Genomic DNA, 57,356 nt, shown 5'->3' with positions numbered 1-57,356 from the left:
TCCTCGAAGGCGGCGGCATCGAGGTCGACGGCGAAGGAACAGCCATCATCACCGAAAGCTGCGTCCTCAACAACAACCGCAACCCGGGATGGTCGAAGTCGGACGTCGAAGCCGAACTCGGTCCCCTGCTCGGCGTCGACAAGATCATCTGGCTACCGGGAATCGCAGGCAAGGACATCACGGACGGCCACACGGACTTCTACGCCCGCTTCGCGCGACCAGGCGTCGTGGTCGCAGGCCTCGACACGGATCCGGAGTCCTTCGACCACGACGTGACCGCACGCCACCTCGAGATTCTCGAGAACGCGACCGACGCCCAGGGGCGGAAGCTGGAAGTGGTTGTTCTCGAGGCACCTGTTTCGATCAGGCCGCAGTTCGAATCAGATGATTTCGCAGCCGGATACATCAACTTTTACGTGTGCAACGGAGCAGTCATCGCCCCTGAATTCGGTGATCCCGAGGCCGACCAGGCTGCCAGAAGTGAATTGGAGCGCCTCTTCCCCGACCGTCGCGTCGTGCAGATCAACATCGACGCCATTGCCGCCGGTGGTGGCGGCATTCACTGCACCACCCAGCAGGAACCTGCGGACTAGAAGCCCGTCCCGACCACCCTCGTAGAATTCGGACTCGTGTCGAACCGTCAAACGGAAATCTTGGAAGCGGCAGTCCGCGTCATCGCCCAGCACGGCGTGCGCGGGCTGAGGGTGGAAACGCTCGCCGCCGAGGCGGGGGTGTCGACCGCGCTGATCTACTACCACTTCCAGAACCGCGCCGGTGTGCTGCGCCGGGCCCTCGATCACATCAACGATCGCGCCGCGCTGTACACCGAGGATGCCTTCACGGAAACAGACCCGCGCGCGCAGCTCGACCAGATGCTCCTGCTGGAGTTTCAGAACTCGCCGAAGATTCGCGAAAACAGCATTGCATGGGGCGAACTTCGGGCAAGCGCCGTCTTCGCAGACGAGCTACGCGAATCACTACGTACCACAACGCAGAAATGGGCAGACGACGTCGAATCCTTGATCCGGCAAGCTCAGGACGTCGGCCTCGCTGATCCGAAGGCAAGCCCGGCCGACGCCGCCGAACGACTCACTGCACTGGTCGAAGGCCTGAGTGAACGCTGGCTGAGCGGCTCGATTTCCATCGAACGAGCAAGAGAACTCCTCATCGGTGCGATCAGCGTGGAGATCGATCCGAGCTAGCCCCTACCGCTCGCCGCCGCCCTTGGATTCCGGCGACAGGGCCGGGAACCAAATGTCCGTCAGAACCTCGGCCGCCTGCACCCGAGTCACGTCGATCGTCCCCTGCACGGCCCAGCGTGTGAAGAATCGCTCCAGCTGGCTCACGAGCAATTCGACGCGCAACCTCGCCTCGTCATGCTGTTCCACCGGCCACCGACCCAGATACTTGGGCATGGCATTCGGTAGTTCGGTCATACCGTCTCGCGCTGTCTCGCGGAACTCCGGTTCGAGTGCCACGGCCTCGTCCCACGCCGGCAGCAGGCGCTTGTTCTCGTCGAACCAGTCGAAGGCACGTTCCAGCCATGCGGTGAACTCCACGCGAGAGTTCGTGTCGAGGACCCGATCGAGATCGATGTAGAAAGCGAACGCACTCGCCGCCATCCCGGCCGCGCCGATCGTCTTGAGCATCTCCACCTTGCTGGCGAAATGCACGTAGAACGTGGCTCTACTGCATCCGACGACCGAGGAGATGTCGTCGACCGTGACAGCCGCGTATCCCCGTTCCTCGAACAGAGTGCGTGCGGCGTCCATGAGTTTGGCCCGCGTCGCGCGTTTCTGCTCGTCGCGAAGGGTTCCCCGCCTGTTCTTCGGGCCATCGGTAGTCGTGCTCACGTCGCCCACCTTGCTCGCATTTCGACTTCCTGGCAAATCACCGACTCACCGTCATCAAAAAACATTGCGTCATTCATTGACACATCGTCAGCGAATGGCGCACTATGACTCAAGTCACTTCTCGGGCTTCGATTCTTCTTCGCGCACGCCCGAGACAGAACAGAAAGCGATGGCGAATGAGCCCCTCCCCCTTGCCGAGCGTCTGCATCATCGGCGCCGGGCCTACCGGAATCACGACGGCCAAGCGAATGAAGGAATTCGGAATACCCTTCGACTGCTACGAAGCGTCCGACGAGGTCGGCGGAAACTGGTACTACAAGAACCCCAACGGAATGTCGGCCTGCTACCAGAGCCTGCATATCGACACGTCGAAGTGGCGCTTGGCATTCGAGGACTTCCCGGTCTCTGCTGACCTTCCCGATTTCCCCCACCATTCCGAACTCTTCCAGTACTTCAAGGACTACGTCGAGCATTTCGGCCTGCGTGAGTCGATCATCTTCAACACCAGTGTTGTTGCCGCAGAGCGTGATGCAAACGGACTGTGGACGATCACGCGCTCGGACGGCGAAGTCCGCACCTACGACGTCCTGATGGTCTGCAATGGTCACCACTGGGATCCCAACATCCCGGATTACCCGGGCGAGTTCGACGGCGTCCTCATGCACAGCCACAGCTACAACGACCCGTTCGATCCGATCGACATGCGCGGCAAGAAAGTTGTCGTGGTCGGAATGGGGAACTCCGGCTTGGACATTGCTTCCGAACTGGGGCAGAGATACCTCGCCGACAAGCTCATCGTCTCGGCACGCCGCGGCGTGTGGGTGTTGCCGAAATACCTGGGCGGCGTGCCGGGAGACAAACTGATCACCCCGCCCTGGATGCCTCGGGGGTTGCGCCTGTTCCTGAGTCGTCGATTCCTCGGCAAGAACCTGGGAACCATGGAGGGCTACGGACTACCCAAGCCGGACCACCGCCCCTTCGAGGCACATCCGTCAGCCAGTGGCGAGTTCTTGGGACGCGCCGGGTCCGGCGACATCACCTTCAAGCCGGCGATCACCAAACTCGACGGAAAGCAGGTTCATTTCGCCGACGGCACCGCGGAGGACGTCGACGTGGTCGTCTGCGCCACCGGCTACAACATCAGCTTCCCCTTCTTCGACGACCCGAACCTGCTGCCGGACAAAGACAACCGTTTCCCACTCTTCAAACGCATGATGAAGCCCGGAATCGACAACCTCTTCTTCATGGGACTGGCTCAGCCCATGCCGACGCTCGTCAACTTCGCCGAGCAGCAGAGCAAGCTCGTTGCCGCCTACCTGACCGGGAAATACCAACTGCCGTCCGCGAACGAGATGCAGGAGATCACCAAGGCCGACGAGGCGTACTTCCTCGCCCCCTATTACAAGTCACCGCGCCACACCATTCAGCTCGAGTTCGACCCGTACGTCCGCAACATGAACAAGGAAATTGCCAAGGGCACCAAGCGTGCCGCGGCCTCGGGGAACAAACTACCTGTTGCGGCGCGTGCAGCAGCACACGAACTCGAGAAGGCGGATCGCGCATGAGCACGGTGAACGGTCACTGCAACAACGAGTTCGAAGCCGTCCGCACCGCCTTCGAGGCGCAACTCGAATCCGGTGAGGAGTTGGGTGGCTCCATCGCCATCACCGTCGACGGAGAAGCCGTAGTAGACATCTGGGGCGGATACGCCGACGAATCCCGTACCACTCCTTGGGGCCCGGACACCATCGTCAACACCTTCTCCATCACCAAGACCATGACGGCTCTGTGTGCGCTCCTGCTGGTCGAACGCGGCCAATTGGACGTGTACCAGAAGGTTGCTCACTACTGGCCCGAATTTGCGGTAAACGGCAAGGAAGACATCGAAGTTCGCCACCTTCTGTCGCATACGTCTGGCGTCTCCGGTTGGGAGCGCCCGATCGAGCTGAAGGACATCTACGACCTCGAGACGTCCACCGCTCGCCTCGCTACCCAGAAGCCTTGGTGGACCCCAGGTACCGCGTCGGGCTATCACGCGATCAACTACGGCCATCTCGTCGGTGAGGTCATTCGTCGCATCGACGGTCGGACCCTCGGCAGGTTCTTTGCCGAAGAGCTTGCCGGTCCACTGGGAGCCGACTTCCACATCGGCACGTCCGCAGAGCATTTCGGTCGAATAGCCACCATGGTTCCGCCGCCCGCGTTGGAGTTCGACCTGTCCACGCTCGACCAGGACAGCATCTTCATCAAGACCCTGACCTGCCCACTGCTCGACTACCCCGAGGTCAACACCGCGCCCTGGCGGGAGGCCGAGATCGGCGCAGTCAACGGCCACGGCAACGCACGTTCTATCGCTCGGATCCAATCCGTGATCTCGAACGGTGGTGTGCTCGACGGCCAGAAGCTGCTCTCGCAGAGCACCATCGACCTGATCTTCGAGATCCAAGCCGACGGTATCGACCTCGGGATCATGACTCCGCTCAAGTTCGGCATCGGATACGGACTGCCGCACCCGGATACCGCACCCCTGGTTCCCGACGGACGCGCCTGCTGGTGGGCCGGTATCGGCGGCTCGATGCTGGTCAACGATCTGGACCGCCGGATGACTTTCGCCTACGTCATGAACAAGATGGCACCCGGTCTGATCGGGTCCGACCGCAGCAACGCCTATCTGAGCGCTGCGTACAACTCCGAGATCAGCGAGGTCAGTTCATGAAGGCAGCTCAGCTCATGGGGCCTGGTCTCCTCGAGATCAACGACGTGCCGATCCCCGAGATCAGTCCATCGGAACTGCTGATTCGGGTGGGCGCAGCGGGAATCTGCCACTCCGATCTGCATCTCCTGCACTTTCCGTACAAGATGCGCGAAGAACCGCTGACCATCGGCCACGAAATTGCCGGAACGATCGAAGCCGTCGGGAGTGGCGTCGACGGCCGTTCCGTCGGAGAGCGTGGCGTCGTCTACCTGTGCTGGTCCTGTGGACAGTGCCGAGAATGTATGAGCGGCAACGAGAACATGTGCCTCGCCGCTGGACGCACCGCGATGCCGCCCTGCCCCGGGCTCGGTCCCGAAGGCGGGATGGCCGAGTACGTCAAGATCCCGGCTCGCTCCTTCGTACCCATCGGAGACCTCGACTTCCTGCAGGCCGCACCACTCGCCGATGCGGCACTGACGAGCTACCACGCCATTCGCGGCGCACGCGAACATCTCCAGCCCGGTGCCACCGCCGTCGTGATCGGCGTCGGCGGACTCGGTCACGTTGCAGTACAGATACTTCGGGCAATCAGTGCCGTGCGCATCATCGCCGTCGATGTCGGACAGGATCAACTCGATCTCGCCAAACGTTGCGGCGCCGACATCACGCTCGAATCGGGACCGGACACCGCGCAGCACATCCTCGACCTCACGTCGGCCAGAGGCGCAGAAGTCATCTTCGACTTCGTCGGTATCGACGCAACTGCACAGATGTCCGTTCAAGCGGTTGCGCCGAACGGCGCGTATCGCATGGTGGGTCTCGGAGGCGGAAACCCGGGAATCACAGCCGAAGCTGCCGGCGGACCTGGCTGGCCGTGGGGCGCATCGATCCGGAAATCCTATGGCGGCACCAGAAACGACCTCGTCGATTCCATCGCCCTGGCACAGGCCGGTCTGGTAACGGTAGAAGTAGCCCGCTTCGACCTCGCCGATGCGCGAGACGCACTCGACCGTCTCGAACACGGCAAGGTCACCGGACGCGCAGTGCTCGTACCCTAATCTTCGAAAGGCACTTCACGTGACTACTTCCGCTGATACACAAGCATTCATCGCGTCCGTCATGGCTGGGCTGACCGGCCCCGGTGGGCCTTTCGAGATGCAAGTCGAGGATGTACTCGGCAGCTCGATGCCCGTCATGAAGAACCGTGACAAGGCACTCGGCGACGTGCTCGCTGCATCCTTCGATTACGGATCACGCGACTACCTGGTGACCAAGGACCGGCGCTTCAGCTACCTCGAGCACGGCGAGGCCGTAGCAGCATTGGCCACCGCGCTGCGCGAGCGTTACGGCGTTCGCAAGGGCGATCGGGTGGGCATTCTCGCCGCCAATACGCCGGAATGGGTGATGACCTTCTGGGCGGCTCAGTCGCTTGGCGCCATCGCCGTCGGATTCAACTCGTGGTGGGTGGCCCGTGAAGTGCAATACGGCATCGATCACACCACTCCCACCGTGGTGATCGCCGACGCCAAACGCGCACAAGTTCTTTCCGAAGTGAACACCGATGTTCCCGTGCTCACGATGGAAGAAGATCTACCGGCCTTGATGGAGAAGTATTCGGGTTCGGCACTGCCCCGCACGTCCGTCGACGAGGACGATCCCGCCGTCATTCTTTACACGAGCGGAACCAGCGGCCGCCCCAAGGGAGCCGTTCACACTCATCGAAACGTGTTGGCCGTCATCGACTACCACCGCTACAGCGATCGCCTCGCTGCGGCGTTCACCGGCCGACCCAGCGACGGCCGACCCAGCGACTTGCGGTATCTACTGACCGCGCCGCTGTTTCACATCGCAAGCCTGCATAACCTGGCGATCCCACGACTCGCAACGGGCGGAGCCGTGGTCATCCACCAGGGCGCCTTCGACGTCGACGAAGTCCTTTCCCTTGTCGAAGGCGAGAAGGTCACCAACTGGGCGGTGGTCCCCACCATGGCAACCCGTCTCCTCGAACATGGCAGTCTCGAGAAGTACGACCTGACCTCACTGAGCGCCTTCGCACTCGCGTCTGCGCCGTCATCTCCGGCCTTGCAGGACCGCCTGCGCGCACGACTGCCTTTTGCGCAGCACACCTTGGTCGACAGCTACGGGCTCACCGAATCCTCCACCGGCATTTCGGTTGCCACGCCACCAGAACTCGCCGCGTTCCCCGGAACTCTCGGACGGCCCATCATCGGTGTGAGTGTGGAGGTCCGTGATCCTTTCGGTGTTGCGGTTCCCGACGGCGTGGAGGGCGAATTCTGCGCTCGCAGTCCGTATGTGATGTCGGGATACTGGAACGACGAGACTGCAACTGCTGCCGCCATCGGTCCCGACCGATGGCTCCGAACCGGCGACTTCGGAGTTCTCGAAGACGGCCGACTCCGCCTGACCGGCCGCCGGTCCGATCTGATCCTGCGCGGCGGCGAGAACGTCTACCCCCTCGAAATCGAGCAGTGCATCGACGAGCATCCCGCGGTACTCGAATGCGCTGTGATCGGCATTGATTCGGCAGACCTCGGTCAAGAAGTGGCGGCCGTTGTCGTTCTTCGCAGCGAGCGAGCGGCGACCGAAGAAGAACTACGCGACTATGTCGCCGAACGACTGGCCTACTTCAAGGTGCCGGTGAAGTGGAAACTGAGCACAACTCCTCTGCCTCGCAATGCAACCGGGAAGACGATACGCGCAAAGGTGGCTATCTCATGACCTACGACGCCGTGATCAACAACGGTCTGTGGTTCGACGGCACCGGGGCGAAACCAGCTGTCCGCAATCTGGGTATCCGAGGCGGGCTGGTCACTGCCATCTCCCTCGATCCACTCGACGAAACCGACTGTCCCCGTGTCATCGACGCGCGGCGCAAGTGGGTGATCCCGGGCATCGTGGACATCCACACTCACTACGACGTCGAGATCCTCGAAGGCCCGGCGCTGAGCGAATCTCTCAGACACGGGGTCACGTCGATCTTTGTCGGATCGTGTTCCCTGTCCACCATTCACGCCAGCCCGTCGGACGCCGGCGACCTTTTCGGCCGCGTCGAAGCTATCCCACGCAAGCACGTCGTCGAAGCACTCACGCGGGCCAAGACCTGGAACTCCGCGAGAGAGTATGTTGCTGCGCTCGAGGCGCTTCCGCTAGGTCCCAATGTTGCAGCCTTCATCGGACACTCCGACATGCGAGCCGCCGAGATGGGACTGGATCGTGCTACCCGGAAGGACGTGCACCCCACCGACACCGAACTCGCGTCGATGGAAGCACAGTTGACCGAAGCTCTCGACGCAGGATTCGTCGGGATGTCCAGTCAGCAATTGTTGTTCGACAAACTCGACGGTGAGACCTGCCGCTCACGCACGCTGCCGTCGACGTATGCAACCACGAAAGAACGACGCCGACTCAATGCGATCCTGCGCCGCCGAGAACGGGTATTTCAGGCCGGACCTGACCTCTCCAACCCGATGAGTACCGGAGCGATGGCGTTCTCCAGTGCGGGTATCTGGCGTAAGCGACTCAAGACGAGCATGCTTTCGGCGGCCGACATCAAGTCCAACAAGTTGGCCGTGGTGATCCTCGGCCCACTGGCACACTTGGTCAATCGACTCGGCGGCGACCTGCGCTGGCAGCACCTGCCAGTTCCCTTCGAGGTATATGCCGACGGCATCGACCTGGTTGTCTTCGAGGAGTTCGGATCCGGCGCTGCAGCACTGCATCTGACCGACGAGATGGAACGCAACGTCCTGATGCAGAGTGAGAAGTACCGTCGACAGTTCCGCAAGGACTACGATCAAAAATTCGGCGTCAAAGTCTGGCACCGCGACTTCTTCGACGCCGAAATCGTTTCCTGCCCCGACGAATCCCTTGTCGGAAAGAGCTTCGGGCAGGTCGGCGTCGAACGAGGCGGCCTCCACCCTGTCGATGCATTCCTGGATCTGGTCCTCGAACACGGCACGAAAGTGCGTTGGCGCACAACCATCTCGAACCACCGGCCGGAGATTCTGGACAAGTTCGCCCAGGACAACGGCGTCCAACTCGGGTTCTCCGACGCCGGAGCGCATTTGCGCAACATGGCGTTCTACAACTTCGGCTTACGACTACTACGACGTGTCTACGATGCCCAAAAGGTCGGCCGTCCCTTCATGACCGTCGAGGCAGCGGTGCATCGCCTCACCGGCGAACTGGCCGAGTGGTACGACGTCGATGCCGGGCACCTTCGATTAGGTGACCGCGCCGATCTGGTTGTGATCGATCCCGCCCATCTCGACGATTCACTCGAGGCGTACGCCGAAAGTCCGGTCGTGGAGTACGACAACCTCTCCCGCATGGTCAATCGCAACGATCAGACCGTCACCGCAGTGTTCGTCGGCGGCGAGTACGTCTTCGGCGACGGAGAAGCAGCACCCGTTCTCGGCAACCGCCGAACCGGAAAGTTCTTGAAAGCAGGTGCCCATTAACACGTCCAGATTTGCCGGCAAAACCGCGGTTGTCACCGGCGCAGCATCAGGTATCGGTGCAGCCATCGCACTACGACTTATCGGCGAAGGCGCACAGGTAGCCGGAATTGACATCGATGCAGAGGGTTTGAAGGAGTTAGCCTCCCAGCACGGCGCGTCTTTCCTCGCTGTTCCCGCTGACGTCACCAAGGAATCCGATGTTGCCGAGGCTATTGCCGCTGCGGCTGCGGAATTCGGCGGTATCGATCTGGCTTTCAACGTTGCCGGGGCGTCGAGGGTGGGGCAGATCGTCGACCTCGACGAGGCCGACTGGGACTTCACCATCGACCTGGTGCAGAAGGGCGTCTTCCTCTGCACCAAACATGAAGCGCGGCATATCCGAGAGCACGGTCGCGGTGGTGCGATAGTCAACGTGTCCTCATTGAACGCGCACGTACCGAGCCCCTACGGGAGCGCGTACGCGACAGGCAAGGCCGGGGTCGAGATGTTCAGCAAGAATGCCGCGATCGAACTCGCTGCGTCGGGGATCCGGGTCAATGCCGTTCTACCCGGCCTGGTCGACACGCCACTGGTCGCGCCGGTCATGAACTACGAACCCGCCCGCGACATGTTTCTCAGCCGAATTCCCATGTCCCGAGCGGCAACTCCCGACGAGATCGCAGGCCCCTGCCTCTATCTCGCCAGCGACGACGCCTCGTACATCACCGGAACCAGTCTGGTCGTCGACGGCGGCTGGGAGGTCTCGAACTACCCGGATCTGACGACGCTGGGCAACTAGGTTCAGTTGCCGGGCAACACACATTGAGTATCGAGGCCGAGGACGTGGTTGAGCCGGCCGAAAGCCAACCACGATCCGAGGCACATGCTCAACTCGACGATTTCTCGCTGGGAGTAGTGAGCGGTCATACGTTCCCAGAACTCGTCGTCGAGCCCATGGTGGTCGAGGGCGTATCTCTCGGCGTATTCGGCAGCGAGGCGTGTCCTGTCGTCGAAGGCATCTGTGGTGCGCCAGTCGGTGACAGCCTGATCGAAAGTCGACTCCACAGTCTCGCCGTCACGCTCGGTGCGCCAGTCCTGACAGAAGATGCACCCGTTGATCTGAGCGATCCGAAGCCTGGCCGCCTCGAACTCGCGGAGCCCGAGAGTGCCGTCCGTGTAAACCTTTTGGGAGAAACCGGCGGCCGCGGGCCCGATGCCGGGAACCATCTCTCCCCACACGTAGCCGATCGGGTTCTTACCTTCGGGTATGTCGATATTCATGTGAGTACCTCCGAGTTTCGGGCACCGAGCTTGCCGACGCCGGGTGTGAGCGGAACGTCCAGCGCGTCGTATAGGCCGGGTTCAGCCTGACGTAGCCACGGAATTGCGTTGACGAGACGTCCTACGGCCGTGGCATTTCCACCGGCCGCGCGGTTTCCACCTTCATCGGTGGCTTCGACGTTGATCTCGATTCGTGGTCGCCCTTCGACGATCACCTTGTGCGCGCCGTCGCCTCCGTCGGGCGGGAGCGGCCAGTCGCGGGCACAGGACGGATGAATACGCGTGACGTGTTCGATCACGATCAGGGGTTCCCCGCCGACGATTCCCTGAACCTCGAATCGCAGTGCGCCTTGGGTGCCGGCCGCGAACTCCCCCATATGTTCGGTCGACACGGTTTCCTCGAGCGGGCGGCGCAGCAAGGTCTCGCGGATCTCGTCGAGTTCCACCCCGAGCGCTCGGGCGATGAGCCGAATCTGCCCGCCCCAGACCATGGTGGGAACACTGGGCGCGACCATCGGAGGTTCGTAGTCCATCGGCTGACCCATCCCGATCAGGTAGCGGACAGAATCCGGCTGTTCGTAGGTCGTGTAGTCGAAGATTTCCTGACACCGGATCTGGTCGATTGTCCCCGCGAGCCCGCTGACGAGAATCGGCAGGATGTCGTTGCCCCAGCCTGGGTCGATACCGGAGACGAACAGAGCGCCGCCGCCCGTCTTGGCTGCAGCTTCGACGGGATCACGAAGTTCGGGAGGCGCAGATTTCGGGTCGTACAGCGCATATACCGACGGCGTGACCACTACAGCTCCGGCGGCCAGCGCCCGCGTGATGTCGGCAACCGCGTCATCGGGCCGGATGTCGCCGGACGCCGCGTAGACCACCGCGCCGGGGGACGCTGCGAGCACGGCATCGGCGTCGTCGGTAGCCGCGACGCCCAGGTGCACTCCCAGATCCGCGAGGTCACCGGCGTCTCGCCCGACCTTTGCGGGGTTGGCAACGATGACGCCGACAAGTTCGAGGGCCGGATTGGCTGTCACAGCGCGAATCGATGCACGCCCGACGTTGCCGGTACCCCACACGACAGTCGGAATCTTGGACTCGGCTTCATTCGAAACTGCACCCATCAATCGGACATTACCCAGCTCAGCGCGTCAGGTCAGCAGAACTGCAAGAATTCGTTTCACTTCATCCGGTCAAAAATGCCATTGCCTGCGCAGCCAGTGCGCCGTCACCCCGCCTCCGGTACGTCTCGGCGGGTCGGCCGTTACCTGGTCTGCTCATCTCGCCGGTACTTTCGAGCGCGTCGAACACCTGTCGGCGGAAGCTGTCCTTCTGGAACGGACGATCGAAGATCACCTCGTACAGTCCCCGAAGTTCGGCGACGGTGAACGTCCCGCCCGACAATCCGTCCGGATCCACGTACGACGCATACCTCGTGCGTAGGTCCGTGACCGCGAGTCGCACCATGTCGGCGTGATCGAACGCGAGTCCGCTCACTGCCTCGTCGTCGTACACATCGACGAGAAGCGCCGAATCGGGCAGTGCCGATTCCGGTAGGCAAGCCGTGTGTGCGACCGACAAAACCCATCCACGGTCGTCGCGGTCCGGTCGGTCGAAGATCGCCAACTGGTGAAAGCTCGTCTGGGCCAACTCTGCCTTGACCGACAGGGCACGATCGGCTGCGGCCGTGAGCAATTCGCGTTCGTGCAGAAATGTTCCCGGTAGCGCCAGCGCACCGAGACGGTGCCGAACCACCAGAACTTTCAGAGATCCACCGCTGTACGTCAGCACCGCGACGTCCACTGCCACAGACGGACGCGGATAGTCCGTCAATCCCTTGCCGCTCGTGTCTGTCCATTTATTCACCCTTGCATGTTATCTCAAACATGATCTATGGTTAGCGCAAAGTTGATCAAACGATCATCGCGAGCCGAAGAGGTGGCTATGAAACTCACCGCACAGCAGTCCGATCGAGCGGCCGGCGTTCTGCTCGGCACCGCAGCAGGAGACGCACTCGGCGCCGGCTACGAATTCACCTACCCGAAGGCCGAGGTCACGATCGACATGATCGGTGGCGGCCCGTTCGACTGGACGCCGGGAGAATGGACCGACGACACCTCGATGGCAGTTGCGATCGCCGAGGTGGCCGCTACCGGAATCGACATCGGAAGCTCTGACGGTCTCGATGCCATTGCAGCACAGTTCATCCGGTGGTACGACTCGACGCCCGCAGACATCGGCAACCAGACGCGAGCAGTGTTGTCCGTCCGCTCCGAAAGCGCAGCGGCGATGGCGGATCGTGCGCGGGCGATCAGCGGCCGCAAGGCCGGCAACGGCTCGCTCATGCGGACTGCTCCCGTCGCCCTCTCCTACTTGGACGATGCAGAAGGTGCCAGGTCGGCAGCGCACCGGATCAGTTCACTCACGCACGACGACCCGCGTGCCGGACAGGCGTGCGAGTTGTGGACCCATGCCATCCACCATGCCGTTGTCGCCGGCAACTTCGACGGTGTTCGCGGCTTCCTCTCCGTTGCCGATCAGGACGTCGCCGAATACTGGGGCCCGCTGCTCGATCAGGCCGAAACCGGGAATCCGCAGGACTTCTCCAAGAACGGTTGGGTGGTGCATGCACTTCAGACTGCTTGGTGGGCCATCACTTCGACGGACAATGCCGACGCTCGCCACCTCCAGTACGCATTGGAAGCGGCCGTACGAGCCGGCGGGGACACCGACACGACGGCGGCCATCGCGGGTGGCCTCCTCGGCGCCCGCTGGGGAGCATCGGCGGTTCCCGCCCGCTGGCGCCGAATCATGCACGGCTGGCCGGGATACCGTTCCTCCGATCTGGTTCGCCTGGCGATCAAGACTGCTCGCGGCGGTACCGACGACAAGAACGGATGGCCGTCGACCGCAGAACTCGATTACTCGAAATTCCGCGGAACCCACCACCTGACCACACATCCGCATGACGACGGCGTGATGCTCGGCGGCGTCGATGCGGTGTCCACTGCGGACTACGACGCCGTGGTCAGCCTGTGCCGCATGGGAACACGGCAGGTCAGCTCCGATCACGTCGAGTTCTGGTTGGTCGACGACAGTCACGATTCCAACGCCAACCTCGAGTTCGTTATCGACGACGCAGCGCGCACCGTCCAGGCGTTGCGGGCCGAGGGAAAGCGCGTACTCCTTCATTGCGTTCAGGCGCACAGTCGCACACCGTCGGTTGCGGCGCGATACTCGATGTTGATCGGACGTGACCCCTACGACGTACGCTCGGCTATGCCGTGGGCTCGCCCGAAGCGTGAACTCTGGAACACGGCAGTCGGAAACACAGCCGTCGGAAACACAGGAGGATCCATGCCCGCTATTACCGTCGTCGAAGGTGACATCACGACGCTGACCGTCGACGCCATCGTCAATGCGGCCAACTCCAGGCTCCTCGGCGGTGGCGGTGTCGACGGCGCGATCCACCGAGCCGGAGGACCGGAGATCCTGAAGGCCTGCGAGGTATTGCGCAACACCAGCCTTCCCGACGGCCTCCCGGTGGGTGCGGCCGTGGCCACCACCGCGGGAAAGCTCCACGCCAAGGCCGTGATTCACACCGTCGGCCCGAGGTATTCGCGCTCCGAGGACCGATCCGGATTGCTTCGGTCGGCGTACACCCGCAGTCTCGCCGTTGCCGACTCGATCGGCGCACGAACCGTCGCCTTTCCGTTGATCTCGGCAGGGGTTTACGGCTGGCCGAAGGAAGATGCGGTCCGACAGGCCGTTTCAGCGATTCGCACGGCGAAGACCGAGGTCGAGACGGTCACACTGGTCGCATTCAACAAGGAGACGGCAGAACTGATGCGCCGCGCGATCGCCTGACCGTTTACCGGGCCCACTTCACGCCACGTCAAAGCAGTGCAGAGCGGTCAGACAAGTGGAGAAATTTCGCCGGTTGGACGTTTGTCCAACAATTTGTCCGAATCGCATATTTCGCGGCTCGCTCTGTGTTCTACTCCTCTCCAGGGTTTGAGCTGGTGGTGAGCAAACGACGAAGACGTATTCGCTTCTCTGTCAGCTCGAGGCCGGTTCCCGGACCCGGCTTCAAGCCGAGAGCTCGATCTTTTCGAGCGCTACTCAAGGAGAATGTGAATGGTGTCGACGTTGATGCGCCGAGGAGTAGGGGTGGCCGCATCCTTGACCGGATGCGTTGCCCTGGTCGTCGGCGGAGCGGGAGTTTCATCCGCCGCTGATGTGAACCTTCCGTTCACGGCATCGTGTCACGGGTGGCAGTTCCCCGGTCCGATCACACACAACGAGACGCGTGATTCCGGCGTCACGATCAGTGCCCCGACCGTGGTTCCGCCGAACTCGACCTTCACCTACCGACTCGCCCCCAAGCCGATGACGGTCCCCAATGACGGCTACGACCTCAGGTCCGTCGTGAACTGGACACGTCTCAAGTTCGATTTCGACATCCCTGCAGGCACCTCTTACGTGGGGGCGCAGATCGTGGCCGGCACCAGCTCGAATCTGGGTGGGGTCGCCCCGACGATCACGCGGGTGAACGATGCCGGTTCACCCGATCCGAATGGGACGCATCTTCGTATCTCCGGCAACAACATCACGGCGGGCAACGGACCCAACACCGACGACAACGGCGGCGGCGGAATCGAGGTCGGTGGAGGAAAGACGTTCCAGCTCCCGGCAGTCGACGTCACCGTCACGTCAGGGGCTGTGGGAACCCAGATCAAGCCCATGCTCCGCGTTTCCGACACCAACTCCGGTTCCTACGACAGTGCCGCCAACTACCTGACCTTCCTGCAACAGGAAACCCTGCTCGGCGGCGTCAAATACTGGCTGACCACCAATTGCTCACCACGCGACAATCGTTCGGCCGGATTGAACGCAGGCGGCCAGCCGCTCGCCGTGATCAATGTCGACTCCAGCCTCGCTCAGACACAGACGCGAATCGACGCACCCGGTAAAGCTGTCGTCGGTGACTCCGTGGAACTGACGGCGACGGTCACTCCTTGGCCGTCGGGAGGAACAGTGCAGTTCCGTGACGGAGGGGTCGACCTCGGCGCTCCGGTGGCCGTCGTCAACGGCGTCGCGAAGGCCAACCGCACGATGACAACAGTGGGCGACCACAACATCACGGCGTACTACACGGGATCTGCAGGCTTCATGGAGTCGATGTCGGGCGCCGTGACGATCAACGTCGTCGAACCGTCCGAGCCCGAGCCGGGCACCGGTAGCCTCGGCAGCCTTGGTACCCCGGGATTCGGGTCGTGAAAACTGTGAACAGAAACCAGGATTCGTCGATGAACTCGAAACTGTTACGCGGCTCTGCGATTGCAACCGTCTCGGTACTGGCCGGCGGGTTGTTCGCGATCGCCGGCGGCGGGACCGCCTCTGCTGCCCCCGAGACCAAGAGCGTGGCCTTCACAACTGCATGCCATGTGCGCGAGATGGACGGTGCGGCAAGCCCGATCACGTTCAACGAGACGCTCGGCTCGGGGGTCACCATCACCGCGCCGACCACCGCGGCACCAGGTGAGACCGTCACCTACCGCGTGCAGCCGAACGAGATGAAGGCAAACGGCGGCGGCCATGCCAGCCGTGGAGTCGTGCATTGGGCCCGGATCAAGTACGACTTCGACATCCCGTCGGGCGTCGAATTCGTGAGTTCGCAGCTTGTGGCGGACAGTGCGTACGGCCTCGGATCCGACAGTGCCACTCCAACAGTCACACAGATCGACGACGGCGGTAATCCATCGGCATCCGGTACGCACCTGCGTATCTCCGGATCGAATCGGACCATCGGAAACGGTCCGTCCTCCGCGGTTCGATCGAGTGACGGCATCATCGTCGGTGCCAACACCAAGTTCCGACTCCCCGCAGTCGACGTCACAGTCAAAGCCGGTGCGGCTGGTAGCGAGATCAAGCCTTCGCTGCGAGTTTCCGATCCCGGCTCCGCCAACTACGACGACGACCGAAATGCGCTCACATTCGTCCAGCGCGAGAAGGATGTCTTCACAGTCAACTACTGGGAGCGCTACAACTGCTCCCCGCGGGACAACAGGAACTCCGGCCTCAACGCCGGTGGGCAGGCCCTGACCACCATCTACGTCAGCCAACCGACAACCACCACAATCCAGATGCCCGACTCGATCCAAGCCAGCACACCGACAGAGCTTGTCGCAAAGGTGGATCCGGCTCCGGTCAACGGAAACGTGCAGTTCAGGGTGGACGGCGCTGACGTCGGTACACCTGTCACGCCCGGTGCCGACGGCACTGCCCGGCTACCGCATACCTTCTTCACCGCCGGAACCGCGCGGGTCTCCGCAACGTTCCAGGGAGTCAACGGATTCCAGAGTTCCAACTCGACAGAGACGATGGTCACGGTGACTGCCGCACCTGTCGTCAAGCAGACCGACACTGCCGTGAACGTTCCTACCGATGCAAAGACGGGCGTATCGGTGTCGCTGAGGGCGCAGGTCACGCCGACCCCCACTGGTGGCACTCTCCAGTTCAAGGATGGCGCTGCAAACATCGGTGCCCCGATCCCGGTGGGCGCTGACGGAAAAGCCACTCTGGAACACGCATTCACCTCGGCCGGATCTCATGCAGTGTCGGCCTACTACTCCGGCGCAACAGGATTCATGCCGTCGATGGCATCGGCCCAAACGGTCACCGTGTCTGATCCCGCGCCGTCCGATGTCACCACCTCGACCTCACTGGCAGCTCCCGCGACGGCCAAGCAGAATGTCGCGGCAGAACTTTCCGCAACGGTCAGTCCTAATCCGGGCGGGGGTTCGGTTCAGTTCTTCGACGGTGACCAACCCATCGGACAACCCGTTGTCGTCGGAGTCGATGGTGTGGCGCGACTGACGCACACTTTCGCATCGACGGGCGACCATCCGATCAAGGCGGCATACGCCGGGCGAAGCGGATTCACGCAGTCTGCGTCGGACGAATCCGTCGTAAAGGTTTCTGCTGCGCCTGATGATGGCGGAAACGGCGGCTCGGGCAGCCTCGGTTCGCTGGGCGGTCTCTTCGGTTCCTGATCGCATTTCTCTCGACACTGTTGCCGCTGCACCGATTCGGAGCAGCGGCAACAGCATGTCGCGGCCGTAGTCATAGCACTGATTGATTGATCGATGGAGCACAAGTGTCCAGGAATTCCTTTTCTCGACGGTCGTTTCTCGCCGCCGGGGTCGGTGCGACTGCAGTCGCCGCCGCTTCCCTTCTGCCGCCGTCGCTTCAACGTGCACTGGCGACACCCGCAAACTCCGGCGGGCTCGATTCGATCGAGCATGTTGTCCTCGTCATGCAGGAGAACAGATCTTTCGACCACTACTACGGCGCTCTGAGGGGTGTCCGCGGCTTCGGGGATCCGAATGCGTTGCGTCTACGCAGCGGCCAAAGCGTCTTCGAACAACCCGGACCTACCGGTCCTGTGCTCCCCTTCCCCATCCGCGATTCCGCTGCAGCACAACGCATGGACACCCAGAACGTCACCGGGCTGGATCACAGCTGGGCGGGCGGACATGCCGCACTCGCCGACGGCTGGCACGACGGTTGGATTGCGGCAAAAACCGGTACGACGATGGCGTACTACGACCGGCAAGACATTCCCTTTCATTACGAACTGGCGGACTCGTTCACAATCTGCGACGCCTACCACTGCTCCGTTCCGACGTCGACGAGCCCCAACCGGAACTATTGGGTCTCTGGATACACCGGATACGAGCCACTTTCGCCGAATCCAACCGAGTCCGTCCTGCCTTCGGATCCGCCCGGCCCCGAGGGAAGAGCTGTAACCAATGCGGCCTACAACCCCTGGCACGCCGGCTACGGATGGACGACGGTTCCCGAGCGGTTGCAGTCCGCCGGCATTTCCTGGAAGACCTACCAAGAGTGGGACAACTTCGGAGACAACAACCTCGAATACTTCACTGCCTTCAAGAAAGTGGCGGCAGGGCTGCTTGGTCGGCCAAGCCTGCTCCCCTACGAACTGCAGACCTTGGCCGGGTTCTATCTCGCCCTGCCGTCGATGCCGGCGCCGGTCCAGGACGCAGCGGTACTGGCCCTCGAGAATGCTGCAGACCAACTGTCGCCTGCTGATCGCCAACTCTACGATCGCGCACTGTACCGATCCCGGCCCGGCACACTGGCCGCCGAGTTCAGGAAGGACGTCGAGTCGGGCCGACTGCCGCAAGTCAGTTATCTCGTTCCGTCCGAAGTGGATTCGGAGCACCCATCGGGATCGTCACCTGCGGCGAGCGCAACACTGCTATATCAAGTGCTCGACGCCGTCGCCTCCGATCCCGATCTGTGGGCGAAGACGGCCGTGATCGTCAACTTCGACGAGAACGACGGGTACTTCGACCATGTACCGCCACCTCGACCACCGCGCTCGGTCGAAACCGAATGGGTCGGCAATCAGCCGCTCGGCCTCGGCCCGAGGGTGCCGATGACGATCATCTCGCCGTGGACTGTTGGCGGTTTCGTTTGTTCACAAGTGTTCGACCACACGTCCGTCACACAATTCCTGGAGAAGCGGTTCGGAATCACGCAGCCGGAAATCGACCCGTGGCGACGCACGGTGAGTGGCGACCTGACGTCGGCGTTCGACTTCGCCAACCCGCGTAGCCGACCGACTTTGGCGCGCCCGCAGCCCACTCCGCCTCTGGAACCGCGGTGGACACCGACCCCACCCACCGAACAGAGAATGCCCCTGCAGGAAAGCGGCACTCGACCAGCACGGGCCCTTCCCTATCAGCCCGACGCCTACACGACGGTGAACCCGGAAACCGGCTCGTTGACGGTCCATCTGGTCAATGCCGGTGCCGCATCAACTCACCTGGCCTTGTACCCGTACGCAGGTGAGTTCGACGAGCCACGGCATTACGACCTCCTGGGCGAGGTCGATGACACCGTTGCGCTCAGTGATCGCGTCTACAGCCTGACCCTGGTGGGTCCCAATGGTTTCAGGCGCGAGTTCAGTGGAGCTACAGACAGTGCGGCAGCCTCGCTCGACGTCTCGACAACCATCGACGCAGGGTCGCGCGCGCTTGTACTGACCGCGAACAATTCCGGAAGTCGTGCACTCTCCGTCGACGTCGACGGAGACCGACGGAAGCTCGCTGCCGGCGCACGCGGCCGGTGGGCGGTGGCGTCGGTGGACGGCTGGTATCAGGCCACCGTGACGGTCGACGAAGATCTTGAATTCAAGCGCGTGCTCGTCGGACACATCGAAAACGGGCGTACCAGCGTAAGCCAACCGACGTGAATCGACACCGAGTGATCAAGACCAGGGCTGAATCCTCAGTCGGACAAGTCAATCCATCCACACATCCAGGAGGAGTTTCCGTGCGCCGTATCCCGCTCTCAGCATTGATAGTCGCGGGCTCACTGATACTGGGCGGCGGCATTGCCGCGGCTCAGGGCAGCCTGCCCACGTCGGGGAGCGCCGGCGGCACGGACGTGCCGCCGTCGTACCTGACCGACGACGCCGGCCGCTCCTTGATCCTGCGAGGGTTCAACACGGCGTCGAGCGCAAAAAGCGCACCCGACGGCATGCCGAAGTTCACCGAAGCCGACCTCGAACGCGAACATGCCGACATGGGAACAAATTTCGTGCGGTTCCTGATCTCCTGGCGTTCGGTCGAACCGGAACCAGGACAGTACGACCAGGCGTATCTCGACCGCGTCGAGGACCGGGTCAGCTGGTACGCCGAGCGCGGCTACAAGGTCATGCTCGACATGCATCAAGACGTCTACTCCGGCGCGATCACACCAGAGGGCAACAGCGGCAACGGCGCAGGCAACATCGGCAACGGCGCACCGGCCTGGGCGACATACATGGACGGCCTTCCGGTCAGCCCTCAAGACCGCTGGGAGCTGTACTACATCCAACCCGGCGTGATGCGCGCATTCGACAACTTCTGGAACACCACCGGCCAACACCCCGAACTGGTCGAGCACTACGCGAAGGCATGGCAGGCGGTGGCCGAACGTTTCGCAGGCAATGACACCGTCGTGGCATACGACCTGATGAACGAGCCGTGGGGCGGTTCCCTCCAAGGCCCCGCATTCGAAGGCGGGCCCCTCGCTGCCCTGTATCAGCGAACCACCAACGCCATCAGGGAAGTCGATCAGGACAGCTGGGTGTGCGTGGCCCCGCAGGCCGTCGGCGTCAACCAAGGTGTCCCCAGCGGACTGACGAAGATCAACGACCCACGAGCCGGCGAACAGCGAATCGCCTACTGCCCACACCTGTACCCACTGCCCCTCGACCTCGGTGACGGATACTCCGGCCTCTCACGCACACTCACCGACGCGACCATCGACACCTGGCGCGACAGCGTCGAACACATAGCCGGAAACGTACTCGGCGGCGTCCCGGTCATTCTCGGCGAATTCGGGCTCGACACAACACTGCCCGGCGCAACCGACTACATCGACCGCGTCTACACGACCGCCCGAGAACTCGGCGCGGGCGTCTCGTACTGGTCCAGTGATCCCGGGCCTTGGGGCCCGTACCTGCCGGACGGAACACAAACACTCCTCGTCGACACCCTGAACAAGCCGTATCCGCGTGCCGTCGCTGGCACACCCACCGAATGGTCCTCGAGCGTCGACCGCCTTCAGTTGACGTTCACCCCGAACCCCGCGGTGACGGCACCGACCGAGATCTACCTACCCGAGAGCGGCTTTCCCGGCGGCGTCGACGTCGCAGGCGCCGACATCGTGAACTGGAATCCCCAAAGCCGGCTTTCTCACAGTGGAAACCGCGGACGACGCGGGCCCCGTCACAGTCACGGTGACGCCGGCAAGCTGATCGCGAGCGTCGAAGTTCCTGGATATTTGTCCAGTTCTTTCGTAACGTACAAGCGACGGGTGATCAGCCGACGGAAGGCGAGTATGTCCACGGAGAAGATGTCTGTCCAAGATCGTGTTGCGCGGGTGGTGCTCGATGTCGTTGGCGCCTTACCGACCGGCGCGCAGCGCATTCTCGGTGGCAAGCCGAAGGAGATCGACGGACAGACTCTGCACCCCGAGATCCAGCTTGCACTGCGATTGCTGTCGGCAGTGGAAGGTACGAGCTTCGAGCATCTTCCGGTCGAAGAGGGACGAGCTCAGATCGACGCCGAATCGCGACTGTTCGGCGGTACGCCCATCGACATCGAAACGGTTCGCGACCTCGAGATCCCGGCCGGAGACCACGCGATTTCCGCTCGGCTGTATCGCCCGGCCGGGGTCTCCACGCCCGCTCCACTTTTGGTGTACTTCCACGGCGGCGGGTTCGTCCTCGGCAGCCTCGAGAGCGGCGACAGTGTGTGCCGCTTCCTGGCCCGCCACGGCGAAGTCAGTGTGCTGTCGGTGGACTACCGGCTGGCACCGGAGTTCCCCTTTCCCTCCGGGGTCGACGACGCCGTCGCCGCATTCCGGTACTGCGTCGAACATGCCGCGGAACTGGGCGTCGATCCGAAATCCATTGCAGTGGGCGGAGACAGCGCCGGCGGGAACCTGGCTGCCGTCGTCGCGCAGTCCACGACCGAAGACGACGTCAAACCCGCATTCCAACTGCTCTTCTTTCCCTGGGTGGACCTTTCGTCGAAGCGCCCGTCGCACAAGATGTTCGGCACCGACTTCTTTCTCACCGACGCCCAACTCGACTGGTATGCAGCCCATTACCTGTCGGGCGGCACTTCGGCTCTCGACCCGCGAGTCTCACCGCTGCTCACTCCGGACCTGGCCGGCCTACCGCCCGCGTACGTTGCGGTCGCCGGTTTCGACCCACTACGCGACGAGGGCGAAGCGTATGCGAACCGGCTGCGAGAGGCCGGAGTCCCGGTCGCACTGAGGCGTCACAGCGGTTTGATCCATGCCTTCGTCAACACCACCGGCGTCGGCCACACCGGACAAGACGCGATGTTCGAGTCCTGTGGCGCTCTGCGAGTTGGACTTTCGGGCCCGCGCTGAGGGCACCTCAGGAAACGGGGAGTGCCAGATCCGCCCACTCGACCATCGCTTCGAGCACGGAGCGCAGTTCCATCCCCGTCGCGGTGAGTTCGTACTCCACTCGCGGCGGCACCTCGGCGTAAGCAGTCCGGGTCACCAGGTCGAACTCCTCGAAACGTTTGAGCCTGGCCGACAGTGTCCTTGGACTGATGCCGGGCAAAGCGCGTCGTAGTTCCGTGAAGCGCATGGGGCCGTGCGTGAGCTCACGAACGATCAGCGTTGCCCACGGTCCGTCCAGGACCAGCAGGAAGCGCGCGACGCCGCACTCCGGAAGCACGTGACCTGATTCACTCATCGATTCCCCATTAGTTCACTTGAAGTAACTGGTTCCCGATGTGAACTATAGGCGTCATGACTTACACAGTGCATGGCGCCACCGGCGCACAGGGCTCTCCCGTTCTCGCAGGATTGGTCGCGGCTCTCGCCGGATCGGCAGGGGCCGAAGTCCGAGCAATTACCCGTAACCCTGACCAGACGTTCGAGGGTGCGAACACCGTCGTCGCGGACAATGCGTCAGTCGACTCTCTCGCCGACGCTTATCGCGGGGCGGACGGGGTGTTCTTTCACCTGCCACTCGCCGGCGACACCGAGACGCTAGCTGGTTATGCCCACAATGTTCTGGCTGCAGCGAGAGCGGCGCGCCCTTCGCGGTTCGTGATCTCTACCAGCGGCACGGTGATCGGCGACGCTACTTCGCCGCTTGCCGGTCCCAACACACCCGTTCTCTCCGAGCTCGTCGACGGACTTCGCGCCGAAGGCATCGCGGTGACCGTTCTGACCCCACGTTTGTTCCTCGAGAATCTTCTTCTGCCCACTGTGCTGTCGGGAGTGAAAGACGAAGGCGTCCTGCGTTACCCACTGCGTGCCGATCTCGCGGTCACATGGAGTTCACATCTCGACGTCGCTGATGCAGCCGTCGCGGCCCTGACTCTCGACGTAGCACCGGACGCGGTCGACATCGGACAGATTCCGGCGATCACCGGTATCGAATTGGCCGAGGCATTCGCCGAACACTTCTCGCGCGCGGTAACTTTCGAAGCCGTAACACCCGATGCCTTCGGTGCATCGATTGCGCCGATCATCGGAGCGGGTGCAGCAGCCGGGGTTTCCCAGCTCTACACGGGACTCGAATCTGCCGACAGCGTCGCGTTCGACTCCGCGACGGGTTCTACTGCTGCCTTGGGTATCACTGCCCGCAGCACGCGGGCCTGGCTGGCAGATCTCGGGGTGAACTGACCGGACAACGCAAAAGGCCGGCTCCGCGAAGTATCGCGTGGAGCCGGCCGATTTCCGGGGTTACCGGTGCGTGCGGGTCTTCAACTGGCGGTTCAGCTGCCGACTCCCGAAGTCCAGACCGGCACCGTCACTGGTGGCCAGCACGGTGAGTCCAGCGGCGACCAGCAACGAAATAAGCACAACGCTCATGGTGAGTCACCTTTCTTCCTGTCGTGAAACGGTTTTGCGCCTCCGGGAAATGCCGACATACCCGGCACCCCACTTCAGCTGACCTCAAAGTATCTGTAACTATGGGTTACGCGCAATGTGTGGTCCCTCACCTGAAAGCGCAGGGTGATGCGCAGATCACGCTGCATTCGATGGCGGACTTACCCGGCCAGAACCATGCTCACGAACTCGTCGGCGAGCGCGTGAGCGTCCGCACCGCTGCCAGGAACCACATCTGGCGCACTGTGCACCAATTGCATCTGCCCCAGGTACATCGAATAGGCAAGTACGCCACGATGTTCCGCTTTCTGCCTGTCCATCCCCAGATCGACCAACAACGTCACGATGTAGGCGACTCGACGCTCGGTGACACGTCGAACCGCCGCCGAAACCACAGGATGGTCGATCCCGGCAAGCAGTTCCAACTCCGCACGGCGACCGGCCAGTCCGGTTGTGACCGCGTCGACCAGGCGACGCAACCTCACCTCTGCCGGTTCGCCGGAGGCCTCGACGGAAGAGATCAGTCGCTCGGTTGCCAGAACTTCCCATCGATCGAGCGCAGCCTGCAGCAATTCGTCACGGTTCGCAAAGTGCCAATAGAAGGAACCCTTGGTCGATCCCAGCGTGCGTGCCACCTTCTCCACAGCGACGGCACCTGGCCCGTGGCTGGTCAGAGCCTCGAAAGCAGCATCGATCCATTGATCGCGGGAGAGTCGGGCGCGGGCATTCGTCACCTCCGTACGGTACCGTATGGGTAAGTTCCATACGGCACCGTACGGAGGATGAAATGACACTCGCATTCAAGGCAATGTCTGCACCGGACTGGGCAGAAGCCACCACGATCACCATCCCGTCTGTTCCGACCCATACTTCCGAGGAGTGGGCGCAGGCCGTCTTCGACGTCAGGAATGTCCCCGCACCAGTCCTCGCGATGTTCTGGCTCAGGGAGCGGGTAGTCGGACTGCTCGGCATCGCCAAGGGACGCCCGGACACCTTTACCGTCGACAAGATCGCCGACGGCGAGGCCCTCATCGAGGCGGACGAGAAACACCTACGATTCGTCGCCTCGGTTCAGGCCGACAACGACGCCGGTCTCCTGCACGTCGTCACTGCCGTGGAGCTGAAGAACCGCGCGGGCCGAATCTACTTCGCACCAGTTCAGGTACTGCACGGCGTGATCACGCGGGCAATGATGACGTCTGCTCGAAAGAGACTGTGCACGTGATCAACCGTCCGGACCGCCCTTGAGTTCGAGGCTGATCTGATCGGCATCCAGCGCGGCCAGTGCCGATCCGAGCATCCGTGCGTCGAACAGGCCGTCGTCCCGCGCGTCGAGTAGCGCTTGGCGCTGCGCGTCGATCACATCGAGCCGGGTCTTCTTCTTCGACTGCCCTTCGGGTGGAACGAAACTCGCAGAAGCATCCTCGAGTAGAGCGAGCAAACGTCGATGTTCGTCGAGTTCGGAATCGGTGAGGTCCTGCGCTGCCGGACCGACCGCCACTACGACGCGCTTCAACGTCCCACCCTGAAGGATCAACGAGCCGGCTGCGACCAGGAACGCCACCAAGATCAGAAGCGATCGACTCGGAGTGTCTTCCGGAAGAGTCTGCGCGGCAGCCAGAGTGACCGCTCCGCGCATACCGGCCCAGATGACGATCGTCCCTTCACGCCATCCCAACGGCGCGGCAAGGTAGTAATCGATATCGGCAACCGTCCGCCGCACCCGAATCTTGAACCGTTCCATCTGATTCGCCGAAGGCGCCCGGCGCCTGCTACGCCGCCCTTCGTCCGGTGGGTAATCCTCTGGATTTTCGAGACGATTCGCGATGTCGGAGAGTCTGGGTTTCATGCGTTCGCGAAAGTTCGCCCGCGCCTGGAGTGCTCGCAGTAGCGGCGCGACGTACAGAGCCCGAACCAAGATCGTGAGGAACAGTGCACCCGCAGCGACGAAGAATGCGGTAGGTATTCCCTCGTGGTCGACCCGGACATCGTCGACTATCGACGAGAGTTCGAGGCCCATCACCAGGAAGATCGCACCTTCGAGGACCAGTTCGACTGTGCGCCAGTTCTGGGAGTCCGACAACCGATGACGCGGCGAAAGCTTCCGAGGAGCGTCGTAGCCGGTGACGAGCCCGGCCACAACGGCAGCAACCAACCCCGATGCACCCAACTCTTCGGCGGGGATCGCGGCCAGAAACGGCACCGTGAACGAGATGACCGTGTTGACCGTCGAGTCGGTGACACGGGCACGAACCATCAGGTTGACCTTGCCGACGACAACACCGATGACCGCGGCCACGACGACGGCAAAAGCGAACTTGCCCAACACACTCCACAGCGATACCGACGCGGCCGCTCCGGCGATGGCAGTACGCAACAGGACCAGAGCGGTAGCGTCGTTGAGCAGGCTTTCGCCTTCGAGGATCGACACCACCCGCGGCGAGACCGGGAGTTTCTTGACGATGGACGTCGCGACGGCATCCGTCGGGCTCACGATCGCGCCGAGTGCAATGCCCCACCAGATGCCGAGTCCTGGTATCACCCAGGAGAAGAACACACCCAGAACAAGCGCACTCACCACGACGAGGAGAACTGAGAGCCCACCGATAGCACCGAATTCACGCCGAAACTCCATCGACGGCATCGAGACCGAAGCTGAGTACAGCAGCGGCGGAAGCACACCCGCGAGAATCCATTCCGGATCGATGTCCACTGCTGGGACAAAGGGGAGGAGGCTGACAACGATCCCGGCCATCACCAGAATCAGCGGCGCCGCGACTCCGATCCGCGCCCCCAGCGTCGAGGCGGCGACGATTCCGAGTAGTCCCAGCACAACGATGATCAGAGCATCCACAGTTCCCCCGCACTCCGGCTTGTGTACCCCGCTCTTTCTACACCTGTGCCGGCGCCGGGGGCGAGACCCGCCACGCGACGGCGATCAGAAGAACCGTGAATGCCGAAGCAGGCCACAGAGCGTGAAGGCCGATCCACCGATGAACGAGCGCACCGACTACCGCGCCCGCGATCAACCCCGCGCACATCCCGAAGTGCTGCAGCCACGCCCACTTCGGGCCGCCCAGAAAGGCTCCGGTGAGACGCTGGCCCATCTTGACCAGCGCACCGGTCATGTACGTGACACCGATCGTCACCTCACCGTCGCGTTGGAACACCGAGTTGACGGCTCCCATCGCCAGGGCCATCGCGGAAATCGCGCCTGGGGTGACGTCGAGGCTGCTCATCACCGAACCGATGGCCAGCAGTCCAGCCACAACCGCAAGCACCGTGACCTTGCGCGTCCGGACGGAGTACCGCTCCGTGAAGTGGGTGACGACGGTTCCCAGCGCGATTCCCAGGAGGAAGAGCACGATGATGCCGCCTGCCACCCGCGCGGTCGACCACACCCCGTCGGCAAATGCGACGCTCGCCTGCGTCATGTTGCCGCTCATGAACGAAACGAAAGGCCCACCGAGCGTGATGAATCCGAGCGCGTCGACGTATCCGGCCAACCCGGCGAGCGCTGTCGCCAGGCCGATCAGCGACCTGCTGTATCCCGTCACCCGACGAGCTCGGTTCAGCTCAGCTTGCTGGTGCGCAGCTCGTGGCCCTTGGACGTCTTGCAGCGGCCGGTCTCGAGATCCCACTGCCAGCCGTGCAGATCGCAGGTGAGGTTGGTGCCGTCGACGACACCGAACTTCGACAGGTCAGCCTTGAGGTGGGGGCAACGACGCTGAATCTCGTAGCCACCCAACTCGATAGACGCACTGTCGTCGTGCGCCTCGGCGAACCAGCCGTCGGCGTATGCGATGCGTTCGTCGGTGAGGCACTTGAAGAACGTGTAGAGGAACTCGTTGTACCCACCGATGCGCCACGCCGTGAAGCGTGTCGACAGGAAAATGGTGTTGACCCAGTCTGGCTCGTCGTCACGCAGAACGGTGCGAACCAGTTCGGGAGCAATGCGGAAGCCGTAGCGGTACTTACCTTCTCCGTCGATGGGCTCGCGAACGATCCGCTTCGGGAAGTCGAGGACGACAGTCTCCTCTCCCATCACGAGTCCGACGGGGTAGCCGATTCCGTCGCAGATCAGATCGGACTGCGCCATGATCGGCTCGAACTTGGCCTTCAGACCGTCGAGCAGCGGCTCGCCTTCGGCCGGAGCCCACGTAGCCTTCTGCGCGGCGATGACCGGTGCCATCTTCTGCGCCATCTTCTCGATGTACTCGGCCTTGTTCGAGAAGATCTTGTCGACGTCCGCGTCCGGGATGGGATGCGTCAGGGCGACCTTCTCGCTCCCCCGAAGTTCGACGGCCGAGCCGGGGATCATCAGCAGACCACGATCGTTGCCGTTGATGCGCATCTGCTCGAGGAACGTGATCTGGTCGGGGAAGATGTTTCCCTCGTCGCCGTGATCGTCGTTGAGGTAACGCAGGTCGTCGTCGAGGAAGACCGGCGGGCCGGCCGACGGGACAACCCAGGCAGCGTCGACCTGGGCGATGTAGTTGCGGCAACGGTCCATGCCGCGCTGACGCTTCTGCTTCCCGAAGTTGCGCTTGGTGCCCTTCGGGATGTCGTAGACCATCGGGTACCAGATCGCGCCCGAGTACTGCAGCAGATGGATGTCGACCTTCCCGAAGGCGTCGGTCAGCGGGTCCAGGTCGACGGGCCTGGCGTCGTTCATGTTGAAACAGGTGGTCTCCCCGTCCGAGACGACCAGGCCTGAGTCACCGATCGGACCGTCCGCGGGAGCGCGCAAAGCGATGATCATGATGTCGAGATCGCCCTTGGGACCGCTGACTGTGTGCTTGACGGAGTCTTCCGTCTCGAAGAACTTGTGGAAGCCGAGCTTCTCGAGCTCACGTTTGAGGTCCGGCACCGGGTAATCGGGGAGCAGGACGGTGGCGTCCTTGTTGACGTGCGCGATCAGGTTCTTCGGATCGAAGTGATCCTTGTGCAGGTGCGAAACGTAGAGGTAGTCGCAATTGCCCAGCGCGTCCCAGTCCAACTCGGTGTTGTCGGGGAACGGCACCCAGGACGCGAAATACGTCGGGGTCACCCATGGATCACACAGGATGGATCCGGCCTCGGTCTGGATGTGAAATCCTGCGTGGCCGACGCTGGTGATCTGCATTGCAACCTCCGAAATCGTACTGCTGGTGCACCCAGCATAGTCGGCGCCATCAGGGCCAAATCGCGATCGAGGAGGCGGCCGGTTGTGACGTCATGCACGTCAAAGGTCGAAAGTGGGTTGTGATTCAGGCGGGCCGGTGACGCCGACAACACTCTGCGCGCTGGCGTGTTCGCCGTATTTCTTGGCGCTCATGGGAGCTGTTTCGCCATTCCCGAAGGCAGCCCCTAAGGCTAACCTAACAAACATGACTCGACTTCTTTCTCCCTCCACGACCGATCGCGACTACTGGGCGATCGTGGACAACCTGACGCGGCGCGGTTTCTTCGGCGTCGGCGCGGGCGTCGCTGCAGCCGCGTTTCTCGCCGCCTGCAGCAGCACGGAAAGTTCGACGCCCGATAACGCGGAGACCTTCGAGTTCACACGCGGCGACGAGAAGCTGATCATTCCGACGGACCCCCAGAACGTCGTTGCCCTCGATCCACGCGACGGCCTCGAATTGTCGATCCTTGCGGGGTACCCGGTGACCGCCTACCCGACCGGCGCCGCCGAACACCTTCGCCGCGAGGTCCCGGATGCCACCGGTGTCGAGATTTTCGCCGAAGGTGCTTCGGATCCCAACTTCGAATACATCTCGACCCTCGGCGCGGACCTTCTCGTCCTCAGCGCCGGCTGGTGGGACACCGGGTCGTACGGCAACGACCGGATGCAGCAGATCGCACCGGTCCTGCCCGTCGGCAAGGACTTCACCCCCGAGTGGCGCAAAGTCATGTCGGACTTCCTCACCGGCATCGGGCGCAGCGATCGCGCCGAAGAAGTACTCGCCGAGTACGACGCCCATGTAGCTCAGGTCCGCCCGACCGTCGAACCGCTGATGGCCGGCAAGAAGGTTGCCTTCGTCGCCGCCGCCGAGGATCAGATCGCGTGGTTCCAGAACGATTTCCGCACCGCCGTCGCCGAGGACCTCGGGTTCGAGGTGCTCCGTGAAGGCCCCGACCTTCGCGTGATGCTCGGGTCGGAGCAGTTCAACCGTCTCGAAGAAGCCGACGTCATCTTCGCCTTGGATCGCAGCGCCTCCGGCAGCGTGTACACCTCGCCGACGTGGCAGCGCTTGCCCGCCGCACAGGCCGGTCGCGTGATTCCGTTCGACTACTACAAGGCCGCGGGATACGCATTGACCGCCAAGGTCCTGGTCGACGACTTGGCGGCCGGGGTCAAGCGGTAGAATCCGACCTTCGTCAACCCGACGGGGCCCCGATCATTCGGCACCGGCGGCTCGTCCTGTCACGCGGTCCCGAAACTCGCGGAACGCTTGGAAACCACCGGTGAGCGCCCGCGCCAGTTCCTCGGCGCTTTCGACCCAGACGACGTCCTCCAACTCGGAAACGTCGTCGGGCTCGTGATTGCGCTGGGGAACGAGAAACGTCGGGTCACCCTGAGGGTTGACGATCAGGAACCCAGCGGCCGCGCAGAGGTCGTAGACGAACGCGCACTCGGCAGGCGACAGCGTCGCGTGGAAGATTCCACCACTGAGTGGATCGCTCTGCTCGAGCGAGTCGAGATGAAGGTCGGAGAAGGCCCCGTCGATCGTCAATGCCCTGTCGTCACGGTCGACGATCTCGCCTCCGTACGGGCTCTCGACCACGCGCAGCCCGTGCTGATCGAGGAAAGCGGCGACCGCCGCCCGATCAACATCGAGTTGCACGTCCTTCGTCATACGCATGAAGTGCAGCGAGAAACCCATCGATCCCCCTCGTCCATTCGCGACGCACGTGATGCGCTCGCCAGTACCTCGACAGCCGAGAAGCGTCAAAACTACCTCTCGAGTAGGGTCCGGATCGCCTCGACCACTTCGGCAGGCGCCTCTTCCGCCATGAAGTGACCTGCGGACAGCGTGCGGTGCTCGAGATCGGGCGCCCACGCTTTCCACAGGGCCTCGGCGTCGTAGCCGAGCATCGAACCCCAGTCCTGCTGAATGACCGTGACCGGCATATGCAGTTGGTTGCCAGCATCCCGATCGACCTGATCGTGTTCGATGTCGATGCCTGCCGACGCCCGGTAATCGGCAACGATCGACGGCACCGCCTCCCGTGAGGCGCGCAGGTATTCCGCCCGCACGTCTGCCGGAATCGCTTCGCGGTTCTGCGTCCACACGTCGAGAAAGTGCTCGAAGAACGCGTCGGCGCTGGCGCTGATCATCTGCTCGGGAAGACCAGGTGGCTGAGCCATGAGATAGAGATGGAACGCCACAGCAGCATTCGATCCGTGCAGGATGTCCCACATATCCAAGGTCGGGAGCACGTCCAGCGAACCGAGCTGTGTGATCACATCCGGGTGGTCCAGCCCAGCTCTGACGGCAACCAGCGCACCACGATCGTGGCCGACGAGGGCGAACTTCTCGTGTCCCAGCTTCTTCGCCACCTCGACAATGTCGGCAGCCATTGTTCTTTTGGAGTAGGTGTCCGGGTTTTCCTCGACCGGTTTGTCGCTGGCTCCGTATCCGCGGAGATCCGGGCAGATGACAGTGTGATCCGACGCCAAGGCAGTGGCTACGTGACGCCACATGAGGTGAGTCTGAGGGAAGCCGTGCAGAAGGACGAGTGGTGTTCCGCTTCCGCCGACCGCGACGTTGAGCCGCACCCCGTCTGTTGTGGAAATCTGCTGATAGTCGAAGCCTGGAATGGTGATCGTCATCGGTCGCTCTCGTTTGTCGGGGTGATGGCAATCAGCCTCGCCGTGGTCGATGAGCATTCGATGAGCGCGATAACGTGGGGAAATGCGAGACCACACATTTTTCGGAGTTCTCGGACCCGTGGTCGCGTGGAACAATTCGTCAGGGTTGATCGATCTGAAGGGCCCGCGACACCGAGCGGTTCTCGCTCGTCTGATCATTGCCCGAGGACGTGTTGTTCCGGTGGACGTGATTGTCGACGACTTCTGGGTCGATCCTCCGGCCGGGGCGACCAGTGCAATACGTACGTTCGTTTCCGCACTGAGGCGCGCGCTCGAACCGGATCGTGCCCCGCGAACGAAGCCGAAAGTCATTGTCACCGAAGGCCCTGGCTACGCCTTTCGTGCTGCACCCGACGCGGTCGACGCTTGGGAATTCGAAAGACTGGTACGTGAAGCCGCCGATTCGACGCCGGCGCAATCACTCGAACTGCTCCGAACCGCGCTCCAACTGTGGAGAGGGCCGGCCTACGCGGAGTTCGCCGAAGAACCGTGGGCTCGATCGGAGCGGTCACGCCTCGAGGAACTGCGTCTGACTGCCGTAGAACGCTTCGCATCCGCGCAACTCGATCTCGGGCGAACTGCCGAAGCGATTCCCGATCTGGACGCCCACGTCATGGAACACCCTTGGCGCGAGGATGGTTGGCGACTACTCGCTCTCGCGCTGTACCGCTCCAACCGTCAAGGCGATGCTCTGGCAGTCCTACGTCGCGCACGCGAGCTACTCGCCGAAGAGTTGGGCATCGACCCCGGGCCACGACTGACCGACCTCGAGTCGGACATTCTCCGCCGCGAAAACCACCTGGATCCTGTAGCGGCAGAACAGATCTTCACTCATGTTTCGGCAGCGTACGACCGGACCGTAGCGGCAGGATCGAAATCGAGATTGGAGTCAACCGTCGGCCTGCTCCGAAGTTTGGCAGTTACGGGCGGAAGCGGACTCGAGACTGCCCGAAACCAACGACTGACAATCATCGGTGCCGCTGAACAATTGGACGATGTCGAACTCACCGCACGGATCATCGGCAACTACGACGTGCCCGGAATCTGGACACGATCCGACGATCCTCGGCAGGCTGCACAGATCGTCGCGGCCGCTCAGCGCACCCTCGATCGACTTCCGGTCGGCAACGAACCCGCTCGGGCCAGACTGTTGGCGACAATTGCACTCGAATCGCGCGGACTGTCCGGTCAGCGCGGGCTCGAATGTGCCCGCGCTGCAGTGCAGATCAGTCGCGCTCTCGACGATCCAGGTCTCCTGGCTTTCGCTCTGAACGGATTGTTCATGCAGACGTTCTGGACTACCGGTCTGGCCTCCGAGCGCGACGGCATCGGCCGTGAACTGGTCGACCTCTCCGCTCGACACGGACTGTCCACCTTCGAGATTCTCGGCCATCTCATCCGTATGCAAGCGCTCGGCGCACTGGGGCAATTCGACGCAGCCGAGCTACACGCCGAGACAGTTGATCGATTGGCCGGACGTCACGAACGGCCGTTGGCAGCGGTGTTCACCACCTGGTTTCGCGCTATGCGAACGGCCACTACCGGCGCGGAAGCGGCGCACTGCGAGAAGCTGTACGAAGCTGCGGCGGTGAACCTTTCCGGTTCCGGTATGCCGGGTCTCGAGGACGGCATACTCCCTCTCGCAATTCTCGCCCTCCGCGTGTGGCGGGGACTGCCGGCAATTTTCGACCCGGCTACGCAGTGGGGCCCGTACGAACCCTGGGCCCGGCCACACCTGCTCATCGCACAGGGGCAGGCGAACGAAGCAGCGAAGGCCGTCGAGGCATTGCCGGACCCGCCCAAAGACCTACTCTCCGAGGCACTGTGGTGCCTGACTGCCGCGGCGGCAACTGCAGTCGGCGACAGTCGAGTCAAGGAGCGTGCTCGAGCGGCGCTCTTACCTGCCGCCGCCGAAATTGCCGGCGCCGGAAGCGGAATGCTCACAGCGGGACCCGTCTCGCACTATCTCGCCACACTGCAGTAGACCGGAACCATCAGGTGAATGCAATCACCGTGTCACCCCACGCCTCCCGGATCTCGCAATCCAGATCAGCGACGACGGCATCGTGCTTGTCGATCAACAGTGTCGAGCGTGTGTCGGTGTCGTAAGTGGGCCACCCCGGGTCCGCACCCAGTTCACGATCGGCTCCGGTGCCGTAATCACCTGCAGCTCTGGCGAAATCCAGCCACCTAGCCTGCATGCGCTCTGACACGTGACGCGCCGCGCTCAGCCCACCCAATTTGTAGGTGATGTCCCGCGCTCCGTGATTGATGTTGCCGAAGACGTAGGCAAGTTCGGTCCCGTGGGTCGCACCAATTTTCAGCGCCTTGAGCATCGGCGGCGCGTAGTCGAATCGGTACAACCAGGTCGGTGCAATCTTGCTGTGCGCCTCGGCAATCCACAGCGTGGGCAAACGAAATCCGAAGTCACGGGTCAGCCCGAGACCAGCGCCCAGCTTGGACAGCCCCGAATACGCGCCTTCGATCTGCGAATGATCGGGTAGCTCGAGCCCAGGGTGCTCGTCGGCGATCTCCGCGAACATCGACGTGATCACGACGGGATCGATCGGCATCAACGGCGATTTCATCATCCGGAAGAGCGAAGATTCGTCTTTGTTGGTTCCGATGATCAGCGGAATCGGGTGTGCACTGCCGTGACGGAACGCGCGCACCGGGTAATCAGGGAGCAGATCACCGTCGACGATCGGCGCGAACGCCAAAGTGCCGGGCGTCTCCTGAGGGACGCGAGCAAACAGTTCGTCTGACGGCCCGATCATGTCTTCGGCAGACGTGGACCGCAATAGACCCAGATCGCCACCGCCGCTGAAGATCTCCAGAAACAGCTTCGCGACGATCTCGCCACGTTCACTCCCGTACACCGAAGTGGCGGGGGAACTCTCGGCGATAGCGCGATGAAACAGGCCACGGGCGGACGGCACGGTCATCAGCGTCGTCACAGCGCCGCCACCTGCCGACTCGCCGAACAACGTCACCCGATTCGGATCACCACCGAAGGCCGCGATGTTGCCTTGAACCCATTGCAGCGCTGCAATCATGTCGCGGAGAGCGACATTGGGTTCGAAGGTGTGTTCTTCCGAGTTGAAGGACGAGAAATCGACGAAGCCGAACACACCGATGCGGTAGTTGATCGAGACGACGACAACGTCACCGTTCTCAGCCAATGTGGTTGCGTCGAAAAGTGGTTGGCTGGATGCTCCGCGAAAGTACGCACCGCCGTGAATCCAGACCATGACCGGTTTACCCGGCTCATCAGAGCCGACGGGGCCCGGCGCCCATACGTTGAGAAACAGGCAGTCTTCATCCATCGGAACGTTCTCACCGAGCGGGATCATCGCAAGTCGACTTTGCGGTTCACACGGACCGAATTCTGTTGCGTCTTGAATCTCGGTCCACGGCTGTGGCGGAACGGGTGCGCGGAAACGCAACGACCCGACCGGAGGTGCCGCGTAGCGGATCCCCTTCCAACTCGATACCGCACCTTCCGTGGATCCACGAACCGGCCCGTACGTTGTCTCGACTACCGGCGCTTCGCTGGGTGTGATCGTCATTCGATTGCTCCTCGAGGATCCGTACCGGCCCTCAATGCTGCCAGCATCCGGTGCAAATCGGACATGTTTGCCGGATTCACTCTGCTGGCAGTCATGCAAGGCTATCGCCAGGTCATGCGCCGGATTTCGTGAACTTAGCCAACTCTCGCAATCGGACCAGATCCCAGGCATGCCTGGGCCTACGGACGCCCGGACGGTCTCGGGGGACTCTGACTCTCAGTGCCTGCGGGCTGACCGTGCACCTGACGGGAGTCGGCATCACCAGAGCCTCACCGTCGACGCCGACCGGAATCTCGTCGGTGTCGGCGTCGATGATCACCTCGAATCCGGTGCCCTGAGCCAGGCCTCGTTGATGCGCCCGATGGAGTAACCCGACGGCCTGACGGGCGCTGCCGACGGAGATCGCCACGATCCCGAGAGTGCCCCGGTCCAATCGCGGGCGATGACCGAGCCCCGCCAAGTCGTTCATCTCGTACGGTCCGTTGCTGACCAGAACCGCCTGTGGACCCACCGCGGACACGCTCGGGGAGCGCGCGGTCAGCACCGCTCCGGCGCGTCCGGCGAGCAGATCCGGGAGTTTCTGCAGGAAGGTGCTGGTTTTGGCGTCGCGGTACTCCGGACTCTGGACAACTTCGGCGTATGCCCCGAACGATGCGTTGTTGACGAAGGTTCGACCGCCGACATTACCCAGATCCACCGTCACCTCGACGCCGTCGACAAGAGCGTCGAGGCACCGTGACGGATCGTCGAGGTCGAGACCCAGATCCGCGGCGAAGTGATTGCGCGTCCCGGCGCTGACGACCAGGAAGGGCAGATCGTGTTCGGCCGCGACAGCGGCAACCAACGCCTGAGTTCCGTCGCCACCGGCAACACCGAGTAGGTCGGCGCCGTCCGCGACCGCCTGCCTGGCCAAGGCCGTCACGTCGATCTTCTCCGGCCCCTCGAGCAGTACGACCGTGGCCCCTCGTTCCTCGGCCTTGCGTTTCAAGTCGAACTTCTCGACCTTGCCACCGCCGGAGTTCGGATTCATCACGAAGAACGGTTTGGCGGGCGGCGGCGCCGGTCGCTCGACCACCGGCAGTTCCTTCTCCTCCCCCTCCAAAGCGGCGCGGGCGCAGATACCGGCTATGACGAACAATCCGATCGAGAGCAGCACCACCCACAAGAGGCGTTCTCGGATCAGGAAGGCGAGCACCACGATCGGCGTCAGAACCGCCACAGCCAACGAGATCCAGCGGAGGAATCCGCGGGTGGTCAGAAACCAGTACACCGCTACGACGCACACGACCACCCCACCGATCCCCAGGATCAGCATGGTCAAGGTTTTCAGTCCGGCGAAAATCAGGAGCACCACGACGGCAAGAACCAGCGCAGCAAATGCCGCGCGCGCCAACCAACTCTGTTTCGACGAGGGCCGATCCGTGCGGACAGGGGTCGTCATCGAGCCACCTCCCGCAGTTCGCCTCGTCGGATATTCAACTGTTGATATTGCCGTGTCTGTCTCCTCAGGACTAGCCAATTACCTACCCTCGGAAACCCACTTTTCCAGCGCTGATACTTTATGACGACACCTCGTCATAAAAAGGAGAAGGCCCGTGACAACACCGACGTCCGCAGCATGGGGATCTTCGGAGGAGCCTCTGACCGTGGTGCGGAAAGCCGGTCTTCACGGACTGCGGTGGACGGCCTGGCTGGCCGGCGCGACGGGCCTCGCACAATTGGTGTCGATCGGGCTGAACCTAACCGACACCGTCCACGGAATCGTCCCGACCACGTACCCGCCTGTAGACGTGGCCTGCAGCGTTGTCGCGCTCGTTCTCCTGGTCAGCCTGCTTGTCGGCCGACCCGACGGCCCCGCGATGTTGTCGGGTCTCGCCCTCCTCATGGCCATGCTGATGGCGCCGACCCTCCACAAACATGCACCCGAGTCGCTCTGGCTGGCGGGTGCACACGCCGTTTCGGTCGTCGCCGTCATCATGCTGTCCGTGATGACTTCGAGGTTCTCCAGTGCCGAGTTGGATCGGCCGTGACACCGGATTCACCTCTCTCACTTGCAGCCGAAGAATGGATCACCGATCTGACTGCCGCGGAGATGGAGCGATTGCGCAAACGCACGACGCTCACCGCCGCCGAGGCGCAGGAAGTCTGCCGATCCGTACGCTCGATCGCGCAGCAGATGATGCTTGTACCCGTCTCGATGTGGCAGGGTGATCCACGCCTTGTTGCGGATCTGTTCGACCTCCCCGTGACCATGAATCAGACACAGGAGGATCGACCATGCCGAAGCTGACCGGTGGCGCGACAACCGCAGAACACAAGATCGCGACCCGAGAAGCCATGTTGGACGCGTTCATTCGCGAACTTCACGAGCAGGGCTGGCAAAACGTGAAGCTGCAGACTGTGGCCCAGGCAGCCGGTGTCTCACGGACCGCGGTGTACAACTACTTCCCCGACAAATCTGCGTTACTGCTTGCCTGGTCCACCCGGGAGATGGACAGATTCCTGCTCCTGGCCGAGCGTGAACTCGCGGATCGCGAGAATCCTGTCGACCGAATCGAAATCCTCGTCAAACTGACGCTCGTCGAGTTCTCACTGCAGCGATTCACGGGAATCGCGTTGGTCGAATTGCTGTCTGCGCAAGATCGCGAAAGTTTCCTCGAACATATTGTCCCGCTGTCGGTTCTGGTAGAACAGCTCGTCCAGGAAGGTGTCGACGCCGGCGTCTTTGTCGATTCCGATGCTGCCGCGTCCGCGCAACTCATCCTCGCCTGCGTGGAAAGCCGTCGCCCGATGCTCATGGCCGGCGACCGAGTGGACACTGTCGTGGCGACCACCGTCCCGTTCATCATGCGCGCGTTGGGCGTCTCGTGGCCGACTTCCCTCACCGCCGATCCCACCGATCGGCCTGCTCACGATCGGTAGGATCGCAGGTATGCACTTCGACCTCCCGCCCATCGATCAGCAGGCCGAACGATTGATCGAACTCGGGGTACACGAGATGGCCGGGCTTTCTGCCGGCGACGTCAGGGCAGCCGCCGCAGCCGGACAAGGTGAGGTGGGACTGCTTACCGTGCACGAAAAACTCGCTCCAGCTTCCATTTTGACTCCCCTGCTCGAGCACAAGAACAAGCGGGGCTTCATTGTCGTCGACATGGCCGACGTCGATCTGTTCGCTCCTACCGAGCCGGCCGCGTTGCCTGATACCGCGATGTATCTGCTCGGTGAAGTCGACCGCGGGGATCACCTGGCCAATTGGAGCCCGGACGAAGCACTTCCCGCGATCGTTGATGCCGACCGTACGCCGCTGACCCTCACCGAAGGCATTCACTGGCTGTTGCAGCGCCCCGACGTCCTCGAACGCGGAAAGTGCTTCATGACGATCGGCTCCCGATTGCGTAAGCCTGACGGATCTTTCGACACCAGAACCCCGGCTGTGTGGATCAGCAACGGAACCGGCCGGGACGGCAAAGACAACCGCAACGCCCCGAAAGTCGGGTGGTGTTGGTGGGGTAACCGCCACACGTGGTTGGGGTTTGCATCGGCCGGCGGGCGGACGTCGCTCCCGGGTTAGAGCACGGTTGCGCGGTCGAATCGGTATCGATCCTTCCACGGCATCGCGTTCTCCAGCATTGCAGCGGCAGAGAGCAATTCTGCGTCGCAACCCCATTTCGCCGAGATCATCACGCCGAGTGGAACACCGTCTTCCGTCCAACCGAGTGGCAAGCTGATCGACGGGAATCCAGTTGCGTTGGCGACGATGGTGTTTCCCGTGAAAGCGACCATGTCGATCAGTTCGGTCGCGGGGTCTTCGTCATTACGTAGCTCACCGACTGCCAACGGCGGTGTTGTCACCGTCGGGGTGACAACAAGATCGGCGTCGGCGTAATCCAGGCTCCACCGCCGCGCCCATGCCTGAACAACTCCGATTGCCGCGGCCAGATCGCCCGACGGCACTTCGTTCGCTCGAACACGTAAGTGCTGCACTATCGGACGGAGAAGGTGTTCGTACTCTTCGGGAATGGGCTTGGTGCCGGCCAAAGACGAGAACATCGTGGTGAAGGCATCGACGAAGGCGTCGTCTCGGACCTGAGGTCGTTCGAACACGTTGTGTCCCAGGCTCTCGAGAACGACGCCCACCCTCGATACCGCCTCGGAGACTCGTGGGTCCACCGTGCCGCCGGATACCGAGCCATGAGCGAGGGCGACGGTCAGGGGGCGAGAGTGCGATCCTTCTGCCTGAACGACAAACTCTTCGAACGACTTCGGCCGGGGCGGGTGAATCGTCCCGGCGCCAGGTCGCGTCGCCAGAACATCCAGCAGTGCAGCGGTATCGCGAACCGTTCGGGCGATCGGCCCCTTGCTCGCAAAACCGAAGTTGTCGTGACCTGCCACCCCCATCGTGATCAGACCGCGACTCGGCTTGAGGCCCACGACTCCGCACGTACTTGCCGGTGAACGCAACGAACCGGCGGTGTCACTTCCCTGAGCAAACGGCACCAGACCAGCGCCGACGGCGGCCGCGGCGCCACCACTGCTACCGGCAGCACTTCGTGTGCGATCGAACGGACTGCGCGCGGGCGGAGCAACTTCCGGCTCGGTGTAACACGCTGCCCCGAACTCGGGCACCGTCGTCTTGCCGATATCGATCAGACCACCTTCTCGGATCGCCTCGACGATCTCGTCATCGGCGTCCGGCACGAAGTCCCGAAAGAGCGCCGACCCGAATGTCGTGCGGATGCCGCGAGTCGCGTCGAGGTCCTTGATGGCCGTCGGGACGCCGAACAGGCGCGGAAGCGGTCCGGCGTCCCGCTCGTCCAACCTTCGCTGGGCCTGCTCGGCGAGTTCGATCGCATGTTCCCCGGCGATCGTCGTGAATGCACCCACGTCATCGGAAGTGGTCGCACGATCGACGAAGTACCGTGCCACCTCGGGGATCGAGACCTGCTTCGCGGCGATCACTGCGGCGAGTTCGACAGCGGACAATTGATGGAGATCAGTCATGGGGCAGCACTCCTTGTAGGTCAATCGGCACTTGTAATTTCGATACGCGTATCGCTATTGTTGTCAGCATGGTATCCGAATCCGCCGGCTCCGCAAGGGCCGGTCGACCAAAAGCATTGAGTCACAGACAGATACTCGATGCTGCGGCCGAGATCGCCGATACGGACGGCCTGGACGCGGTCTCATTTCGAGTGCTCGCCGAGCGACTGGGCATATCGCCGATGTCCGTCCACCGCACTACCGGCGGCATCGACGCGTTGAGGCGAGACCTGATTTCCACCCTCGTGGGAGAAGCCGTCTCGTCGATCGACTGGCCGACCGACTGGCGCGGGGTTGCCCGCGCGTTCGCCTACGGTCTACATGACCTTCTGATGAGGCATCCTCTCGTTCTGGAAGCCCATCGGCAGGCATCACTGGAAGCGCCCGGCGCCGACGATACCGCCCACCGAGTCGTGCGAGCGCTTTCGCAGGCCGGCCTCGATGACGAACAGGCCACTTACGCGTACGGCGCCGTGCATGATTTCGTGACCGGACACGTCGCAATTCAATTGGGACGCGGAGCTTTCGACAGTGCACCCGCCGATCGACGCGAGGCATCGGTGTTCGCGCTTCATCACGATCCCGCCCGAAGGTTCGAATTCGGAGTCACGCTCATTCTGGATGGCGTGGCGTCGATCGCGCAGCGAGGAAGCACAACATGACAAGTAGCGTGACGACAACCGAAATTCGTGGCACCTCGGGGCGCCGTATCGCGTTCTGCGAGTACGGCGATCCGACTGGCCGGCCGGTAGTCGTGGTTCATGGATCACCTGGCAGCCGATACGAGGGGCTCTCGCTCGACAACGCGGCTGCGACGGCGGGTCTACGGCTGATCGTCCCCGATCGTCCCGGTTTCGGGCGCACAGATCCACACGCGGACAGGGGATTTCATTCCTGGGACGACGACTACGTCACTCTGATCGATCATCTCGAGTTGGACTCGGCCACACTGATGGGTTTCTCCGGAGGCGGCGGTTACGCGCTCGCAGTCGCTGCGGCCGTACCCGAACGAGTCTCGAAATTGGTGCTGGCGTGCGCCATGATTCCCGGAGCCCCACGAGATACTTTGCGGCGCAGGATAAAACTGGTATCCGCGCTGTACTTTGCCGCCAACTGGGCTCCCCGCATGGCTGGTGCAATGCTTGCGGGAACCGGAGTGTTCTCCAAGTTGCGCAGCGACTCCGTCTCGATCTGGCCGGCCGCCGATCAGGCCGTCATGACCGACGAGTCGCATCGCCCTGCTCTCCAACTGGATTCATCCGAAGGGATCGCACAGGGCGGATCCGCAGGGGTTGTCGACTTGGCGAGGTATCGCCACGAGATGCCAGGGTTGCTTCAATCCATCTCGGTACCAACGGTTTTCCTGCACGGAACCGACGACAGGAACGTACCCATCGAAGTTGCCCGCTGGGCCCACTCGATGATCCCCCACTCTCGCTTCGAAGAGGTCAGCGGGGGCGGTCATCTGTTCGTAGTCGCAGACCCCACTCCACTCATTCGCGCCCTCACATAACCTCTTGACTCGAACTGATGTTCGAGTATTGTTGGGGGTGGGGATCGGGGGATTCAATGAGTGTTCTGTTGTCGGATGTGGTGTCTGGTTCTGCGATGGGGTTGCGCGGACGTCTGTGGCGGTTGCCTGCTTCTGAGTTGCGTGCTGCCGCTATCGAGGCGAGTGCGGAGATTCTTCGCCTCGAGGCTGTTCGAGTGGCCGTGGTGGACGAGTTGTCGATGCGTCCCGATGATCAGGTAATTGCCAGCCGCGGGGTGGGTGTGTGGTTGGCGGCGAACACGATGCTGCAAATCCGGGACGGGAAGAAGATCGCCGCCCTCGGTGCAGCGCTACGACCGTTTCCGGCGGTGGCGGCACGGTTCGATGTCGGGGACTGCTCCTTCGAGCACGCCGTGCTGATCGTGGCGTTCTGCGAATCACCACCGAAGGGAATGCCGGAGGAAGCGCTCCCTCGCTGTATCGACTTGTTGCTGGCCGCCGCTTCCGGTGTCGAGGCCACGACCACGAAGGTACGGAACGTCATCGCGACCTTGGAGCGAATCTTCGAATCCGATGAGATTCCACCCGCCGAAGACATCGACCGCAACGAGTTGCGGATCGCATCGACACTGAACGGCCGGGTGGTGGTGCGCGGCGAGTTCGACGCCCTCACCGGCGAAATGCTGCTCTCCGCCCTGTCGAATCTGACGATGCCCACCCCGGCACCCGATGGAACCCCCGATGCCCGGTCGGCAGCGAAGCGGACCGCGGACGGGTTCACCGAACTGATTCGGCGCTACCTCGACTGCGCCAAAACCGGCACCGACGGTGGTCAGCGTCCGCACGTGAACGTGCACATCAACGCGCGTGATCTTGCGGAGCACCGGGACTGCGCCGCCGCACCCTCGCCCGATGGTGTTGCTGTGGCTGTGTCGGATCTCGATGTCGGGCACATGCCCTGGCTCGGACCACTGTCCGTCTCGCAGACCAGACTCCTCGGGTGTGACTGCTTCCTGTCCACGGTGCTGCTCGACGGTCACGGCGCGCCGCTCGATGCGAAACCCGGGAAACGGTTGGTCACTGCCGAACAGCGAGTGGCGTTGATCGCCCGGGACAAAGGCTGCGCGTTCCCTGGTTGTGCGTGTGTTCCCGCGTGGACCGATGCGCACCACATCCGGCACTGGGCCAACGGCGGCCCGACCGTGATGAACAACCTTGTCCTACTGTGCCGTTCACATCATCGATTGATGCACCGCAAAGCCGGGTTCGTCGGGAAGTGGGTGATCCGCATCGGCGTCGACAACAAACCGTGGTTCATCCCACCACCCTCGATCGACCCGCAGCAGCACCCCCGACCGGCGAACACCACCTTCAAAACCTGAGGACGAACCTCAGGCACAACAGAACACGGCCCAGCACCGCATCGAAGGAGTCCTCGATGCGGTGCCGAAAGCCGTGCTCAGGCCTAGCCGGTGATCGTTCAGCCCAAGTCGGCGACGATCCGCTCGGCGAGCGGCTTCGACGAAGCCGGATTCTGGCCGGTGTACAGCTTCCGGTCCACCACGACATAAGGCGACCAGGCGTCAGCCTTCGAGAATTTGCCGCCCAACTCGCGTAGCCGAGTTTCGAGCAGCCACGGAGCCTTGTCCGCCAGACCAGCCTGCGTCTCCTCTTCATTGGTGAACGCCGTCAGCTGATAGCCGTCGAACAGCCAGCTTCCATCGGATCTCTGGGCAGGCAGAAGTGCCGCCGGTGCGTGACAGACCGCCGAAACCACCTTGTCGGCGTCCAAGAACTTCACCAGAAGCTCGCCGAAGGATGCCGACACTGCAAGATCTTCCATCGGTCCATGTCCACCTGGCACAAAGACCACGTCGTAGTCGGCAGCATCGGCGTTCTCCAGAATCTCCGGCGAATCCAGCACCGGCTGCAGATCGGCGATGTACTTGCGCATACGATCAGCGCCTTCTTGCCCGCCGTTGACCTCGGGCGCCAGGCTTCCCTCATCCACAACGGGGGCTTTACCGCCAGGCGTCGCGATCACGATGTCGTAGCCGGCCTCGACGAAAACGCGATGCGCCTCGACCAGTTCTTCCGCCCAGTATCCGGTTGGGTGGGCTGTCCCGTCGTTCAGCGTCCAGTGATCTGCAGAAGTGACTGCAAACAACAGCTTTGTCATCGCGCAACCTTTCGTCGTAGTCAGGAACCGTCGTAGTCAGGAACCGTCGTAGTTCAGGAACCGTCGTAGCCAGGAACCCCGAGACACGGAACCCCGGCGAACGCTCCCTTGGATGAAACGCACTCAACCGGAGGGAATTCCGCATCGGCCGTTCCAGTGCGACTTCTCACCAACGGGGCATGCAACCCGTCATACCCACATTCCAGCTCGGATATTGGGTCGAACAGTGCGATCAGGTCAGTACGAAGGCCACGGCAAAAAGTGTCCAGGCGGCAGCAAGAACCGTCGACGCCGCAGTAACTGCCCCGGTCACGGCAGGTCGAGTGCTGCAGTTGCGCGCCGCGATGATCCCGACGGTCATCAAGGTCAGCGCCATCAGGAATGACAGAACCACGATCTTCACCAGCAACCCCTTCGACGTCGGCCAACAGAACCGGAGACCATTTAGATAGTACACAAATAGATCGTGCATTAATCAAATGGAATCAGTCAGGTACCTCTTGACAACATTCGATTGAAACTGTCAGGCTAAACCTGACGAATGGAGAATTTCTTATGCAAGATCTGATCGAGACCGCCCTGACCGCAAAGATCGAGACCGCCGCAACTTCGACGGCTAACGTCGCAATCTCCGAGGCCGGCGCGCAGGCGGACAAGATTGTCGGAACGGATCCATTACCTGGCAGCCCCGAATGGGAGGCAGAACAGGACACCGACATCCCGGCGCAGCGTCAGATGGCTTGGCAGTTGGCAAGTTTCCGGATCCAGCTCGCCGCAGGCATCGATTCGACGGCAAGCGTCATGAGCCTGCGAAGATTCGGCGCAACATGGGCAACCATCGGCCGCGCTGCCGGAATGACCCGTCAGTCCGCGCATGAACGGTGGGGTCGACGTGTATCGGACATGCTCGATCCTTACGGAGTCGGAATGCCGCCCATGGTGCCGAACGATGATCCGACTCAGCCCTGACTACCAATCGTGTGACTACTGATCCGACAGCAGCGCATCCGCTTTCGCGACCAATACTGCACGCTCACGCTCATTTCCGGCCAGCCTCGCTGCTTCGAGGAGTTCGGTTCTAGCCTCCTCGGATCGGCCGAGCTGACTGAGCAACTCCCCCCGAACACTGGGAAGCAGGTGGTAGTCGGCCAATTCACCTGAAGCGACAAGCTTGTCGACGAATTCGAGCGCAGGGCCAGGACCGTATGCCATGGATACCGCCGCCGCATGATTGAGGTCGACCACGGGCGATGGCGCCAGTTGCGCCAGAGCCTCGTAGAGGATGACTATCTTCTTCCAATCGGTGTCATCGATAGTTGCTGCTCGCGCATGACATTCGGCTATCGCTGCCTGCAAACCGTACGGGCCACGTCCACGCCCGACGGCGTCAGCTCGTTCCAGCGCCGCAAGCCCACGCGAGATCTGTAGGCGGTCCCACCTAGTCCGGTCCTGGTCCGCCAGCAGGATGGGCGCACCTGTCGAGGTTGTCCGAGCGCCGAATCTCGAGGCTGTCAGCTCCATCAACGCAACAAGGCCGTGTACCTCGGATTCCCCGGGGACCAATTCGGCGAGTATTCGCGCGAGCCGCAGAGCTTCAGCACTCAGGTCCGCCCGCATCCACTCGTCCCCCGAGCTGGCTGCATAACCTTCGTTGAACACCAGGTACAGGACTCCGAGGACGGCGCTCAACCTGCTCGAAAACTCTTCTCGTCCTGGAACTTCGAAAACCGCTTTCGAAGCGGTCAACGCCTTCTTCGCACGGACTATCCGCTGTTGAACTGTCGCGGTCGGCGTCAGGAACGCCTTCGCAATTTCTTCGGTTGTCAACCCGCCCACCACCCGAAGAGTCAGGGCCACCTGCGCTTTTCGATTCAACACCGGGTGACAGGCGATGAACATCAGCCGGAGGACATCGTCGTCGATCCGATCCGGATCCCAGCTGACGTCGTCGAAATGCGAAGCGTCGTTCTCGAGTTCACGCGCAAAGTGGGCGTAGCGCTCGTCCAACCTCTCACGTCGTCGCCACCCGTCGATTGCTCGACGCGTCGCAACGGAAGTCAGCCAGGCAGCGGGATTTCGGGGAACTCCGGTGGCAGGCCACTGCTCGACAGCTTCGAGCAGAGCCTGCGCTGCCAGGTCTTCGGCGAGATCAAGATCTCCGACGGTGCGAGTCAACGTGGCGACGATCTTCGCGGATTCGATTCGCCAGACCGCGTCGACAGCCTTTCTCGTTTCTTCTCGCACCGCCTCGTCGGTCATGGTTCAGCCTGCGACCGGACGATCGGTACCGAGCTCTTCGCGCCAGCCGGCTTCCTTCTGGATGTACTCGTTGTCCTGATCGAAGTCCGACATCTCGCTCACGCGGCGCACCTCGAGCTTGCTTCCCGGCCCGAGCGGGCAGCGCTTCGCCCATTCCAAGGCTTCGTCTTTGGTCGACGTCTGAATGATCCAGAATCCCGAGAACAACTCCTTCGTCTCGCCGTACGGGCCATCGGAGACCAGCGGCGGATCGGACTCGAAATCGACGATGAATCCCTCCTCCATCGCCAATCCCTCACCCGCCAGCAAGACACCGGCCTTGATCAAGGATTCGTTGTATTGCCCCATCGCGGCGATGATCTCGTCGAAGTCCATGTCCTTGGATGCTTCGATGGCTTCGTCGGTGGAACGCATGATCAGCATGTACTTCATGAGAATCTCCTTCGTTTGTGGACCGCTCATTCGGTCCCTCTGCCTACACGTCGAACGGCAAAGACGCCGATCGACAAACTTCCGAAACTAATTTTCGAAGGACAAATCCGCCGGTCGAATACGTTGCCCACGGTATCGGCAGAAAGGTCGTCTGGCAGCTCAGAAATCGAGAAATCCTGGCACGACTTCAACGGCGTGCCCGGCCGCGTCAGCGCTCCCGTAGAAATACACCGAGCCGTAGCCAAACAGGTATTCCTCGACGAACTCGGGTTGCGGCTCGGCAACCACCGGCCATCCCTCTTCATTGATCTGGAACAGGAAGCGATGCCCGTCCGCCTCGACGGTATCGGCGTAGGACGGTTCATTTTGTATGAGTACCGGTTGCGGCGCGATCAACACCAACGGCATCACTTCGTCGTCTGCGGGAAGATTGACCAACGCCGCGCTCCCCAGGCCCTCGTGAGTGCCGGCCGATTCCGCACTTCGTGATGACGGCGGGTGCAGGACTGCACTGAACCCGATGTCCGGGTATTCGAGGTCGTCGTCGCCGATGGAGAATCCCCGACGGATGAAGACGGAAAGCTCTCGCGCACCGAGCCACGAAGCCGTGTGCGCCTCGAGCGTCAAGAGATACTCATGCGTCTGCAAAATCGGCTGACCAGCGAAAACCTGCGGCGGGCGTCCACCGATCCTGGACCCAACTTCCGAATCGCTCGAACCCACCCCGAGATGTACGCTGTCCACCGGCGTCATCCTAGGGAGATCCGACGCGCGTCGGAAGAAGACTTTCCGATTTCCTACAAACCACTGGTGACGTAGGCCACATTCAGGATCGATGATGAGTGCATGACAACATTCCCCACTCTCGACCCCGAACTCGCCGCAGCACTCACCATGCTCCCGAAGGTGGACTTCGCTGACCTCCCCAACGCGCGGGCCACCTACGACGCTCTGATCGGCGCCATGTTGGCCGACCTGCCATTCGACGGAGTCTCGCTTCGGGAACTGTCCGCTCCTGGCCTGGACGGCGATCCGGAAGTCACGATTCGTTTCTTCACCCCGGACAACACCGCCGGCCCTGTCCCCGTTCTGCTCTGGATCCATGGCGGCGGATTTGCAATCGGCACCGCTGAGTCCAGCGATCCATTTTGTGTCGAGGTAGCGCGCGAACTCGGATTCGCCGTTGCAAACGTGGAGTACCGCCTCGCCCCCGAAACCTCCTTTCCCGGTCCCGTCAACGACTGCTACGCCGCACTCCTCTACATCCACGCCCATGCCGAGGAACTGGGGGTCGATCCCAGCCGCATCGCAGTGGGCGGGCAGAGTGCAGGCGGCGGATTGGCCGCAGGCACTGTCCTCAAAGCCCGCGACGAGGGCGTTGTGCCCGTGGCATTCCAATTCCTCGAAATTCCTGAACTCGACGACCGTCTGGCGACTGTCTCGATGACGAACTTCGTCGACACACCGTTGTGGCACCGCCCCAACGCCATCCTGTCGTGGAAGTACTACCTCGGCGAGTCGTATTCAGGTCCCGAAGATCCTGACGTCTCCATTTACGCTGCGCCGTCCCGGGCGACCGACCTCACCGGTCTGCCGCCGACCTACCTGTCCACCATGGAACTCGACCCGCTCCGCGACGAAGGAATCGAATACGCCCTTCGACTGCTGCATGCGGGAGTCAGCGTCGAATTGCACTCCTTCCCCGGAACCTTTCACGGGTCGGCACTAGTGGCGACCGCAGCAGTCAGCGAAAGAAGTGCCGCCGAAGCCCTCACTGCGCTCCGGAGAGGGTTGCGTTCGCTGTCGCCTGTCTCGTAGCGTTGCGAGATGCAAGGACTGATGTACCGGCTTGCCGAGCTCGATGCAGACTCGGCAGGCCTGGTACGTGTCATCGATTACTTCGACACGCTCGTGCGGCACGGCTCCGACACCGCATCTCTGCTTCGCGCGAGCGCGCAGTTGGCGGACTGCGTTGTAGGTATCGAGATCGTGGAACACGGTAGAAGCAAGAAGAATTTGCGCCGTTGTGACCCACGCGGCCGATGGTCGCCCGAACCCCAGTTCCCTCCGAGCATGGCCAGGGACATCGCTGTAGACGACGAGGTTCTCGGGAAAGTATGGATCGAGCGTCCTGGTGCGCACTTGCCGCTCGACGAAATGCTCGTCGACCGAATGGCCCTGACCGCGGCGATAATCCTGCAACCCCGACGCTTGCCTACCGAAGCCGAGCACACTCGAAATCTGTTGTTCCCGATGGATGAACTCGCGGTGCTCACCTCCTGCGCCGGTCTCGGTATCGAACCCCAAACCCCAGTCCGCGTCATGGCAACCAAGGCAGTCTCAGACACGGCCGGCGGCACTGCACACCTTGTTATTTCGCAAGATTGCACACCTGGCAAAGCTGTTGGGATAGAAGCTGATGGCGAGTATCTGAATCTCGTGGCGGGTTCGTTTGCACCGACACCCGAGCTGTCCGAGTCAGCACTGTCGTCATCCATTCGCGCCGGAATATCTTTGGCTGCTTCCGCTTCCGAAGTGAATACAATACTCACCACTGCACGATTCGCTCGTGCACAGGCGTCAGCAACAACACCGATCGTGAACGCCGACGATCTCGGCGCCCTCAACCTCCTGGCACCGGGATCACACATCGATCACTCGCGAATACCGGATCTGGTTCTTGCCGAAGAGATCGGCGATACCAAACAGGGATTAGAACTACTCGAAACCTTGAGGGCATACCTGCAATCCGGAACATTGAGGGCCGCAGCCGATTCCATGCATCTTCATCACAGCAGCGTTGCGCACCGATTGGCGAAGCTGTCCCAGCACGTCGGATTCCACGTCGACACCATCGAGAACCGGGCACGCGCAACGGCCATGATGCTGGTCCTCGATGGCGGATAGGGCCCACCGCGCATCACTTGTGCTACACAGTGGTTGACGATCTTTCGCGTTCGGCGAGCGCAACGAAGGGTGCAAGCGCGGGATTCGGGTTGTCCGGACGGTAGGTCACGGCAACTTCGAGAGTCGGCTGCATACCGGCGATCTCACACAGATGAATACCCGGGATTCGGAGCATCCGGGCCCGCCCCTGCGGGATCGGCGCAATTCCCACCCCGTCCGAGACGGCGTGCAAAACCTGCTCGTCGTCAGCCTCGAATCGAACGATATTGGGAGTGCTGTCGGGCCAAAGTTGTTCGAGCGTACGCGAATACATCCCGGGCGCATTCGCCTCGGGCCAGAATACGACGGGGATGTCCACCAGATCTCCGAGTTCGAGTGTCGTTCGATCCCCGAACGGATGATCCACGGGAACGGCGACCAGGATAGGTTCGGTGTCGAGGACGATCAGGGGAAGTTCACGATCGTCGTCATCGAGCGGCGGTCGCACAACCGCGATGTCGACGGCTCCGGTTCGGACGAGGTCGACAGTCTGCGCCGAAGTGCCCCGGTGCACGACAACTTCGACGCCTGGATAGAGCTTGCGATAAGTGCTGACCAGATCCCCGACGGCGCCACCCGCCCACGACCGGGTGTACGCGATGCGCAGTTCCCCGTCCACACCGCGTGCAGCCAATCGAATTCGTTCGACCGCCCGGTCTGCGCACCCGAGCAAGAAGCGTGCCTCTCGTACCGCTACCCGCCCCGCGTCGGTGAAAGTGAACTGCGGACCTCGGCGGTCCACCAGAGGAACTCCGAGTTCGCGCTCGAGAACCTTGATCTGCTGACTGAGTGCAGATTGCGCCACGTGGACGTTCGCGGCGGCGCGAGTGAAGCTGCCGTGATCCGACAGAGCAATCAGATAGCGTGCGCGCTGCAGGTTCATACGGCGATTATAAGAAGAACAGATGGTGGTGTCACTACTTGGTCTTGGACAGCGCATCACCTGAGGTCGGAGGATCGAGTGCAGGTTGTTCCACCGCTCGTCTCCCGAAAAACTGTCCCCCGAACGATCACAAGGTTGAACATGAGCCCCCGAACACTCGTCGAAGCACGCGAACCTGCAACGGACGCGAGGTTCCTCGACGCCCTCGCAGAGATCATCGACGCCCTCGCAGAGATCGTCGGCGAAGCGCACGTCCTCACCGATCCAGAGCTGATCGAGGGTTACACACGCGACTGGACGGGACGTTGGATCGGTGACGCAATAGCTGTGGTCCGTCCGGCCGACACCGCCGAAGTGTCCGCCGTCGTCACGACCTGCTTCGAGGCCGGGATTCCCATCACCCCACAAGGTGGAAATACCGGACTGGTCGGTGGCGGAATACCGTCGGCTGGATCAGTGGTGCTGAGCACCAGGCGCTTGGATTCGATCGAGACCGTCGACCCCATCGGCCGGACAATCGCGGCCGGTGCGGGCGTGACCGTCGCTCGCGCCGACCTGGCGGCCTCCGCACACGGCCTCCGATTCGGAATCGATTTGGCATCAAAGGAATCCGCGACCCTCGGCGGCATCGTCGCAACCAACGCCGGTGGTACCCGCATGGTCCGATACGGAAATACACGGGCACAGATACTCGGGATCGAGGCAGTACTTGCCGATGGTTCGGTACTGAGTAGATGGACTCCACTCGTCAAAGACAATGTCGGATACGACATCCCAGGGCTTCTTGCGGGCAGTGAGGGAACGCTCGCGATTGTCACCAAGGTCCTGATGAAGTTGGTCACCCCGGCGACCGACACCCAGGTCGTGCTCGCGGGTGTGCGCGACGTCGATCAAGCGCTGCAGCTGTGTAATCGAGTGCGCCAGAGCGGGTTGACCGTCGAAGCCGCCGAAATCATGACCGACGACGGCATCTCCCTCGTCTGCGCACACACCGATGCCCGTCGCCCGTTCGGAACACCGTCACCGATGTACACCCTGATCGAGGTGTCATCGCCGCGCGAGACGGAAGAGTCACTCCTCGAAGTTCTCTCCGCCTCTGCCGATCTCATCGAGGACGCGACAGTCGAGCCTGGCCCCGCTCGAAAGCTGTGGACTCTGCGAGAAAGCCATACCGAAAGCATCAGCGCTTCATCGACGACTCCGGTGGTCAAACTCGACATCTCCGTCCCCTTGTCCGTGATGGGCATGTTCATCGAGAGCCTCCGCGAAGTACTCACCGAACGATTCGTCCATGTGCGTCCAATGTTGTTCGGACACTTCGCCGACGGGAATATCCATGTGAATCTTCTTGACGCCGAACCGAGCATCGCACACGAACTGACCGATACGGTCTTCGAACTCGTCTCCGCCCATCACGGAAGTATCAGCGCCGAGCATGGGATCGGTCGCGCGAAGTCACCGTGGATAGCGCTGGGGCGCACGGAAACCGACATCACCGCCATGAAGCTGATCAAATCGTCCTGGGATCCGCGTGGAATCCTCAATCCTGGAATACTGTTGCCCGAAACGGTCGGGTAAACAAAAAGGGGTCTCGTGCAGGATCTTTACGTCGTCACTCATCCTCATGCCGAACACACAGCACAGGACATCGTCGGAGGTTGGCACAATTCGGTTCTCACGCCCGCCGGCAGGCGCGATGCAGAGTTGATCGCCGAAGAGTTGAAACGTCGACGCGCAGGAACTTCGCGCCCGATCAGCATCACCTCTTCCGACCTCGAACGGTGCGCCGAGACATCCGCGATCATCGCCCGGACACTCGATGTTCCGGCGACAACAGACTCTCGATTGCGCGAAATCAGCTTCGGAGAAGCCGAAGGGCGCCCGAACTCGTGGCTGGCCCAGCGGCAGGTTCCGGCTCCTGACGACAACCGCCTCGATCACCGTGGCCCCGTTGCCGGTGCCGAAACCCGCCGCGACATCGCATCAAGGGTCGGCGAGTGCATTCGCGAACTGATGACCGAACTCGACCACGATCACGTGGTCGTAACACACGGATTTGCACACACATTCGTCGTCTCCGCTTGGCTGCAGATCCCCGTCGAAGCCACAGGGTTTGCGACCTTCGCGACCACGCCCGGGGCCATCACACATCTCCAACACGACGACTACTGGCGCAATCGAACTCTCGCGCAACTAGCTGATACGACGCACTTGGCCTGTGGCACGATGGCCTGATGCGCCATGTCTCCGACGACGAACGCCGTGCACGCATAGGAGTACGTCACGCGCTGGCGCCTTCGTTCCGCGTCGATTCTCCGGAAGCTGCCACTCGGGCGATGACGGTACTGCACGCCACCGAGTCAGCGACGGTCTATCTGTCTTGCTGGGCGAGGGTTCGGTCATTGGACGCCGCCGACGTCGACAACGCGTTGTACGACCAACGCAGTCTCGTGAAGCAATTGGCTATGCGCCGCACGCTCTTCACGTTCCCCCGAGACTTGCTGCCGGCCGCGTGGTCGAGTGCGTCCGCCCGCGTCGCGAACACCGAGCGCACACGAATGGCCAAGGATGTCGTCAAGGCCGGAATCGCCGTCGACGGCAACGACTGGCTCGATCGCGCGCGGGCGGAGGTTCTGACACTGCTCACCGATGCCCCTGAAGGACTTTCCGCACTCGAGGTCCGTCAGGCAGTACCGATGACAGACGTCAAGGTCGAGGGTTCGGCAGGCGAAATCTGGTCGGCACCCAGGGTTCTCACACACCTCGGGGCGACCGCAGACATCATGCGCGGCGCCAACACCGCCCGATTCCCCGTCTCACGCCCACTGTGGACTCTCACTCGACACTGGCTCGACGACGCCCCCATCGATCTCGAATCTGCAGACGGATACCGAGAAATAGTCCGACGCTGGCTCCACTCCTTCGGACCGGGGACCGAAGACGACATCGTCTGGTGGCTGGGCTCGACCAAGACGGTCGTCCGGGCCGCCCTCGCCGAACTCGAAGCCGTTGCAGTCTCACTCGACGGAGGCGACACCGGCTGGTTACTACCGGATGACGTCGCCACGGTGCCTGATCCAGGTCCTTGGGTGGCACTCCTACCGGTGCTCGACCCGACGATCATGGGGTGGAAGAACCGTGACTTCTATCTCGGCCCGCACCGCAACCAACTCTTCGACACCCGAGGTAATGCCGGCACCACAGCTTGGGTCGACGGTCGTGTCGTGGGCTGCTGGATCCAAGACGCCGCCGGAGTGGTCCACGTTCGAGTACTCGAATCCGTGTCCGCGGATGCGCAACGGGCGCTCGACGCCGAGGCAGTTCGCCTGACCGAGTGGCTGGGTGGCGTCAAGATCGGCACCGGTTATGTCTCGCAGGCTATGAAGCAAGCGGTTGGAATTGCTGCAGCTACGCCTTGACGACGTAACCAGAACACTGTTCTAGCTGGTCTTTCTGCTGACGCCATCCATGGGCGGTAAGGCAACCATCGACAAGTGTACGAAACGTACAGTACACTTTGTCAGTCAGTGATTGACCGATCTAGGAGGTTCCATGGAGGGTCAAGCAGTTCGTGAATACGGTGCGTTCATCAACGGAGCGTTCCGAGCCATGGGCACATCCACATTCGAGGCGCGTGACGCCGCTTCCGGCGCTCTACTCGCCACACTGTCTCGGTGCGGGCCCACAGAGATCGACGACGCGGTCGAAGCCGCCAGGCGGGCATTTCCTGCATGGTCGAACCTGACCGCTGAAGAACGATCCGCCAAAATCTTGCAGTTTGCCGCGCTCGTGGAGGATCAGGCCGAAGAGCTTGCCCAGCTCGAATGTATGGATACCGGGCGCCATATCAGTGAGATGCGCGAGGACTATCGAGCCGCCGTCTCACATCTGCGATACTTCGCGTCAATCTCGTTGGCCCACCATGGCTTCGGCCGCGAGTTGGCATCGGGATACCTGGTCGCGAAGCGAGTGCCATTGGGCGTATGTGGACAGATCATTCCCTGGAACGATCCCGTGGTAATGACGGCGTTCAAGATTGCACCTGCTCTGGCTGCGGGAAACACAGTGGTCCTCAAACCTGATGAAAATGCTTGCGTTTCCGTCATGGAGCTGGCCAGGATCGCCGCCGACGTGTTTCCCGCAGGCGTTTTCAATGTTGTCCCTGGTCTTGGCGAGGAAGCCGGCGCAGCCCTGATAGACCATCCGAAGGTCAGCAAACTCGCTTTCACCGGAAGCACCGAAGTCGGCCGACTCGTGGCACACGCCGCAGCCTCACGGCTGATCTCGACCACGCTCGAACTCGGAGGCAAAAGTCCCAGCATCGTGTTTCCTGATATCGAGGACATCGATGCAGTGGTCGCCGATGCCACCGCAGGTGTCCTCATGTGCAACGGCCAATCCTGCTTGGCCGGAACACGTCTCTTCATCCACGAGGACATCTATGACACCTTCGTGGAAAAACTCGTCGCAGGATTCCGATCGTTGCGAGTCGGGCCGCCACTGAACGAGGACACCGAACTGAGCGGATTGATCCACCAGGAACACGCCGAACGTGTGATCTCCATGATCAGATCCGGTATCGACGAAGGCGCACAACTACTTACAGGCGGTGATCTGGTAGAAGTGCCGGGATTCGAAGCCGGAAACTTCGTCGCGCCGACGATTCTCGAGGTCGCCAACTCGATGCGAATCGCACAGGACGAAATATTCGGACCTGTCCTGTGCGTCCTCAGATGGAACAACTACGAGCACGTGATCGCAGAAGCCAATGACACTCCGTACGGTCTCGCTGCTGGGATTTATACCTCCAACCTGAAGAACGCGATGGAAACCGCGGATCGTCTTGATGCGGGCTGTGTCTGGATCAATCAGTACTTCAATCTGGGAGGCGGTGTCCCCTTCGGGGGATTCAAGGAAAGCGGCCTGGGGCGAGAGTTCTGCCTCGAGACGCTCAACGAATACACCCAACTCAAATCCATCACTGTCGCCACGTCGACGCCCACGACAAACCAAGGAAGCACAAATTGAAAATCTCGGGAAATACCATCTTCATTGCCGGCGGAACCTCCGGTATCGGCCTCGCACTTGCAGTGGGATTGCAGAACGAGGGGAACAAGGTAATCGTCGGAGGGCGTCGATCCGCTCTGCTCCAAGAGATCTCGGACAAGTACCCGGGCATCAGCACGGTCGTCATCGACGTGGACGACCCGAGATCCATTCGAACCGCACATGAATCCGTCACGGAGGAATTTCCCGATCTGAACGTCCTCGTGACGATGTCGGGAATCATGTACCCGGAAGACTTGAAGAACCCGGACTTCCTCGACATCGCCGAGAGAACGGTCACGACAAACCTTCTCGGAACAATTCGCTTGGCCGGCCAGTTCATCCCGCATCTGATGACGAAGCCCAATGCCACCATCGTCACCGTCTCATCCGCCGTCGGCTTCGTCCCGCTGCCCGTCACGCCCACGTACAACGCGACAAAGGCGGCGGTTCATCTCTTCACCGAGAGCATGCGCGTACAACTCGCCGATACCTCGATCCGGTGCATCGAACTCATCCCGCCAGGAGTCCGCACCACGCTGATGGGTCAGGAGAACTCGGAATCAGCTCTGCCACTTGATGACTACATTGCCGAGACCATCGGCCTACTGAAGGCGCACGACGACGCCACGGAAATCGTGGTCGACGCCGCCAAGCCGCTTCGCAACGCCGAGATCAACGGTGAGTACCAGCTAGTACTGAAGATGCTCAGCTGACACCCGAGTGTTGAGGCACATCGCAGTGCGGGGAGGGCAATTCGCCCTCCCTGCGCTGCGGATTCTCAACGGAGAACCCGTCTATGCACCACTGCGGAGTCCACGAACTGCGTGATCGATGATCGAGCGCACAGTGTTGTCGTCGATACCCGCGTGCCCGACCAACATCCGGTAGATCAACGGCCCGAAGAACAGATCGATCGCTTCCTCGGTGTCGATGTCTTCGCGAAAGTAGCCGGAATCCACACACCGCCGAATCAGTGCGGCGAAACCCCGACGACGTTCGTCGAGGAAGAAAGTGCGGAAGTATGCCGCCGTCGTCGGATCGTTGGCACACGCGCCGACAAGTTCGGCAAAGATCGACCCGAGTGGACCTCGGTAGAACTTTCCGATGTCACCTAGATAGTCGTTCAAATCGGCTTGCGCACTATCGGTCTCGGGAAATGTCAGATGACGAGCCATGAGCACGCCGAATGCTTCAGCAGCGATAGCTTGCCGCGACGGCCAGTGCCGATACAGAGTCACCTTGCTGACACCGGATTGTTCGGAGATCGCATCGATGGTCGCGGCCTTCATTCCACCGGATTTCAGAAGAGCTTCTGCTGATCTGAGGGCCTTCTCGTGAGCCGCCTCACTACGTGCACCGCTCGGAGGAGTCAGCAATCCCGTCTCGGCATCACCCGATCCCCGAAACACGCCGTCGTCGGGAGCGCGCTTACCCATGTCCACTCCTTAGTCCTTCAAGACCTTGCAGCACAGAGCATTTCCCGGCATCGGAGGACCCGGCACAGCCCAAGGCAGCAACTTGTCGCGATAGCTACTAGTCGTATCGTACACATGGCGCCCTGGACCGAATCAGCATGGTCACAACAACAAGCCCAATCTGATTGCGTCCGCGCATGATTCAAACAACCAGCGCAAGCCTCTCGTTTATTACTCAAAAGTAAGATAGCGTGTGGTCGTCATCACACCAGCCCGTCAAGTACCGAGAGACATACGAAACCGAAGGGTCGATCGTGGCATCGAGGATTCTCTTTCAGGGAGCGGTGGCGCTGACAGCCATTGCACTCACAGGCATCACGGCACCTACTGTCGCCGCGCAACCGTCGGCGGATTCCTTCTATCAGTACGACGGTTCGGCACCGCTGTCGTCGTATCAGCCTGGGGCCGTTCTCAAAACGAGGACCTTGCC

54 protein-coding genes (1 of these 54 running past the window's edge) are annotated in these 57,356 nt (G+C 62.0%); 32 read left to right on the top strand and 22 right to left on the bottom strand.

Going from position 1 to position 57,356, the window contains the following annotated elements:
* Both AC1DWA_RS10570 and AC1DWA_RS10565 read left to right on the top strand, forming a co-directional pair.
* Positions 1 to 593, top strand: the 3' portion of a protein-coding gene (locus tag AC1DWA_RS10570; RefSeq protein WP_182261577.1) for an agmatine deiminase family protein. It extends 523 nt beyond the left edge of the window; the window shows 593 of its 1,116 coding nt (coding positions 524-1,116); the start codon falls outside the window, past its left edge; its stop codon occupies positions 591 to 593.
* 36 nt (positions 594 to 629) lie between these two features.
* Entirely contained in the window at positions 630 to 1,202 is a 573-nt protein-coding gene (locus AC1DWA_RS10565) for a TetR/AcrR family transcriptional regulator (protein WP_046379538.1), read from the top strand.
* A gap of 3 nt (positions 1,203 to 1,205) precedes the next feature.
* Here AC1DWA_RS10565 and AC1DWA_RS10560 read toward each other — a convergent pair whose 3' ends face one another.
* A complete protein-coding gene (locus tag AC1DWA_RS10560; RefSeq protein WP_477846007.1) occupies positions 1,206 to 1,862 on the bottom strand; it encodes a TetR/AcrR family transcriptional regulator in 657 nt (218 codons plus the stop codon).
* A 167-nt stretch (positions 1,863 to 2,029) separates the two neighbouring features.
* Here AC1DWA_RS10560 and AC1DWA_RS10555 point away from each other — a divergent pair, with 167 nt between their 5' ends.
* The 6 genes from AC1DWA_RS10555 to AC1DWA_RS10530 are packed head-to-tail and all read left to right on the top strand — an operon-like array spanning position 2,030 to position 9,807.
* Positions 2,030 to 3,418 carry a flavin-containing monooxygenase gene (locus tag AC1DWA_RS10555; RefSeq protein ID WP_175470368.1) on the top strand — a complete coding sequence of 463 codons (1,389 nt, stop codon included), beginning with the start codon at positions 2,030 to 2,032 and terminating at the stop codon, positions 3,416 to 3,418.
* The gene (locus AC1DWA_RS10550) at positions 3,415 to 4,569 is read left to right on the top strand and encodes an EstA family serine hydrolase (protein WP_042953259.1); all 1,155 of its coding nucleotides are present in this window, start codon (positions 3,415 to 3,417) and stop codon (positions 4,567 to 4,569) included. The genes AC1DWA_RS10555 and AC1DWA_RS10550 overlap by 4 nt, the downstream gene beginning before the upstream one ends.
* Positions 4,566 to 5,606, top strand: a complete 1,041-nt coding sequence (locus AC1DWA_RS10545; RefSeq protein ID WP_020909584.1) for an NAD(P)-dependent alcohol dehydrogenase — start codon at positions 4,566 to 4,568, stop codon at positions 5,604 to 5,606. The genes AC1DWA_RS10550 and AC1DWA_RS10545 overlap by 4 nt, the downstream gene beginning before the upstream one ends.
* A gap of 19 nt (positions 5,607 to 5,625) precedes the next feature.
* Entirely contained in the window at positions 5,626 to 7,287 is a 1,662-nt protein-coding gene (gene casG, locus AC1DWA_RS10540) for a steroid-24-oyl-CoA synthetase (RefSeq protein WP_477846006.1), read from the top strand.
* A complete protein-coding gene (locus AC1DWA_RS10535; RefSeq protein ID WP_477846005.1) occupies positions 7,284 to 9,029 on the top strand; it encodes an N-acyl-D-amino-acid deacylase family protein in 1,746 nt (581 codons plus the stop codon). Before casG ends, AC1DWA_RS10535 begins: the two co-directional genes overlap by 4 nt.
* Complete coding sequence (locus AC1DWA_RS10530; protein WP_021345962.1) at positions 9,019 to 9,807, top strand: SDR family NAD(P)-dependent oxidoreductase; 789 nt, start codon at positions 9,019 to 9,021, stop codon at positions 9,805 to 9,807. The genes AC1DWA_RS10535 and AC1DWA_RS10530 overlap by 11 nt, the downstream gene beginning before the upstream one ends.
* Positions 9,808 to 9,809: 2 nt before the next feature.
* Here AC1DWA_RS10530 and AC1DWA_RS10525 read toward each other — a convergent pair whose 3' ends face one another.
* The 3 genes from AC1DWA_RS10525 to AC1DWA_RS10515 form a co-directional block, all read right to left on the bottom strand.
* Positions 9,810 to 10,289 (bottom strand): carboxymuconolactone decarboxylase family protein, encoded by a 480-nt coding sequence (locus AC1DWA_RS10525; protein ID WP_019745891.1) that lies wholly within the window; start codon positions 10,287 to 10,289, stop codon positions 9,810 to 9,812.
* Complete coding sequence (locus tag AC1DWA_RS10520) at positions 10,286 to 11,410, bottom strand: NAD(P)H-dependent amine dehydrogenase family protein (RefSeq protein ID WP_182261581.1); 1,125 nt, start codon at positions 11,408 to 11,410, stop codon at positions 10,286 to 10,288. Before AC1DWA_RS10520 ends, AC1DWA_RS10525 begins: the two co-directional genes overlap by 4 nt.
* A gap of 61 nt (positions 11,411 to 11,471) precedes the next feature.
* Positions 11,472 to 12,152 (bottom strand): NUDIX hydrolase, encoded by a 681-nt coding sequence (locus tag AC1DWA_RS10515; protein WP_308371437.1) that lies wholly within the window; start codon positions 12,150 to 12,152, stop codon positions 11,472 to 11,474.
* Between the two features lie 78 nt (positions 12,153 to 12,230).
* On the opposite strand from AC1DWA_RS10515, the gene AC1DWA_RS10510 reads away from it, so the two are divergent.
* The 5 genes from AC1DWA_RS10510 to AC1DWA_RS10490 all read left to right on the top strand — a co-directional run bounded on the left by AC1DWA_RS10510 (position 12,231) and on the right by AC1DWA_RS10490 (position 22,265).
* A complete protein-coding gene (locus AC1DWA_RS10510) occupies positions 12,231 to 14,153 on the top strand; it encodes an O-acetyl-ADP-ribose deacetylase (RefSeq protein WP_477846004.1) in 1,923 nt (640 codons plus the stop codon).
* 270 nt (positions 14,154 to 14,423) lie between these two features.
* Complete coding sequence (locus AC1DWA_RS10505) at positions 14,424 to 15,566, top strand: Ig-like domain-containing protein (protein WP_046379547.1); 1,143 nt, start codon at positions 14,424 to 14,426, stop codon at positions 15,564 to 15,566.
* 29 nt (positions 15,567 to 15,595) lie between these two features.
* On the top strand, positions 15,596 to 17,341 hold the full coding sequence (locus AC1DWA_RS10500) for an Ig-like domain-containing protein (RefSeq protein ID WP_232816835.1): 1,746 nt from the start codon (positions 15,596 to 15,598) through the stop codon (positions 17,339 to 17,341).
* Positions 17,342 to 17,445: 104 nt separating this feature from the next.
* On the top strand, positions 17,446 to 19,569 hold the full coding sequence (locus tag AC1DWA_RS10495; protein WP_046379549.1) for a phosphocholine-specific phospholipase C: 2,124 nt from the start codon (positions 17,446 to 17,448) through the stop codon (positions 19,567 to 19,569).
* A gap of 80 nt (positions 19,570 to 19,649) precedes the next feature.
* Positions 19,650 to 22,265 (top strand): alpha/beta hydrolase fold domain-containing protein, encoded by a 2,616-nt coding sequence (locus tag AC1DWA_RS10490; protein WP_477846003.1) that lies wholly within the window; start codon positions 19,650 to 19,652, stop codon positions 22,263 to 22,265.
* A 7-nt stretch (positions 22,266 to 22,272) separates the two neighbouring features.
* On the opposite strand, the gene AC1DWA_RS10485 is transcribed toward AC1DWA_RS10490, so the two are convergent.
* Positions 22,273 to 22,599 carry a winged helix-turn-helix transcriptional regulator gene (locus tag AC1DWA_RS10485; protein ID WP_019745900.1) on the bottom strand — a complete coding sequence of 109 codons (327 nt, stop codon included), beginning with the start codon at positions 22,597 to 22,599 and terminating at the stop codon, positions 22,273 to 22,275.
* A 56-nt stretch (positions 22,600 to 22,655) separates the two neighbouring features.
* Here AC1DWA_RS10485 and AC1DWA_RS10480 point away from each other — a divergent pair, with 56 nt between their 5' ends.
* A complete protein-coding gene (locus tag AC1DWA_RS10480) occupies positions 22,656 to 23,540 on the top strand; it encodes an NmrA family NAD(P)-binding protein (protein WP_477846002.1) in 885 nt (294 codons plus the stop codon).
* A gap of 60 nt (positions 23,541 to 23,600) precedes the next feature.
* On the opposite strand, the gene AC1DWA_RS10475 is transcribed toward AC1DWA_RS10480, so the two are convergent.
* Both AC1DWA_RS10475 and AC1DWA_RS10470 read right to left on the bottom strand, forming a co-directional pair.
* Positions 23,601 to 23,729, bottom strand: coding sequence for a hypothetical protein (locus AC1DWA_RS10475; protein WP_003943237.1), 129 nt, complete (start codon positions 23,727 to 23,729; stop codon positions 23,601 to 23,603).
* 179 nt (positions 23,730 to 23,908) lie between these two features.
* Positions 23,909 to 24,481 carry a TetR/AcrR family transcriptional regulator gene (locus tag AC1DWA_RS10470; RefSeq protein WP_021333326.1) on the bottom strand — a complete coding sequence of 191 codons (573 nt, stop codon included), beginning with the start codon at positions 24,479 to 24,481 and terminating at the stop codon, positions 23,909 to 23,911.
* A gap of 53 nt (positions 24,482 to 24,534) precedes the next feature.
* Between AC1DWA_RS10470 and AC1DWA_RS10465 the strand changes: the two genes are divergently transcribed.
* Complete coding sequence (locus AC1DWA_RS10465; protein WP_477846001.1) at positions 24,535 to 24,972, top strand: DUF2867 domain-containing protein; 438 nt, start codon at positions 24,535 to 24,537, stop codon at positions 24,970 to 24,972.
* Here the strand turns inward: AC1DWA_RS10465 and AC1DWA_RS10460 are convergent, their stop codons facing one another.
* Genes AC1DWA_RS10460 through AC1DWA_RS10450 form a run of 3 tightly spaced genes read right to left on the bottom strand, consistent with a single transcriptional unit; the run spans position 24,973 to position 28,872 of the window.
* Complete coding sequence (locus AC1DWA_RS10460) at positions 24,973 to 26,601, bottom strand: cation:proton antiporter (RefSeq protein WP_269576694.1); 1,629 nt, start codon at positions 26,599 to 26,601, stop codon at positions 24,973 to 24,975. It abuts the gene before it with no gap.
* 37 nt (positions 26,602 to 26,638) lie between these two features.
* Positions 26,639 to 27,304: a YoaK family protein gene (locus AC1DWA_RS10455; protein WP_019745905.1), complete on the bottom strand. Its 666-nt coding sequence runs from the start codon at positions 27,302 to 27,304 to the stop codon at positions 26,639 to 26,641.
* Positions 27,305 to 27,318: 14 nt separating this feature from the next.
* Positions 27,319 to 28,872, bottom strand: coding sequence for an MBL fold metallo-hydrolase (locus AC1DWA_RS10450; RefSeq protein WP_355332711.1), 1,554 nt, complete (start codon positions 28,870 to 28,872; stop codon positions 27,319 to 27,321).
* A 244-nt stretch (positions 28,873 to 29,116) separates the two neighbouring features.
* On the opposite strand from AC1DWA_RS10450, the gene AC1DWA_RS10445 reads away from it, so the two are divergent.
* The gene (locus tag AC1DWA_RS10445; protein WP_060937769.1) at positions 29,117 to 30,094 is read left to right on the top strand and encodes an ABC transporter substrate-binding protein; all 978 of its coding nucleotides are present in this window, start codon (positions 29,117 to 29,119) and stop codon (positions 30,092 to 30,094) included.
* 33 nt (positions 30,095 to 30,127) lie between these two features.
* Here AC1DWA_RS10445 and AC1DWA_RS10440 read toward each other — a convergent pair whose 3' ends face one another.
* Positions 30,128 to 30,613, bottom strand: a complete 486-nt coding sequence (locus AC1DWA_RS10440; RefSeq protein ID WP_020971240.1) for a hypothetical protein — start codon at positions 30,611 to 30,613, stop codon at positions 30,128 to 30,130.
* Positions 30,614 to 30,684: 71 nt separating this feature from the next.
* Entirely contained in the window at positions 30,685 to 31,563 is an 879-nt protein-coding gene (locus tag AC1DWA_RS10435) for an alpha/beta fold hydrolase (protein ID WP_477846000.1), read from the bottom strand.
* An 82-nt stretch (positions 31,564 to 31,645) separates the two neighbouring features.
* Between AC1DWA_RS10435 and AC1DWA_RS10430 the strand changes: the two genes are divergently transcribed.
* A complete protein-coding gene (locus tag AC1DWA_RS10430) occupies positions 31,646 to 33,586 on the top strand; it encodes a BTAD domain-containing putative transcriptional regulator (protein ID WP_477845999.1) in 1,941 nt (646 codons plus the stop codon).
* 10 nt (positions 33,587 to 33,596) lie between these two features.
* On the opposite strand, the gene AC1DWA_RS10425 is transcribed toward AC1DWA_RS10430, so the two are convergent.
* Entirely contained in the window at positions 33,597 to 35,171 is a 1,575-nt protein-coding gene (locus AC1DWA_RS10425; RefSeq protein WP_477845998.1) for a carboxylesterase/lipase family protein, read from the bottom strand.
* A 112-nt stretch (positions 35,172 to 35,283) separates the two neighbouring features.
* On the bottom strand, positions 35,284 to 36,612 hold the full coding sequence (locus AC1DWA_RS10420; RefSeq protein ID WP_020909604.1) for a diacylglycerol/lipid kinase family protein: 1,329 nt from the start codon (positions 36,610 to 36,612) through the stop codon (positions 35,284 to 35,286).
* Between the two features lie 154 nt (positions 36,613 to 36,766).
* Here AC1DWA_RS10420 and AC1DWA_RS10415 point away from each other — a divergent pair, with 154 nt between their 5' ends.
* Genes AC1DWA_RS10415 through AC1DWA_RS10400 form a run of 4 tightly spaced genes read left to right on the top strand, consistent with a single transcriptional unit; the run spans position 36,767 to position 38,742 of the window.
* Positions 36,767 to 37,201, top strand: a complete 435-nt coding sequence (locus AC1DWA_RS10415; protein ID WP_031331451.1) for a hypothetical protein — start codon at positions 36,767 to 36,769, stop codon at positions 37,199 to 37,201.
* Positions 37,198 to 37,461: a hypothetical protein gene (locus AC1DWA_RS10410; RefSeq protein ID WP_019745914.1), complete on the top strand. Its 264-nt coding sequence runs from the start codon at positions 37,198 to 37,200 to the stop codon at positions 37,459 to 37,461. Before AC1DWA_RS10415 ends, AC1DWA_RS10410 begins: the two co-directional genes overlap by 4 nt.
* A complete protein-coding gene (locus AC1DWA_RS10405) occupies positions 37,449 to 38,093 on the top strand; it encodes a TetR/AcrR family transcriptional regulator (protein WP_020909606.1) in 645 nt (214 codons plus the stop codon). The genes AC1DWA_RS10410 and AC1DWA_RS10405 overlap by 13 nt, the downstream gene beginning before the upstream one ends.
* A gap of 10 nt (positions 38,094 to 38,103) precedes the next feature.
* Entirely contained in the window at positions 38,104 to 38,742 is a 639-nt protein-coding gene (locus AC1DWA_RS10400) for a DUF5701 family protein (RefSeq protein ID WP_020909607.1), read from the top strand.
* Here AC1DWA_RS10400 and AC1DWA_RS10395 read toward each other — a convergent pair.
* A complete protein-coding gene (locus tag AC1DWA_RS10395) occupies positions 38,739 to 40,172 on the bottom strand; it encodes an amidase (RefSeq protein WP_477845997.1) in 1,434 nt (477 codons plus the stop codon). The genes AC1DWA_RS10400 and AC1DWA_RS10395 overlap by 4 nt on opposite strands.
* 68 nt (positions 40,173 to 40,240) lie before the next feature.
* Here AC1DWA_RS10395 and AC1DWA_RS10390 point away from each other — a divergent pair, with 68 nt between their 5' ends.
* From AC1DWA_RS10390 to AC1DWA_RS10380, 3 genes are read left to right on the top strand one after another with little or no spacing between them, the layout of a single operon-like run.
* Positions 40,241 to 40,873 (top strand): TetR/AcrR family transcriptional regulator, encoded by a 633-nt coding sequence (locus AC1DWA_RS10390; protein ID WP_019745918.1) that lies wholly within the window; start codon positions 40,241 to 40,243, stop codon positions 40,871 to 40,873.
* On the top strand, positions 40,870 to 41,724 hold the full coding sequence (locus AC1DWA_RS10385; protein WP_256064056.1) for an alpha/beta fold hydrolase: 855 nt from the start codon (positions 40,870 to 40,872) through the stop codon (positions 41,722 to 41,724). The genes AC1DWA_RS10390 and AC1DWA_RS10385 overlap by 4 nt, the downstream gene beginning before the upstream one ends.
* A gap of 56 nt (positions 41,725 to 41,780) precedes the next feature.
* Positions 41,781 to 43,085, top strand: coding sequence for an HNH endonuclease signature motif containing protein (locus AC1DWA_RS10380; protein ID WP_477845996.1), 1,305 nt, complete (start codon positions 41,781 to 41,783; stop codon positions 43,083 to 43,085).
* Positions 43,086 to 43,183: 98 nt separating this feature from the next.
* Here AC1DWA_RS10380 and AC1DWA_RS10375 read toward each other — a convergent pair whose 3' ends face one another.
* Positions 43,184 to 43,882: a type 1 glutamine amidotransferase domain-containing protein gene (locus AC1DWA_RS10375; RefSeq protein ID WP_021345989.1), complete on the bottom strand. Its 699-nt coding sequence runs from the start codon at positions 43,880 to 43,882 to the stop codon at positions 43,184 to 43,186.
* 232 nt (positions 43,883 to 44,114) lie between these two features.
* Positions 44,115 to 44,285 (bottom strand): hypothetical protein, encoded by a 171-nt coding sequence (locus AC1DWA_RS10370; protein WP_021333309.1) that lies wholly within the window; start codon positions 44,283 to 44,285, stop codon positions 44,115 to 44,117.
* 152 nt (positions 44,286 to 44,437) lie between these two features.
* On the opposite strand from AC1DWA_RS10370, the gene AC1DWA_RS10365 reads away from it, so the two are divergent.
* Complete coding sequence (locus AC1DWA_RS10365) at positions 44,438 to 44,851, top strand: hypothetical protein (RefSeq protein ID WP_269576684.1); 414 nt, start codon at positions 44,438 to 44,440, stop codon at positions 44,849 to 44,851.
* A 15-nt stretch (positions 44,852 to 44,866) separates the two neighbouring features.
* On the opposite strand, the gene AC1DWA_RS10360 is transcribed toward AC1DWA_RS10365, so the two are convergent.
* From AC1DWA_RS10360 to AC1DWA_RS10350, 3 genes are all read right to left on the bottom strand, one after another.
* Positions 44,867 to 46,141, bottom strand: a complete 1,275-nt coding sequence (locus AC1DWA_RS10360) for an RNA polymerase sigma factor (RefSeq protein WP_477845995.1) — start codon at positions 46,139 to 46,141, stop codon at positions 44,867 to 44,869.
* 3 nt (positions 46,142 to 46,144) lie between these two features.
* Positions 46,145 to 46,573, bottom strand: a complete 429-nt coding sequence (locus AC1DWA_RS10355) for a YciI family protein (RefSeq protein ID WP_007735729.1) — start codon at positions 46,571 to 46,573, stop codon at positions 46,145 to 46,147.
* Between the two features lie 159 nt (positions 46,574 to 46,732).
* A complete protein-coding gene (locus AC1DWA_RS10350; protein ID WP_070385071.1) occupies positions 46,733 to 47,326 on the bottom strand; it encodes a hypothetical protein in 594 nt (197 codons plus the stop codon).
* A 93-nt stretch (positions 47,327 to 47,419) separates the two neighbouring features.
* On the opposite strand from AC1DWA_RS10350, the gene AC1DWA_RS10345 reads away from it, so the two are divergent.
* Both AC1DWA_RS10345 and AC1DWA_RS10340 read left to right on the top strand, forming a co-directional pair.
* Positions 47,420 to 48,391, top strand: a complete 972-nt coding sequence (locus AC1DWA_RS10345) for an alpha/beta hydrolase (RefSeq protein WP_021333307.1) — start codon at positions 47,420 to 47,422, stop codon at positions 48,389 to 48,391.
* A 9-nt stretch (positions 48,392 to 48,400) separates the two neighbouring features.
* A complete protein-coding gene (locus tag AC1DWA_RS10340) occupies positions 48,401 to 49,480 on the top strand; it encodes a helix-turn-helix domain-containing protein (RefSeq protein ID WP_477845994.1) in 1,080 nt (359 codons plus the stop codon).
* A 22-nt stretch (positions 49,481 to 49,502) separates the two neighbouring features.
* On the opposite strand, the gene AC1DWA_RS10335 is transcribed toward AC1DWA_RS10340, so the two are convergent.
* On the bottom strand, positions 49,503 to 50,402 hold the full coding sequence (locus AC1DWA_RS10335) for a LysR family transcriptional regulator (RefSeq protein ID WP_046379565.1): 900 nt from the start codon (positions 50,400 to 50,402) through the stop codon (positions 49,503 to 49,505).
* A gap of 141 nt (positions 50,403 to 50,543) precedes the next feature.
* Here AC1DWA_RS10335 and AC1DWA_RS10330 point away from each other — a divergent pair, with 141 nt between their 5' ends.
* The 5 genes from AC1DWA_RS10330 to AC1DWA_RS10310 all read left to right on the top strand — a co-directional run bounded on the left by AC1DWA_RS10330 (position 50,544) and on the right by AC1DWA_RS10310 (position 56,164).
* Complete coding sequence (locus AC1DWA_RS10330; protein ID WP_477845993.1) at positions 50,544 to 51,980, top strand: FAD-binding oxidoreductase; 1,437 nt, start codon at positions 50,544 to 50,546, stop codon at positions 51,978 to 51,980.
* 15 nt (positions 51,981 to 51,995) lie between these two features.
* Positions 51,996 to 52,637: a histidine phosphatase family protein gene (locus AC1DWA_RS10325; RefSeq protein ID WP_211918429.1), complete on the top strand. Its 642-nt coding sequence runs from the start codon at positions 51,996 to 51,998 to the stop codon at positions 52,635 to 52,637.
* Complete coding sequence (locus tag AC1DWA_RS10320) at positions 52,637 to 53,821, top strand: winged helix DNA-binding domain-containing protein (RefSeq protein WP_477845992.1); 1,185 nt, start codon at positions 52,637 to 52,639, stop codon at positions 53,819 to 53,821. Before AC1DWA_RS10325 ends, AC1DWA_RS10320 begins: the two co-directional genes overlap by 1 nt.
* A gap of 133 nt (positions 53,822 to 53,954) precedes the next feature.
* The gene (locus AC1DWA_RS10315; RefSeq protein WP_037119932.1) at positions 53,955 to 55,430 is read left to right on the top strand and encodes an aldehyde dehydrogenase family protein; all 1,476 of its coding nucleotides are present in this window, start codon (positions 53,955 to 53,957) and stop codon (positions 55,428 to 55,430) included.
* Positions 55,427 to 56,164 (top strand): SDR family oxidoreductase, encoded by a 738-nt coding sequence (locus tag AC1DWA_RS10310; protein WP_021333299.1) that lies wholly within the window; start codon positions 55,427 to 55,429, stop codon positions 56,162 to 56,164. Before AC1DWA_RS10315 ends, AC1DWA_RS10310 begins: the two co-directional genes overlap by 4 nt.
* Positions 56,165 to 56,245: 81 nt before the next feature.
* Here the strand turns inward: AC1DWA_RS10310 and AC1DWA_RS10305 are convergent, their stop codons facing one another.
* A complete protein-coding gene (locus AC1DWA_RS10305) occupies positions 56,246 to 56,887 on the bottom strand; it encodes a TetR/AcrR family transcriptional regulator (protein WP_021333298.1) in 642 nt (213 codons plus the stop codon).
* Between the last annotated feature and the right edge of the window lie 469 nt (positions 56,888 to 57,356).

This window comes from Rhodococcus sp. P4_F3_2, from assembly GCF_056401335.1.
This window is presented reverse-complemented; position numbering and strand designations above follow the sequence as displayed.

Excerpts from the sequence above, each read along its gene's own strand:
- AC1DWA_RS10500 (WP_232816835.1), top strand. The coding sequence starts at position 15,596 with ATGAACTCGAAACTGTTACGCGGCTCTGCGATTGCAACCGTCTCGGTA.
- AC1DWA_RS10520 (WP_182261581.1), bottom strand. The coding sequence starts at position 11,410 with ATGGGTGCAGTTTCGAATGAAGCCGAGTCCAAGATTCCGACTGTCGTG.
- AC1DWA_RS10555 (WP_175470368.1), top strand. The coding sequence starts at position 2,030 with ATGAGCCCCTCCCCCTTGCCGAGCGTCTGCATCATCGGCGCCGGGCCT.
- AC1DWA_RS10445 (WP_060937769.1), top strand. The coding sequence starts at position 29,117 with ATGACTCGACTTCTTTCTCCCTCCACGACCGATCGCGACTACTGGGCG.
- AC1DWA_RS10355 (WP_007735729.1), bottom strand. The coding sequence starts at position 46,573 with ATGAAGTACATGCTGATCATGCGTTCCACCGACGAAGCCATCGAAGCA.
- AC1DWA_RS10400 (WP_020909607.1), top strand. The coding sequence starts at position 38,104 with ATGCACTTCGACCTCCCGCCCATCGATCAGCAGGCCGAACGATTGATC.
- AC1DWA_RS10525 (WP_019745891.1), bottom strand. The coding sequence starts at position 10,289 with ATGAATATCGACATACCCGAAGGTAAGAACCCGATCGGCTACGTGTGG.
- AC1DWA_RS10375 (WP_021345989.1), bottom strand. The coding sequence starts at position 43,882 with ATGACAAAGCTGTTGTTTGCAGTCACTTCTGCAGATCACTGGACGCTG.
- AC1DWA_RS10345 (WP_021333307.1), top strand. The coding sequence starts at position 47,420 with ATGACAACATTCCCCACTCTCGACCCCGAACTCGCCGCAGCACTCACC.
- AC1DWA_RS10485 (WP_019745900.1), bottom strand. The coding sequence starts at position 22,599 with ATGAGTGAATCAGGTCACGTGCTTCCGGAGTGCGGCGTCGCGCGCTTC.
- AC1DWA_RS10465 (WP_477846001.1), top strand. The coding sequence starts at position 24,535 with ATGACACTCGCATTCAAGGCAATGTCTGCACCGGACTGGGCAGAAGCC.
- AC1DWA_RS10480 (WP_477846002.1), top strand. The coding sequence starts at position 22,656 with ATGACTTACACAGTGCATGGCGCCACCGGCGCACAGGGCTCTCCCGTT.
- AC1DWA_RS10550 (WP_042953259.1), top strand. The coding sequence starts at position 3,415 with ATGAGCACGGTGAACGGTCACTGCAACAACGAGTTCGAAGCCGTCCGC.
- AC1DWA_RS10435 (WP_477846000.1), bottom strand. The coding sequence starts at position 31,563 with ATGACGATCACCATTCCAGGCTTCGACTATCAGCAGATTTCCACAACA.
- AC1DWA_RS10405 (WP_020909606.1), top strand. The coding sequence starts at position 37,449 with ATGCCGAAGCTGACCGGTGGCGCGACAACCGCAGAACACAAGATCGCG.
- AC1DWA_RS10385 (WP_256064056.1), top strand. The coding sequence starts at position 40,870 with ATGACAAGTAGCGTGACGACAACCGAAATTCGTGGCACCTCGGGGCGC.
- AC1DWA_RS10450 (WP_355332711.1), bottom strand. The coding sequence starts at position 28,872 with ATGCAGATCACCAGCGTCGGCCACGCAGGATTTCACATCCAGACCGAG.
- AC1DWA_RS10380 (WP_477845996.1), top strand. The coding sequence starts at position 41,781 with ATGAGTGTTCTGTTGTCGGATGTGGTGTCTGGTTCTGCGATGGGGTTG.
- AC1DWA_RS10320 (WP_477845992.1), top strand. The coding sequence starts at position 52,637 with ATGCGCCATGTCTCCGACGACGAACGCCGTGCACGCATAGGAGTACGT.
- AC1DWA_RS10395 (WP_477845997.1), bottom strand. The coding sequence starts at position 40,172 with ATGACTGATCTCCATCAATTGTCCGCTGTCGAACTCGCCGCAGTGATC.
- AC1DWA_RS10360 (WP_477845995.1), bottom strand. The coding sequence starts at position 46,141 with ATGACCGACGAGGCGGTGCGAGAAGAAACGAGAAAGGCTGTCGACGCG.
- AC1DWA_RS10545 (WP_020909584.1), top strand. The coding sequence starts at position 4,566 with ATGAAGGCAGCTCAGCTCATGGGGCCTGGTCTCCTCGAGATCAACGAC.
- AC1DWA_RS10430 (WP_477845999.1), top strand. The coding sequence starts at position 31,646 with ATGCGAGACCACACATTTTTCGGAGTTCTCGGACCCGTGGTCGCGTGG.
- AC1DWA_RS10305 (WP_021333298.1), bottom strand. The coding sequence starts at position 56,887 with ATGGGTAAGCGCGCTCCCGACGACGGCGTGTTTCGGGGATCGGGTGAT.
- AC1DWA_RS10330 (WP_477845993.1), top strand. The coding sequence starts at position 50,544 with ATGAGCCCCCGAACACTCGTCGAAGCACGCGAACCTGCAACGGACGCG.
- AC1DWA_RS10365 (WP_269576684.1), top strand. The coding sequence starts at position 44,438 with ATGCAAGATCTGATCGAGACCGCCCTGACCGCAAAGATCGAGACCGCC.
- AC1DWA_RS10475 (WP_003943237.1), bottom strand. The coding sequence starts at position 23,729 with ATGAGCGTTGTGCTTATTTCGTTGCTGGTCGCCGCTGGACTCACCGTG.
- AC1DWA_RS10340 (WP_477845994.1), top strand. The coding sequence starts at position 48,401 with ATGCAAGGACTGATGTACCGGCTTGCCGAGCTCGATGCAGACTCGGCA.
- AC1DWA_RS10425 (WP_477845998.1), bottom strand. The coding sequence starts at position 35,171 with ATGACGATCACACCCAGCGAAGCGCCGGTAGTCGAGACAACGTACGGG.
- AC1DWA_RS10440 (WP_020971240.1), bottom strand. The coding sequence starts at position 30,613 with ATGGGTTTCTCGCTGCACTTCATGCGTATGACGAAGGACGTGCAACTC.
- AC1DWA_RS10335 (WP_046379565.1), bottom strand. The coding sequence starts at position 50,402 with ATGAACCTGCAGCGCGCACGCTATCTGATTGCTCTGTCGGATCACGGC.
- AC1DWA_RS10510 (WP_477846004.1), top strand. The coding sequence starts at position 12,231 with ATGAAACTCACCGCACAGCAGTCCGATCGAGCGGCCGGCGTTCTGCTC.
- AC1DWA_RS10390 (WP_019745918.1), top strand. The coding sequence starts at position 40,241 with ATGGTATCCGAATCCGCCGGCTCCGCAAGGGCCGGTCGACCAAAAGCA.
- AC1DWA_RS10535 (WP_477846005.1), top strand. The coding sequence starts at position 7,284 with ATGACCTACGACGCCGTGATCAACAACGGTCTGTGGTTCGACGGCACC.
- AC1DWA_RS10420 (WP_020909604.1), bottom strand. The coding sequence starts at position 36,612 with ATGACGACCCCTGTCCGCACGGATCGGCCCTCGTCGAAACAGAGTTGG.
- AC1DWA_RS10505 (WP_046379547.1), top strand. The coding sequence starts at position 14,424 with ATGGTGTCGACGTTGATGCGCCGAGGAGTAGGGGTGGCCGCATCCTTG.
- AC1DWA_RS10350 (WP_070385071.1), bottom strand. The coding sequence starts at position 47,326 with ATGACGCCGGTGGACAGCGTACATCTCGGGGTGGGTTCGAGCGATTCG.
- AC1DWA_RS10315 (WP_037119932.1), top strand. The coding sequence starts at position 53,955 with ATGGAGGGTCAAGCAGTTCGTGAATACGGTGCGTTCATCAACGGAGCG.